We start from the raw sequence: 56,345 nt of genomic DNA, 5'->3' as shown, positions 1-56,345 counted from the left end.
TCCGGTCTCGTGCCTGTGCGAGCCCGAAGGCTGCGGTGGCATGAGGTGTGTACCAGGCGGGTTCGGTTTCCGTCCGGCGTGCCGCCTCGCCCGTGGTGGGTGAGGTAGTCGGCAGCGATCGCCCGTTTGACGATGCTCAGCCACCAGCGTTCCCACTCGTGCGGGGATTGCGGGGGCTGATCCGGGGTAAGGACGTGGGTCCCGCACAATGGACAACGCCCGTCCTGTTCGACAAGCAGGCGCAAGTTGTAACTGTCCAACGGGGCCAACATCTTTCGCTGCCGTGCGGCCCAGTACTGGGTCAGGTCGGGGTCGTCTTTAGACGCCCCACCCGCGACCAGCCGATGCCGGACGATTTTGGTCCAGGAAAACTTGGTGAGGTAGGCGATATCGCCACAATCGTTGATTACCCGATCGCGGGCACCAAACACCCACCGGTCATTCCTGAACCGGTTGAACCTGCCGAAGTAGCGGCGCACGATCCACTTCTTCGACTTATTGGGGTGGGTGCGGCGCGCCCACCGATAGGTGAGACACCACACGTAGCTATCCAGCGCCGCGAACGCTTTGCTGGACACCGCCCCCCGGTAGTAGGCGGCCCAACCCCGAATGATCGGGTTGAGCCTGGCGATAAGTGCCACCGCGTTGGAGCCACGCATGCTGCGTATCACCTCGGCGAGCCTGCGCCGGATTCGCCTGACCGCATCCTGGCTCGGTTTAATTAACAGCTTGCCCGGCCGACCACCGCGCCGGTATCGGCGCACATTGAAGCCGAGAAAGTCGAAGCCCTCTTCGAGGTGCGCGATGCGCGTTTTGTCCTCGTTGAAAACCAGACCCCTCGGCGCCAGCCAGTGGGCAAGCCGCTCCTTGACATCTTCGGCCTGTCGCTGCGAAACACAACAGACCACCATGTCGTCGGCATACCTGACCAGAATCGGGGTTCCCGGCATCGCTGCCCCAGTGTTGACACCGGTTTGGCGGTAACCGACCCCAGCGGCCTCCTCCAGCCCGTGCAGCGCCACGTTCAACAGCAACGGGCTGATCACCCCGCCTTGCGGAGTTCCCTCCTCGGTCGGGGCGAAGCCCTTACCCGGTTCGAACACGCCCGCCGCAAGCCAGCGCTTGATCAGCTCCCGCGCGGGGAATCCGTCGAGCGCATCGAGCAGCCGGTCATGATCGATCCGATCGAACGCGGCCGACAGGTCGGCATCGAGAATCCAGACCCGTTGGGCACGAGGGCCTTTCAGGGTCCAATACAACGAGCTGACCGCGTCAGCGCAGCCACGGCCAGGACGAAACCCGTATGAGCGGGCTTCGAACTTGGCCTCCCACTCCGGTTCCAGCGCGTTGCGGACCCGCGCCTGATGACACCGATCCATCAACACCGGAATACCGAGTGGACGCTGCTTGCCGCTGGCCTTCGGAATGTACACACGCCGAACCGGCATCGGGTCCCAGCTCGCGCGACCGCGGTGCACACGCACCGCCATATCCGCCCGCTCTGGTGACGACAAGGCAACCTCGCCATCAATCCCCGCCGTCCGACGCCCGGCATTACGCTGGGTAGCCTGCCGCACACTCACCAACGTGTTCGACCACGACCCCAGCATCAATTTCTGCAGCGACCGGACCATGGCCCAGTCCTGCTCCCGCGTCGCCTTGAAGATCCTGCGCCGCAACCGGATTACGTTCTGCTCATGGACACGCCAGTCAATGGAGTCCCAGTCGAGCGCGACGTCCTCGGGTCCGTTCACCACAATGGTGTCCAACTTGCCCCTTCGGTTCATCAGGCCAACAGCCTCGGTGTTCACAGGCTCACCTGCCCACGTCAGCACCCTTTCGGGTCCGGGCGCACAGGCCCGGCATCCGGCCGGTTCCCCACGACGACCACCGGAAGCAGCGGTCACACCGTCGCGAGTCCCGTCGCCTTTCGGCCACCGGCATCCGCTTCTTGAGCATCCTGTCCCGCCGCGGAATTGCGCCCCTCTTACGATCGGCCTACCGGACCGACTCGGCCCGGACCCCGACGGGGTTTCCACGTTCCACGCACACAAGACACGACCGGAATGGGTGCCCCCTATACCCCGAGGCCAGCGGTGTTCCCACGACCGGCTCTCACTACCCGGTCGCCGCTTGCCGCCCCTTCCAGCGGCCAGGCCCTATCACCCAGGTATTCATCCCGTCTTCCCGGGCTAGAAATAACGAGGCATCATCAGGGGTTCACTTACGTTCACCCGCCCGGCCTTCCCCTCACCCGGTTGCTCCCCCAGACGGAACAGGGGCCCTTGAGCTTTTACCCTGGGCTTCGCACCCCAACAGGCAAGACCCGTCAACGCACGCCAGGGCGGGGATCGATCTGGAACACTGATCGAGAACTACGCACCCGGCATAACCGGCCTCCAATCTGCGAGTCCACTTGCTATGCGCGACTTCGCGTCGCACGCGCAAGACCCGTCAACGCACGCCAGGGCGGGGATCGATCTGGAACACTGATCGAGAACTACGCACCCGGCATAACCGGCCTCCAATCTGCGAGTCCACTTGCTATGCGCGACTTCGCGTCGCACGTGGGAATTTTCCTTACTGGGATCGAGCGGTTGCCACTTCGCATGGGCGAGCAGATCAGGCGCCAAAGACGGTGGCGGGCTACCAGGCGAGCCACCGAATCTCACTGGATGTTAGGGATTTCTTGGCAGTTGGGAGTGGTGGGCTGGCCGTTGAACCGATCCGCGATCCACGCCATTGATCTTTCGCCGTCAACCCACCAGGGCAGCACGTGGTTGAAGATGGCCATCTTTTCGAAGAATGGCGTTTGATAATTGGTCCACAGCTGGACATCGGCGCCTTTGTCGCACCAGTCTTGGGCTAGCTGGCGGACTCCGCCCCACGGCATGAACGGGTCCCAGCGATTAGACTCCAACATCACGGGCACAGCCGGTTTCCTGGTGCCGAGCCGTTGTGCCGCCAGAATGCTATGAACGGGATCGGAGCTGAACAGCTGGTAGGGGTCGGTGTTGAAATACCCGTGGCCGAGGAATTGGTCCCACGGTACGAGGTGGCGGAAGCCGAAATCCCACAGTCCTTCAACGAGGCACATACTCGCCGAGCGGCTAACCAGGTCTTGGCCTCGAGGTGCGAGCGTGGGCGCCAGCACGGGAGCGGCCTCTGGATAGGCGGCCAACACACCGTTGAGCACCCACCCCAGCGCCACCAGGAAAACGTTGCCGTCGACAAACGGGGGAAGCAGGGTCGGGTCCGCAGCTGGGGCGCCGCTCCATGCGCCGACGACGTTCAGGTCGGGCGCGTAGTCCGCGGCGATTTCGGCCGCGTCCGCGGAGGCTTGCCCGCCATTGGCGGACCAGCCCCACAGTGCCACCGGCCCGTGGGGGTGCAGCGACGTGCCGGGCAATTGCATCGCCGCTCGTGCCGCGTCGAGCAGCGGTGGTCCGGACGCATCGCGGATCAGGAACGGCACCGGTCCTGGAGTGCCCACACCGGTGCCATCGGATACCACGACGGCAAAGCCGCGGGCCACCATGGTCGCCAGGAAGCCCTCGTCCAGGTTGAGCATCAGATCCTGGCCCGATGAGAAATGCACGCCCTGGTCCAACAACCGCGACTCTGCGCAGTGGTCTCCCAAGCCCAACGGTGAAGCTGCATAGGCAATCAGCGGCCGCGGACCCGGCCCCGGCCAGGGGTCATTCGGCTCAAGATAGGTTCCAGTCTCTGCGACCGGATTGTGCCGCGCGTCGGTGCTGACATACATGATGCGGGTGGCATGAGCGACCCAGGACCCTAGCTGGCCCGATGGCTCCAGCCTGATGCCGTCCTGCGCCTCCGACCGGATCAGTGCGCCTGGCTGGCCCGGGAGTGGGTTTGGCGGGGTGTAAAACGCATGGTAGCGAGACTGGTCAGACCAGCAATTAGGGTCCGGCTCCGGGCAGTGCTCTTCAAAAGCCGGGTCTGCGGGGTCGGCATGCACGTTCGGGGTGACACTGAGCATCGGCAGCACCAACAGCGCCGCCGCTATCCGCAGCCCCCGCCTTAGTGGGACCACCCCGGCCGCAAATGCCGGGCGACGCACCGGGTGGACTGCTTCGCTCCACTTCAGCGAGCGCACGTCCCTCCGTGCAACCCATTTGCACCAAGCCATCATCGGAACCGTTTTCCTATCTGCTCGCGCGAATCGCTTCGAACACACTGGGGTCGACCAAGGTCGATGTGTCGCCCAGGTCACGGCCCTCGGCGACGTCGCGCAGCAACCGCCGCATGATCTTGCCGCTGCGCGTTTTGGGTAGTTCAGGAACGACATGAATTTCTCTCGGCTTAGCGATCGGCGAGATCTCACGGGCCACCTCGGCACGCAGTTCCGCCACCAGCTCCGCGCCGCAGTCCACGGCGTGGGACTCGAGGATCACGAACGCGATGACGGCCTGACCGGTGGTGGCATCGGAGGCGCCGACCACCGCCGCCTCGGCGACGTGCGAATGCCCGACGAGCGCGGACTCCACTTCGGCGGTGGAAATTCGGTGTCCCGACACGTTCATCACATCGTCGATGCGCCCCAGCACCCAGATGTTGCCGTCGTCGTCGTAACGCGCGCCGTCGCCGGCGAAATACCAGCCCCGCGCGGCGAAGCGCGACCAGTAGGTCTCCTGGTATCGCGCCCGGTCACCCCAGATCCCTCGCAGCATCGCTGGCCATGGCTGGTCCAGGACCAGGTACCCCTGCGCATGTTCACCGACGTCGTGGCTGCGTTCGACGGTGTTGCCCTGCTCGTCGACAACACGTGCGGAGATACCCGGTAGCGGTCGGGTGGCCGACCCGGGAACCGCGTCGGAAACGCCGGGCAGCGGGGAGATCATCGCCGCGCCCGTCTCGGTCTGCCACCAGGTGTCGACGATCGGGGTCCGGTTGCCGCCCAAGACCTCCCGGTACCATCGCCATGCCTCGGGGTTGATCGGCTCACCCACCGTGCCCAACAGGCGCAGGCTGGACAAGTCGTGGGCGTCGGGAATCTGCCGACCCCACTTCATAAAGGTGCGGATCAGCGTGGGAGCGGTGTAATAGATGCTCACCCCGTACTTTTCGATCACCTCGAAGTGCCGATGCTCGTCCGGCGACGCCGGGGTGCCCTCGTAAAGCACCTGCGTGGCACCGTTCGATAGCGGCCCGTACACGATGTAGGTGTGGCCGGTGACCCAGCCGATATCGGCTGTGCACCAGTACACGTCGGTCTCCGGCTTGAGGTCGAACACGTAGTAGTGGGTGTACGACGCCTGCGTCAAGTACCCGCCCGAAGTGTGGATTATGCCCTTGGGCTTGCCGGTCGTTCCCGACGTGTAGAGCAGAAACAGCGGATGCTCGGCGTCGAACGCCGGCGGGTCATGCTCGGGCGCTGCCGTCGCGACGGTGTCGTGCCACCACAGGTCGCGGCCCGCGCCCCACGGTATGTCGATCGCGCATCGCCGCACCACCAGCACGTGTTGGACATGATCGATTCCCGAAATGGCCTCGTCGACGGTCGTTTTGAGCGACACCGCTTGGCCGCGTCGGTACTGACCGTCGGTCGTGATGACCAGCTTGGCTTCGGCGTCTTTGACCCGGGCCCTTAGGGCAGACGCGGAGAACCCGGCGAACACCACGCTGTGCATGATGCCGAGCCGTGCGCACGCGAGCATCGCCACGATGGCCTCAGGCACCATCGGCATATAGATCGCGACGCGGTCACCGGCAACCAAGCCCAGCCCAGACAGCGCGTTGGCTGCCTTGCACACCTCGGTCAGCAGCTCGGAGTACGTCAGGGTCCGCGTGTCACCCACGGGCTCGCCTTCCCAGTGGATGGCCACCCGCTCTCCGTGACCAGCTTCGACATGCCGGTCGACGCAGTTGTAGGCCACGTTGAGCTTGCCGCCGACGAACCACTTCGCAACCGGCGCGTCAGACCAGTCCAGCACGTCGAGGAACGGTGAGTCCCACGACAGCCGGTTGGCCTGCTTCGCCCAAAACGCCAGCCGGTCGACTTCGGCATCGCGGTAGAGCTCGTCGGTTGCGTTCGCGCGCGCCGCGAATTCAGCCGGTGGCGGAAAGGACAACCCGTCTACGCACGTTTCGGACACGCCGCGTTCATACGCAGCAAACGTTGGCTAGTCGTTGGTTCGCGAGCATCGGGTATGCCCACGATTAAAGCGGCGCGCGCGAGAGCTTCGAGATCGGGTCGCGCGGCAATGATCTGTGGTGGCCGATCCCCCCACGGGCTCCGACGACGCCGCGCCAGTAAGCCGAAGATGCCGGCGACGGCCCTGGTGGTCGGTGGCCCGTTGCCCACGGCGTCGCCGTCGCCGGATTACCCCAAGGATGCCCTCTGCGCCGTCCGGGCGCGCTCCCACCGGATGTCGCCTCACCCCTCTGGCGGTCGCGTCCACTGGGGGCCGACGGTTGGGCCGGTCCCCTACCGCATACCCGACGGGACCGCTGGGGATGAGTGGTCGAGCACCATTTAGGGAGTACCGATCCTGGCCTGTCGGCGCAGAGAAAGGACTACAGTAGTTGTACCGATCACATCTCGACGCTAAGGTGCGCAATCTGACACGAAGGGATCTAGGCGGGGCGAAAGGACGATAACGGATGGAGCGTCAGCGGCGATTGCTCCGCCAGGAAATCGAGCGCGCTTGGGCGCGATCTCGACGAGGAGAGGAAGCCGGGTCCGTTGCGGTCACGGACACAGTTGTCCGGCCAGAGATCGCAGAATCTTGGGCGCTCGCACAAGTCGATCCCGACCGAGACAGTGCCCCCTCGCTGGGTGACCTCGACGTCGCGACAAGGTGGCGGGAATCACGCCTTCGCCAACCCGTCTCAGAATTGTCGGACGAGTTGGGGCGCATCGCCGACGACGCCGGCTTTGTTGTAGCCGTGACCGACGAAACCGGGACGATTCTGTGGATCAGCGGTTGCCGGGCGATGCGACGCCGAATTGAGGCGGTGAATTTTATGCCGGGCGGCTGCTGGAGCGAAGAGGCGATCGGCACCAATGCGCTCGGCTTGGCGTTGCGGACTGACCGGCCTTCGACGGTGTTTTCGGCCGAGCACATGGTGGAGCGACTCCACGACTGGGTGTGCTACAGCGCACCGATCCACGACCCGCGTGGGCGCCAGCTCGGAGTCATCGATCTGTCATCCACATGGGAGCGCGCCAACGCTCTTGGGCTCACCACGGTGCGCATGCTGACGTCGACCATCGAGGCGCGGCTTCGCGACACGTGGGCTGGTAGCGAGGAAGATGCCGCCCGGGTGGAGCTGAGGTGCCTGGGCCGATCGCAGGTGCTGGTTGACGGCCTGCCGGTCCATGTCACGCTGCGGCAGGCCGAAATTCTCGCGCTGCTGGCGTTGCGCCCGGCCGGCTATTCCCCGGGTGAGCTTGCCGCCGAAATCTACGGTGACCGTTGCGTGGCGCCTGGCACGCTTAAATGCGAGGTCAGCCATGTGCGCCGCCTGCTCGGTGGCCAACTGGCCGCGCGGACCTACGCGCTGCTCAAGCCGGTCAGCTGCGACGCAGTGGCCGTCTTGCACGCGTTGTCTCGCGGCGATGTGGACACCGCGGTTGAACACTACAGCGGGCCGTTGTTACCGGAGTCTGATGCACCCGGAATTGTCGCGTGGCGCGACCAACTGGAGGTGGCGATCCGGGACGCGGTCCTGGGCAGTTCTTCGGCCGAGTGCGCCCTGCGTCTGGGCGCAGTCAACCCTTACGACTCCGAGATTCACGCCCATGCGCTGCGGGTGCTGCCGCCGACGGATCGTCGCCGGCACCTCGCGATGGGGCGGCTTCACGCTTCTGAGGGCGGTTAACGCATCGGCCTGCGCACGGCGCGTGGTTAAACAACGTTTAACCAACCTTGGCGTGTAATCCTCGTCACGAAAGCACCGGAACGTGTCCCCACGCATATGCGCCGGGCCGAGCGAGGACGAGATGAAATACACCAAACCAGGTACTGCGGGAAGCGTCGTGGACTTCGCCTCCCGCTATGAAAACTTCATCGGCGGCAAGTGGCTGCCGCCCACTGACGGTCGTTACTTTGAGAACCCGTCACCCGTAGACGGACAAACCTTCTGCGAGGTGGCGCGCTCGTCCAGCGCCGACGTCGACCTGGCGCTGGACGCCGCGCACGTCGCGGCCGCCGGATGGGCACGGACGTCGGTCGCCGAGCGCGCCAACATCTTGAACAAGATTGCCGACCGCATCGAGGAGCACCTTGAGGAGCTCGCGGTCGCCGAAACCTGGGACAACGGGAAGCCGGTCCGCGAAACCCTCGCCGCCGATCTTCCCCTCGCCGTCGACCATTTTCGCTACTTCGCGGGCGCGATCCGCGCGCAAGAGGGCGGTGTCGGTGAGATCGACGAGAACACTGTCGCCTACCACTTCCACGAACCGCTCGGCGTGGTCGCCCAGATCATTCCCTGGAACTTCCCCATCCTGATGGCGGCCTGGAAGCTCGCCCCGGCACTGGCCGCGGGCAACTGCGTGGTGCTCAAGCCGGCCGAGCAGACCCCGGTCTCGATCCTCAAGGCGATGGAGGTGATCGCCGACCTGCTGCCGCCGGGTGTCCTCAACGTAGTCAACGGCTTCGGCGTCGAGGCTGGCAAGCCCCTGGCCAGCAGCCCGCGGGTCGCGAAGGTGGCGTTCACCGGCGAGACCACCACCGGCCGGCTAATCATGCAGTACGCCAGCGAGAACATCATCCCGGTAACGCTGGAGTTGGGCGGCAAGAGCCCCAACATCTTCCTACCCGACGTGATGGCCGCCGACGACGAATTCCTGGACAAGGCCATCGAAGGGTTCGTCATGTTCGCGTTCAACCAGGGCGAGGTCTGCACCTGCCCGTCGCGCGCCCTCGTCCACTCGTCGATCTACGACGAGTTCATCGCCCGCTGCCTGGACCGCGTCAACGCGATCACCAGCGGCAGCCCGCTGGACAAAAACACCATGATCGGCGCTCAGGCCAGCAACGACCAGTTCGAAAAGATCTTGTCCTACATCGACATCGGCAAGAAGGAGGGCGCCGAACTCCTCGCCGGCGGCAACCCGCGGAAGGTCGCCGAGCACCCAGACGGCTACTACATCGAGCCGACGATCTTCAAAGGCACCAACGACATGCGGATCTTTCAGGAGGAGATCTTCGGTCCGGTGCTGTCGGTTACCACGTTCGACTCCACCGACGAGGCACTCAAGATCGCCAACGACACCCTCTACGGCCTGGGTGCGGGTGTGTGGACGCGCGACGGCAACACCGCCTACCGCCTGGGCCGCGAAATCAAAGCCGGTCGGGTGTGGACCAACTGCTACCACGCCTATCCCGCGCACGCGGCGTTCGGCGGCTACAAGAAATCCGGTATCGGCCGCGAAAACCACAAGATGATGCTCGACCACTACCAGCAGACCAAGAACCTGCTGGTCAGCTACTCGCCGAACAAGCTGGGGTTCTTCTGATGACCACAGCCGGTTCACGGGTCGACATGACGCCGGCGGCGGCGGCGGTGTTGGAACGGCTCATCGCCAGACACGGTCCGGTGATGTTCCACCAATCCGGCGGCTGTTGCGACGGCAGTGCCCCGATGTGCTACCCACGCGGGGAGTTCCGTACGGGCGCGTCGGATGTGCAGCTCGGCACGGTCGGCGACGACACGCCGTTCTGGATGAGCGCCGATCAGTACGAGTACTGGAAGCACACCCACCTCACCGTCGACGTCGTCAACGGGCGCGGCGGCGGATTCTCTCTGGAAGCCCCGGAGGGGGTGCGCTTCCTGATCCGGTCCCGCCTCCTGACCGACGCGGAGTGCGCCGACCTTCCCCGAGCGTGTGCTAGCTGAGACAGGGGAAAGCGAAGCGGCGCCCCACTACACAACCGAATACCAAACCAGATCAAGTAACGACAAAAGGAGTAACGCGATGACTTCTGTATTACCGGGAAAGGTGACCGGCCGGCCCGACGCGCCGCACGCCACCGTCAGCGGACAGGAGGTGCACTCCTGGCTGATGGACCTGGGGTGGGACTCCGACACGATCCGCGGGAAATACCCGACCAAGTACAAATTCGACCCCAACGCTCGTGAGCAGTTCAAGCTTGTCGCTCGCGACTACGGCCGGATGGAGGGCGAGAAGGACGACCGCCAGTACGGCAGTCTGCTCGACTCGCTCGCGCGGCTGAAGGCGCCGACGCGGGTCGAGCCCCGCTGGGCCGAGGTCATGAAGCTGCTCGCCGGCGCATTGGAGCTGGGCGAGTACAACGCGATCGCCGGCTCGGCGGTCATGGCGGACACGACCCGCTCACCCGAGCTGCGCAACGGCTATCTCATGCAGGTCGAGGACGAGGTGCGCCACACCACACAAACGCACTACTTGGCGAAGTACTACGCCGGTCAGTACTACGACCCGGCGGGCTTTGTCGACATGCGCAAGTGGCGCTACATCAACCCGCTGTTCCCGCCCACGATGCAGGCCTTCGGCGAGAACTTCTGCGCGGGCGACCCGGTGTTCGCGTCGCTGAACTTGCAACTGGTGGCCGAGGCGTGCTTCACCAACCCGCTGATCGTGGCGATGACCGAGTGGAGTGCGGCCAACGGCGACGAAATCACGCCGACGATCTTCCTCTCGATTCAGTCCGACGAGATGCGGCACATGGCCAACGGCTACCAGACCATCGTGTCGGTGGCCCACGACGCGGACAACATGAAATACCTCCAGACCGACCTGGAAAACGCGTTCTGGCTGCAGCACCGCTTCGCGACTCCGATCGTGGGCGCCGGTTTCGAATACGGCGCGGTGAACAAGCTCGAGCCGTGGGCCAAGGTGTGGGACCGCTGGGTGTACGAGGACTGGGGCGGCATCTGGCTGGGCCGGCTGGAGAAGTTCGGGGTGAAGTCGCCGGCGAACCTTGCCGACGCCAAGCGGCAGGCGTATTGGGGTCACCACTACACCTACGCGGTGGCCTACGCGGTGTGGCCGTTGCTGGGGTTCCGGATGGACCCGCCCAATGCCCGCGACATGGAGTGGTTCGAGAACAACTATCCGGGCTGGCACTCCGAGGTCGGCCACATGTGGGACTCCTGGCGGGAGATGGGTCTGGCCGACCCCGCCCACCACAAGCTTCCCGGCCAGTTGGTCAACGACGCGGGAGTGCCGATCTATTTCTGCCGTGTGTGCAACTTCCCGGTCATCATCCCCACCCTCACCGGGGCGCTGGGGGATGTCCGCATCCTGGAGCACAACGGCCGCAAGCACTCGCTGTGCTCGCCGTGGTGCGAGCGGATGTTCCTCAAGGAGCCCGAACGCTATCAGGGCGAGAACTTGTGGGAGAAATTCGACGGATGGAACATCGCCGACGTGGTGCACGCCGCGGGGGCGGTACGCAGCGACGGCAAGACACTCAACGCCCAGCCGCATCTCAACAGCGAGCGGATGTGGACCCTCGATGACCTGCGGGCCTGCAACGCGATTATCCGCGACCCGTTGACACACGGCGGCGTCTGGCTGGAAACGGTATAACACCAGTCGCCGGCGGCCTGCCCGAGCATCGTGCAGGCCGCCGGGGCTCCAAACCACAAAACCTCCCGCGCGTCTCCTGCTCTATGCATCCGCGCCGGAAACCCAGAGAACGAGTGAGGACCGATGACTATAACCGAACAGCCGGGCGCCAGCCAGGTTGCACCGGGTGAGATGAGCCCGCGTCGCGCCTTTCTGAATCCCGCCTACGACATCGAGCGGGAACCGCTGGAAACGCGACGAACCTCGCAGTGGTATGCCAAGCCGTATCGGCGGCGCATCTCCGAGTACGAGTCGCTGTTGCTCTACGCACAGTCGGCCCCCGACTGGATTCCGGGCGCGCTCGGTGTCGGCGGCTTCTGCAACAAATTTTCCGGTGGCCGCGCACCGTGGGAGAACTACACGACCGAGGCCAAATCGTCGGACTGGTTCGTGTTCCGGGATCCGTCCGGTCGTGGCCAGCCCACCTACGTGGCGCAGAAAGCCGAGGAGAACGCCGAGGCAGAACGCATGTTCTCGGCCTTCGCTGACCAACAAATGTACCGGGACCTGGACCGGGAGTGGACCTTCGACGTCATCGCTACCGCGCTCGGGGCGTTCGCGCATCACGAATACGGCCTCTTCGGAACACTGGTGGGCGCGCCTGCCCGCGACGTGTTCACCGACGTGCTGCGCCAGGCAGTGATCACCGGAGCGATCGACCACCTCGACAACGCCGAGATGATCCAGGCCGAGAAGGTGTTCTTGTCCAAGAATGTCGACGGTTTCTCCGCCGACGTCGCGCCCGCCCGGGAGTTCTGGCTCTCTGACCCGGCGTATCGGACCGCCCGCGAGATCGTCGAGCGGCTCTGGGGCGACGTATACGACCACATCGAGATCATCTTCGCGGTCTTCATGGTGCACGAGCCGCTGTTCGGGCGCTTCGCCCGGCAACAGTTCTTCCACCGCCTGGCGCCCTTGCACGGAGATCAGCTCACCCCCGCGATCATGTGGCCGACCATCACGGCCGGGGATATCGACGCGAAATGGGCCTTCGAGCTCTTCGGCCACGCGTTGGGGCAGGACCCGAAGTTCGGCGACCACAACCGGGCATTGATGCGGTTGTGGGCACGAGACTGGCTGCCCAAGTCGGTGGCGGCGATGGCCGAGTTCGCGCCGATGTTTGCCCGGACCAGCACCCTGCGGTCCCACGTTTCCGCGGAGGCGGTCAATGAGGCTGCGACGCTCGTTATCGGCGACTGGGCACGTCGTTACGCGCCGATCTTCGGGTTCGAGGTGGACGTCGACGAGCTGGTCAAGAGCGTGACCGACGCGATTGCGGCTGTGCGGTGACGTGTTGCTGCACGACCCTCGCCTGAGCACCGAATTGGAAAAAAATGCAACCCCTTTCGATGGAGCAAAGTATGACCGTAAACAATCCGCCGGTGGCAGCCCCGACCGGTGAGGAAAAGCGTGGGCTGAAAACCATTACCACGGCCCAGCGCATTGCGAAAGAGTTCAACCCTCAGGCGCTACAAGACCGGATGTATGGCGAAGGTGCTGCGGCTCCCGTCGTGGAATCCCGGCGCGTCGTGCTGTGTCTCATGAAGAGCACGGAAGTCGAGCTCGTCGTGGACGAGCTGATGGAGGAGTACGCCGACGACGATTCCTTCGTCGTCGAAGACGCGGGCACCTTTTATCGGTTGGAAAACGACGAAGGTTTCGAGATCGATCTCGACATTATGGAGCCGTTGATAGGACATCGTTACGACGTCTTCGACTTCATGGTCAACGTCACAACCACAATCGGTCGCGCTTACAACGACGGGAACAAATTCGTGATGACCACGAAATTGATGGGGTTGGAGGAAGCGCTTCCCACGTTCCAGCGCGACGAGGACGACGACGCCCCGGACCTGAATCACATGCGGGGCGCAGGTGGCGAGCGGTAATCCGGAGGCGCCGGAGTTCCCGGGGTGCTGCCCACCGAAGCGGTCGGAGCAAGTATGGACGACATTGAGCGAATCATTTATGAAGACGAAGAGTTCACGGTGATCGTGGACGAGTCGTTCCCCTGTTGGGAATGGTTCATCTATCGGGGCCAAGACGCTATCCAGAATGGTGTTTCGCTGACCGAAAGGTCGGCATGCGAGGCGGGCCTGAAGATATTGGCCTACCTCCAGGGGCGCGGATGAACCACCAGGGTGAGCTGGCTGACGCAACCAGGGAGGTGCGATGACTCATCAGCTAAAGCTGTTTTTCGAAGACGACCACGAGGCCGTCATCTCGTGCGGGCCTGATGAGGACGTGATTTCGGCAGCATTGCGCCAGGGTCTCATCCTGATGAGCGAATGCCGGGAGGGCGTGTGCTCCACATGCAAGTGCTTCCTGGCCGACGGTGAGTACAGCGAGCTGCTGCCACATTCTGTCTACGCGTTGTCGCCCAGCGAGCAAGAAGAGGGATATGTTCTGGCGTGCCGGCTGCGGCCGACGTCCGATATGGAGATCGAGTTCGACTACCCGTTCTCGATGGTGCAGCAGTACCAGGAAACCGAACGACGCGGGAGCCTGGACCAGATCGAGATGGTATCGGACACGGTGGCCCGGGTGGTCGTGCGGACCATGGCCGCTCAAGACCCACTCCGCTTCCTGCCCGGCCAATTTGTGCGGATCGCGTTGACCAATGGCGTGAGCCGAGACTTCTCGATGGCCAACCTTCCCGACGATTCCAGACGGCTCGAATTCTTCATTCGGGTCTACCCCGACGGCGAATTCTCTAGCTACATCGCCGGCGAAGCGAGCCATGGAGAGCAGGTGACCCTCTACGGCCCGCGGGGCAAATTCATCTTGCGTGACAACGACCGCACACCGGTCTTCATCGCCGGCGGCACCGGCCTGGCACCCGTGTTGGCGATGCTGCGCCAACTCGCCGCGGAGCGGCCCGCCCAACCGGCGGTGTTGATTTTCGGAAACACCAACGTGGGAGACGTGTTCGGCGCGGACGAACTGAAAGTGGTCACCGAGCAATTGCCCAACCTTCACGTGGTTAGCGGGGTCGTCAACCCGGACGACTCATGGACCGGTGAGGTCGGTACCGCGACCGAGATCGCTCACAAGTACATCTCGGAAAACGACCGCTCTCAATTCGAGTACTACTACTGCGGTCCACCCAAAATGATCAGTGCAACAACACAGATGCTCGAAGCGGCAAGCGTGGCGCGCGATTTGTGCCACCACGAAGATTTCGTGCCCAGCAGAATGGAGGAAACTAATGGCTGACCAACCACGTTCGGGACGGCGGCGCTCACGAGAACCCGAATCGGTCGGTGCCGATTTTCGGCTGGAGCCCTCGCCGTACGGCGATAGCGCTCTGCGGTCCGAGTGGGCCGCTCGTGCCGACGCGCTGACCACGCTCGACGAAGCGGTGGCGACCCTGATGAAATGGCGGACCGATTTCTGGGGCCGCGAAGATCAGGACAGCCTCTGGATCGAGGCTCGCCTGGAAGAACGCGTGGCCGTGCTGCGGCTGCAGTCGATGTCCGACGAGGAATTCCGCACCCGGACGTTGACCGGCGAGTGCGCCCGCGAAGTGTGCGCCAACGTCGCCGAGCGTGCCGCGGTGGCCGGTACGGATTACCAGGAGCTCGAGCGGATCAACGACGAGTTCCGCTCCAGGTACAAGCCGCCAGTCATGCCGACCAACTTGTTCCTGCCGGCCGAGCGGGACCTGGCCGAAAAGCTCATGACCTCACGGACCGTGGACTGGTACGGCAAGTCGCTGGAAGAGCTGCGCGCCGAACGCGGGGTCGTCGTCCACGCGGCGCCTTCACAAGATTGAAACCACCATCGCACCAGCTCTCGTCGTCGCGGTAATGGTCGGTGTGCACTTGAGCGACTAAACCGCAACCCCTTTCACGATTGGAATGAACAAATGACCGAAACCCTTGAAACCGCCAGAACTGGCGACGCGGCCCACACCACGATGCGTGCCGCCGTCGTCACCGAATTCGGCGTCCCGCTGCAGATTTCCGAAATCGACCTACCCACACCCGGATACCGGGAGGCGCTGGTCAAGCTGGAAACCTCCGGGGTGTGCCACACCGACTTGCATGCCGCGCACGGTGATTGGCCCGTCAAACCGCAGCCGCCGTTCGTGCCGGGCCACGAAGGATGCGGGACGGTAGTCTCGGTCGGTGAGGGGGTCGACGACCTGAAGGTCGGCGACAAGGTCGGCAACGCGTGGCTGTGGTCTGCCTGCGGGCGCTGCGAATATTGCCGCACGGGGTGGGAAACCTTGTGCGAGAAGCAACGAAACGCCGGATATACCGTCAACGGCAGTTTCGGCAGCTACATGCTGGTCAATGCCGACTACGCGGCTCGCATCCCCGACGGCGCCGACCCGTTGGAGGTCGCCCCGATTCTGTGCGCGGGCGTCACCGTCTACAAAGGCTTGAAAGAAACCGAGGCCCGACCCGGGCAATGGGTGGCGATTTCCGGAGTCGGGGGGCTCGGCCACATCGCCGTGCAGTACGCCCGCGCGATGGGGCTGCGAGTGCTGGCCGTCGACATCGACGACTCCAAACTGGAGCTGGCGACCCGGATGGGCGCCGAGGTCGCCTTGAACGCACGTACCACAGACGTCGCCGCCGAGGCCCACAAGATCGCTGGGGGGATGCACGGAGTGCTGGTCACCGCTGTGCACCCACAAGCGTTCGGGCAAGCCATCGGGCTGGCGCGCCGAGGCGGCACCATCGTCTTCAACGGCCTACCGCCGGGCGAATTCCCGGCGCCGATATTCGACATCGTGCTCCAAAGATTCACCATCCGCGGCTCGATCGTCGGCACGCGCCAAGATATGGCCGAAGCCCTCGACTACTATGCCCGCGGCCTTGTCAAGCCCGTGGTGACAGCCGCCAAGCTGGAGGACATCAACGACGTGTTCGGGCGCATGGAGCGCGGAGAAATCGAGGGCCGCGTGGTCATCGACTACCGCAACTAGCGACAGTCGGTCAGTCGTAGGTGCAAAGAGCACCTTGCCATAGCAAAGAGCAGTGCGTGCCGCGCTGGGTGATCCGGGTGGGTGTCGCGGTTGGTAAACCCATCCTGGCACCCTGCGTGGTCACTTGCTGGGCAGGTATTGGGATTACAAACCTGTGAGGAGCATCCCTAGGATGAGTACACCAGTGAACGGAATAGACGTTGAAGCTCTCGGGCAATTCGCCGAGACCGTCAGTCAGGATGTCTCGAACGGCAGCGTCCAGTTCGCCGTGAAGACTCAATGGGAGGGACAGACCCGGTCGACCACCACTGTCAAATCGTATTCGTTGGGGGGCAAGCGGTATGCACGGGATTTCACCATTCGAGCCGATGAGCCGGTCGAACTGCTCGGCACCAGCACCGCGCCGAACCCGCAGGAGCTGGTCATGGCGGGCCTCAACGCCTGCATGACGGTGGGGTATGCCGCCGTAGCCGCGACCAAGGGGATCGCGATTCGGTCGCTGGAAATCGAGACTACGGGCGAACTGGACCTACGGGGATTCCTGGGCCTAGATGAAGCCGTCAATCCTGGATACGACGAGATTCACTACACCGTTCGCATCGACGCCGACGCAACGCCCGAACAAATCCAAGAAATCCACGACGCCGTCAGGCGCACATCGCCAAACTTTGCCAACTGCGCCAAGGCGATTCGCATGATCCCCAAGCTTGAGATGGTCAGATCCTAGGGCACGTCAGCGGTCTGGTCTCGCGGAAATTTGCTAGTGAAAAGACGTCGGCTAGCGCCCCAGCAGCGGCGTGACCAATTGCTTGACACAGCGGCCGCGATGTTCGCGGAAAGGCCTTATGAAGACATCTTCGTCGAGGACATCGCCGCCCGAGCTGGCGTGTCGAGAGCCTTGTTGTATCACTACTTTCCCAGTAAACGGGGCCTGTACGCGGCGATATTCAAACGAGCTAGTCACCGGTTGTCGAGGTGCACCAATCCCGATCCGGAGATGCCGCTGGCAGAACAGCTTGCCAGCGGACTCGAGGCACACATCCGATATTTCGCCGATCATCCTTTTGAAGCAATCGCGGTCAACCGCGGCGCGTTGTCCGACGACCCGGCGATCCAAACGATCATCGCGGAAGAGCTGAATGTCATTGGCCAACGCCTGACCGACAAACTCGTCGCCGAAGGACATCCCCGTGACAGCACCGAGATAGCCGTCAGGGCTTGGCTGGCGTTCGTTCGCGCAGCTTGCGTGGAATGGGTTCAGTCGCAGAGGATTACGCAAGCCGGCCTCTCCGAAATATGTCTACGCGCATTCGGCTGCGTTCTCGGGCACCCCACCGTGGCGGACCCAGCCGAAGGAATCACCAATACACGCCTGCGCCTGGGGCCTTCGGCAGCTTCGCCAAGTTCATGGCGTCGATCGCCACTGACAGCGAGAAGCGAAACGGCAACGCATAGTCCTTCATGCGGAAGGCCGCCGGCGATATCGTCGCCAAAGCCCACCGCAGCGCGACGCGCGCGGCCAGATCATATCGCAGACGGACCATTAGCTACTTGACCTGAAAATCCCCTCGCTGACGGGCTGTGCGGTGTCCTACCCGGTTCGGCTGGCGAATATCTCGAACGAATCATTGAACGGCTCATCGAGAGGAACAGTGACATGGATGTGACCCGTGGATTACTCGCCCTGCTAGAGGCCAAGCCTGGTAAGGGCGATGCGCTTAGCACGTTCCTCGCGGCCGGCCGCGCCACCGCGGTGGCCGAGGAGGAAACCGTCACCTGGTATGCCTTCAGACTGAGCGACACCACTTTCGGGATCTTCGATACGTTCGCCGCCGAGGATGGTCGGCAAGCTCACCTCAATGGTCAAATTCCCGTAGAGCTCGGCAAGGTATCGGACGACTTGCTGGCAAAAAAACCCGATATTCGCCCGGGTAGACATCATCGCGGTCAAGTAGCGGATGGCGGTGAGTCTGTCGACAGCGGCGCCCGTGGCGATGCGGGCGGCGGCATCGCCCTCGACAATGGGGCCACCCAGCTGCGGTAGGGTTCGTCCGCGATGTTGGCGTGTCCATTCCGAAAACGGGTCAGAGCTCTTGCAACGGAATACGTCTTCGGTCGCCGATTAGGACATCGCAACCTCGAAGCGAATGGGGCCGGATTACCCGTCGGCGGTCAGCAAGCTCCGAAGGTGGTCACGGTCCCGCTCGTCAAGCGGCAGCAACGGCCGGCGCGGCTCCCCCGCCCAAATGCCCAGCAGATCCAGACCTGCTTTCACCGTTGTGGCCAGCCCGCCGGCGACGATGAACTCCAGCAGCGGTTTGAGGAACGACTTCTCAGTAAGGTGGGACGTCACTGGAGCCTGCCCAGGGACGTTCACACGTGCTCCGAACATGGGGGTCGGTAAGCACCCACTTGAGGAACCTCAAACGGCACACCGACACAAGAGACCGCGGGCCGACCTGACCTGAGTGCCGACGTCCCGTAAGGGTGGTTCGGTGATCCGTCCCAGTGAAGGGGGGCTAAGCGGCATACTGGCTTTGTGACGGAGCTGAAGATCGGCTACGCGCGCGTATCGACAGTCGATCAAGATCTCACAGCGCAGCGAGACGCGCTCGCTGCGCTTGGTGTGGACCCAAAGCGGATCTATGTCGACCACGGTCTGACGGGCACGAACCGAGACCGACCCGGATTGCGCCAAGCGCTCGCCGCCTGCCGCAGCGGCGACACGCTCGTCGTAACCAAACTCGACCGCCTCGCCCGGTCCGTTCCCGACGCACGCGACATCGTCGACGAACTCACCGCCAACGGCGTGCGTCTCAACATCGGCGGCTCGGTACACGACCCGACAGACCCAATCGGCCGGCTGCTGTTCACCACTTTGAGCATGATCGCCGAGTTCGAAGCCGACCTTGCCCGCGCCCGGACCCGGGAGGGCATGGCCGTCGCCCGGGCCAAAGGCCGACTGCGCGGCAAGCAGCCCAAACTCAGTCCACGGCAGGAGGCGCACCTCGTCGAGCTCTACCGCGCCGGAGGACACACCATCGGCGAGCTCGAGGAGCTCTTCCCGGTCACCCGCTCGACGATCTACCGGGCGGTCGCGCGCGCCGGCGGGCGAACGACCGCGACGTCAATACAGAGCGCAACGCGATGACCGATCTCGTCGGGCGCACCACACGTGGGATCTTCCGCGACTTGATGACCAACAGCACGGTCGGCGCGATCAACACCGCGTTTCAAGACGAAGGCTTCGCGCCCGATCCCGACTGCCGCTACGAAGACAACAGCGTGCGCCGACAGACCACCCAGTCGTACCTGGATGCGGTCGACTGGACCGACCCGCGACACGTCGGCCGATTTCTCCGGGTCACCGAACGGTTGCTCAATGGCTGGGAACCTCAGGGCCTCAGCCAGTTTCACCAATCGCTGCACCGCGACGGCTACCAGGTCGATGAGCAGACCGGCCAGATCACTCCAGCCGGGCCACAGCTGTCCATCGAATCGATTGCGAGGCTCGCCGACCCGTCAGCCATCCGCGAGGGCTTCGAGCGCATCAGGCGCGCCATCAGCGACGATCCCGCGCTCGCGGTCGGCAGCGCCAAGGAACTGATCGAAAGCACCGCCAAGGTCATCCTCACCGAACGCGGCCAGCCCTTCGACGACAAGTACGACCTACCCAAACTCGCTCGCGCAGCACAGCTTTCACTCGGGCTCGACCCCACCACCGGGTCCGGACCAGATGGCAGCGACGGCGTCAGGCGCATCCTCGGCGCGGTGACCACCATCGCCAACGGACTCGCCGAACTGCGCAACCGCGGACTGGGCACCGGGCACGGTCCGGCAACCGCGCGCGTCGGTCTCGGCACCCGGCACGCTCACCTCGCAGTCAACGCGGCGCTCACCTGGTGCCAGCTGATGCTCGACACCCTCGCCGACCCTGAAGCGCCCTGGCGCAAGGGTCACTCATAAGCGCGGCCGAACGAAGATCACGAAAACACCCAGATTCGTTCCGTTGCTAAGCCGACCCCGATCCGAAACTCGACGCAATTCGCCGCCGCCATGGCCTCGTGGTGACGGGAACCTACATCGACGGCGACGACGACAACACCGTCATCGTGCTCATGGAAATGGAGAATATCGGTGCCGCAAGACAGTTCGCGGCATCGCCGGACCTCGCCTCGGCGCGCGAGCGGGCCGGCGCCATCGGGCCTCCAGACGGTGTGTGGTTAGGCCCGCGGCGGACCGGCGACTGATCTACAGTCCCGCGAACCGCTCCTTGACGGTTTCCACGGTGAGCCCGTAATCGGCCAGCGAGTAGCGGTGTTTCGGCGCCCGCTCGCCGGACTGGCTGTCGGCGTGCGCCTTCTCCATCGCCGCCCGCGCCTCCTCGGTCAGCGACAATCCGAAGTGCCGGTAGATGTCGGCCACCGTGCCGATCGGATCGGCGATCAGTGCCTTGTATTCGACGTCATAGAACTGGGCCGGCGAGTACTTGGCGCGAGCGGTGTTGAAGCGCTCAAGCCCACGCGACCAGGTATCCATTGCGTCGGCGCCGATTTGAGCTCCGTCGAACGATGTCGACCATCCCTCCGCGGTGTGCTGGGCAAGCGAGCACATCGAAGCCATGATCGTCTCGACCGGCCGATGCGTCTGAATCACCAGCGCGTCGGGATACGTCGCCATCAAGGCGTCCAACGCAAACAGATGGCTGGGATTTTTCAGCACCCAACGCTTTTCGGTGTCGTTCAGTCCGATCAGCTGGAGGTTCTTGCGGTGCCGCTGGTAGGACGGCGTCCAGTCCTGTTGCGACAGCCACTGCGCGTACGTGGGCACGTGCGCCAACGTCTCGTAGGACACCGAATGCAGCGATTGCCGAAGCAACTGCCAGCACTCCTCCAGTTCGTATGCGGCCATGAAGTGCAGGCCGGTGTAGCCGGGGTTGTCCTGGTGGTGCTTGTTGAATTGATCGTCGAGTTGGCGATAGAGGGGATGCGACTCCCAGGTTTCGCGCGGTGGACGCGGCTGCGGGAATTCGGCCAGCCACATGTGCAGGCCCTGATGCGCGGGGTCGGCGCCGAGCAGGCGGTGCAGCGCGGTGGTGCCGGTGCGCACCAGGCCGGTGACGAAGATCGGGCGTTCGATCACCACGTCGGCGTGCTGCGGGTACTGCTTCCAGGACGCCTCGGACAGCAGCCGGGCCACCAGCGCGCCGCGCAGGAAGAACCGATTCATCTTGCTGCCCAACACGGTTAGATCAGCTTCACGCCGGTACGAGTCCAGCAGCACCTCCAGCGCTTCGAGGTAGTTGTCGTCGTCGGTGCCGAAGTCGTCGAGGCCGGTCAGCTTGGTGGCCGATGCGTGCAGTTCGTCGACGGTGCCGATATCGGTGCGATCGGACATCAGTTGTGGTACTCCCCGCAGTTGACGTCCAGGGTCTGCCCGGTGATGCCGCTGGACAGATCGCTGGCCAGGAAAAGGATCGCCGAGGCCACCTCGTCCTCGGTGGGCAGGCGCTTCAGGTCGGAGTTCGCGGCGGTGGCCGAGTAGATCTCCTCAGCCGTGGTGCCGTACTTGCCTGCCTGGTGCTCGAAATAAGCCTGCAATGTCTCACCCCAGATATAGCCGGGGGCAACTGAATTGACGCGGATCCCCTTCTCACCCAGCTCGGTGGCCAGGGATTGCGACATGGACAGCAGCGCCGACTTGGCCATCTTGTAGGCGCCGTATTTGGCTTGGGAGTGCCGTAGCACCATGGAGTTGACGTTGACGATCGATCCGTGTGACTTCTCCAACGCGGGCGTGAAAGCCTGGATGAGCCGCAACGCGCCGAGTGCGCTGAGCTCGATCGCGTCACGGATGTGCTGAAAGCTGGTGCCGGCCAGCGGCTTCATGGACGGCACCCGGAACGCGTTGTTGATCAGCACGTCGACCTTGCCGTAGGTTGCCATGGTCGTCTCGACGAGGTAGTTGACCTCGTCGTCGTCGGTGATGTCGGCACGCACCGCCAACGCCTTGTGCCCGGTGTCGTTGATTTGCTTGGCGACGCTTTCCAGCCGCTCCACGGTTCGCGCCGCCAGCACCAGGTCGGCGCCGTCCTGGGAGCACCGGTGCGCCAGGGTGGTACCGAGGCCCGGTCCGACGCCACTGATGACGACGATCTTGTCGTTGAGCAATCCCGACATCATCACCCCAGCATCCTGGCCGCAATTTGTTGTTGGCGCAGCGCTATTCGCGCGCGCCATTCGTCGTCGGAGATCTTGTTGTGCTCGAAATGCGGCAACGCGGAAGGTACGGCGTCGAAGTCGACCAATTCCACGGTGGGGCCGTCGGCCTCGGTGAGCTGACGGGACACCCGCTGCCAGCGGAACTGCAGGAAGCCCCGCCGATGGTTGAGCGTCTCCACCCAGTTGGTCACGCCCGGGTTCTGGTCGGACACTACGATGCGCACCTTTCCATCCGGATCCGCCTGCGCCTGAGTGTTGTTCAGCGACGTTTGATGGTTGATGTAGTCCAGCGAGATGTACCACAGGCTGCCCAGTTGGAAGCCGAGGTAGGGCGCGTCGGAAACCGGGATGGTGATCACCAGCGCCTGATCGGGCCGCAGGTCGTAGTGGCCCACCGATGAATACTGCGTCGCCAGGCCGCCCGGCGTCAGCCGGGGCGCGACCATCGTGTTGACCGGAAGGTCGAGATAAAACCACTGCGGAAATTGCAGCCAGGTCTTCACCCGGTTGACGAGCTGCTTTCCGGCTGTGGCGTACCGCTTTTCGATGGTTTCGCGGGTCAGCGGCGGCGGGGCGGTGCCCGCGGTGTCCAGCCGGGAAATGGCCAGCGTCCCGCGCTGTGCCGACCAGTCGCCGTAGACCTCGCGGATGACCAGCTGCCCATTGCTGGTGGGCCGCACCCGCCACTCGAAGCTGCCGTCGCCCGCGATCTCGAGTTCGCGGTCGTCGAACGCGGCCTGGCTGGCCGGCACGTTGTCGTCGGTGTATTCACCGCCGAGCAGCTGGAAGCTCAGGTCGGTCGTGGTGCCGCGCCGGCCGGTCACGACGTAGTCGTGATTGGCGTGCACCCTGGTCCCGAAGTAGAGGGTGTCGGGGTTGTCCAGCCCCATCTTCGTGAACGGTCCGGTGCCCGACTGCAGGAACGGGTGGTCCCGGTCGTAGTCGAAGGCCAGGTGGATACAGGCCGAAACGCAGCCCGCCAGATACTGCAGCCCTTCGAGCAGGTCTGCCTCGGTCTCGATGAAGGGCGCGTCGGCGACTAGTTTCTCGGCTTCGGCGATCGCTTGGGTGAGCGGGCCTGAAAAAGAATCTGCGAACACGCCTAGACGCTAGAACGTGTTCTACTTTTTAGTCAATGGCGAACGTTCGCGCGCGTCCGCCACGGCGTTCACTTACGAGGCCGACTCACTAGGGTGCGCACTGCTGCGACAGGTCGATCAGATGCTGCCGCACGTTCGGATGCCGATTCAGGTAGTCCATGACGTTGCCGTTGCCGCCCTCGGCTTGCGACTTGGCCTGCAGCTGCTGGTGGAGGTCAGGATGCCGCTGCAGGTACTGGTCGATGGAGTTACCGACGGTCTGATTGCACTGGGGGGCGGCGGTGGCTGTGCCCGCCAGTGGCACCGCGATCACCGCAGCGGCGGTAGCGGCCATTAGCCCCCCGGCGAGCAGGCCGTACAGCCCGCGGCGGCGAGCGCCGACTGTGTTGGATGTGCTCATGCGCGCCAGAATACTCGCGGCAGCTTTGCATGACCTGTGCGTTCCGCCCTCAGGAAGAGGTAGTCAGCGCGAGGCCGCGGTGCCGCTTTCCTGCTCGCGCTTGATTTCGAGCGCGATATCAATGAGTTGGTCTTCCTGGCCGCCGATGAGCTTGCGCTGGCCCGCACGGTGCAGCAGCTGGTGCGCGGGTACGCCGTAGCGCTCGGACTGGCGGATGGCGTGCTTGAGGAAGCTCGAGTACACCCCGGAGTAGCCCATGATCAGCGCGTTGCGGTCCAGCAGGCACTCGGCGGGCATCGCCGGGGCGACCACCTCTTCGGCGGCGTCGGCGATGTCGAAGAAGTCGATGCCGGTCTTGACGCCGATCTTGTCGAACACCCCGATAAGCGCCTCGACGGGCGCGTTGCCCGCGCCGGCGCCGAACCGGCGACACGAGCCGTCGATCTGCTTGGCGCCCGCGCGAACCGCTTCCACCGAGTTGGCCACGCCCAGGCCGAGGTTCTCGTGCCCGTGGAATCCGACCTGGGCGTCATCGCCGAGCTCGGCGACCAGTGCGGCCACCCGGTCGCGCACCCCCTCGAGGACCAGTGCGCCGGCCGAGTCGACCACGTAGACGCACTGGCAGCCGGCGTCGGCCATGATTCGGGCCTGCTGCGCGAGCTTCTCCGGCGAGATGGTGTGCGACATCATCAGGAACCCGACGGTTTCCAGCCCCAGCTCGCGCGCCAGGCCGAAGTGCTGAATGGAGACATCGGCCTCGGTGCAATGGGTGGCAATCCGGCAGATCGAGCCGCCGTTGTTCTGGGCTTCCTTGATGTCCTCCTTGGTGCCCACTCCGGGCAGCATCAGGAAGGCGATCTTGGCTTCCTTGGCCGTCTCGGCGGCCAGCTTGATCAGCTCCTGCTCGGGCGTCTTGGAGAACCCGTAGTTGAAGCTCGACCCACCCAGCCCGTCGCCGTGGGTGACCTCGATGACCGGCACACCCGCGGTGTCCAGCGCCGCCACGATGGCGCCCACCTCTTCTTTGGTGAATTGGTGGCGTTTGTGGTGGGAGCCGTCGCGCAGCGAGGTGTCGGTCAGCCGGACGTCCCAGATCGGCTTGAAGAAGATCTCCTGAGTGCTCATGCCTGCGCTCCTCCCGCCGTCCGACCAGCGGCCGCCGCTAAGGATTCCTTCGCGATCTCCTCGCCGACCTTGGTGGCCGCGGCGGTCATGATGTCCAGGTTGCCCGCATACGGGGGCAGGTAATCGCCGGCGCCCTCGACCTCGACGAACGTGGTGACGACCGCCTGACCACCGGAGTTCATCGAAGGCTCGTCGAACTGCGGTTCGTTGAGCAGCCGATACCCGGGCACGTAGGTCTGCACCTCGGCCACGACGTCGTGGATGGATTTGGCGATCGCGTCCCGGTCGGCGTCCTCGGGGATAGCGCAGAAGATGGTGTCGCGCATGATCATCGGTGGGTCGGCGGGGTTGAGGATGATGATCGCCTTGCCGCGCTTGGCGCCGCCGATGGTTTCCACACCCCTGCTGGTGGTCTTGGTGAACTCATCGATGTTGGCCCGGGTGCCCGGCCCGGCGGAGACCGACGCCACCGACGCCACAATCTCGGCGTAGGGCACGCCGCCCTGGTCGACCAACGCGCGACTGACCGCGTACACGATCGGGATGGTCGCCTGTCCCCCGCAGGTGATCATGTTGACGTTCGGAGCATCCAGGTGCTGCCGGAGGTTGGCCGGCGGGATGACCGCGGGGCCCACCGCGGCCGGCGTCAGGTCGATCGCCCGGATTCCCGCGGCTTCATACTTCGGCGCCGCGTCCCGGTGCACGTAGGCGCTGGTCGCCTCGAACACCAGGTCGGGTTTCTCGGATTGGGCCAGCAGCCAGTCCACCCCTTCGTGCGTGGTCTCCAGACCCAGCTTGCGGGCCCGTGCCAGACCTTCGCTTTCCGGGTCGATGCCCACCATCCAGCGCGGCTCCAGCCAGTCCGACCGCAGCAGTTTGTAGAGCAGGTCAGTGCTGATGTTTCCCGACCCGACAATGGCCACACTCGCCTTAGCCGGCATGACGCTCCTTTGCGAAGCTCGATATTTAAATCCGACGATTTAATTCGAGACTATTCGAACGACAACTGAACAGAACCCAGGCCCGTGAAGTCGGCCACAAACTGGTCGCCGGCGTGCGCGTCGATCGCTCGCGTGCACGATCCGGGAAGCACCAGGTCGCCTTTGCACAGCCGTACACCGAAGCCCTCCACCTTGCGGGCCAGCCACGCCACCGCGGTGACCGGGTTACCCAACACCGCGTCGGTGCGGCCCTCCGCGACCACCTCGCCGTTGCAGCGCAACACGGCGTCGATGCCCTTCACGTCGACGTCGCGCGGCGAGACGCGCGCCTTGCCGAGAACGAAGCCCGCGGAAGAGGCGTTGTCGGCGATGGTGTCGCACAACCCGATCTTCCAGTCGGTGATCCTGGTATCGATCAACTCGATCGACGGGACCAGCGCCTCGGTGGCCGCCAGCACGTCTTCCTCGGTGCAGCTGGCTCCCGGCAGGTCGGCGTTCAGGATGAAACCGACCTCGACCTCGACCCTCGGCCACAGGTAGCGGTTCGCCTTGACCGGCGTGTCCTCGAACAATTGCATCTCGTCCAGCAAATGCCCGTAGTCGGGCTCGTCGACCCCCATCATCTGCTGGATCGCCTTCGACGACAGGCCCACCTTGTGGCCAAGCACGCGGGCCCCCTCGGCGACCCGCTGACGGATGTTGATCAGCTGGATTTCGTAGGCGTCGACGACGTCGATGTCGGGGTGGGCGGCAGTCAGCGGCGCGATCGGCTCGCGGCTCCGCTCAGCCTGCGCCAAGTCGGCAGCAAGCTCGTCTCGCGTCACAACACTGAGCATCTGCAGAAGTCCCCTCGTCCGTGTGACCGGCCCAGTAGCGCCCGGCCTGGGCAATTCTATAACGTGTTCTACATGACAGCACAGGAGCTCGACGTCGTCGTGGTCGGGAGCGGCGGAGCCGGCATGGTGGCTGCCCTTACCGCCGCTCACCGGGGCCTTTCCACAGTAGTCATCGAGAAGGCTGCGCACTTTGGTGGCTCCACCGCCCGCTCGGGCGGTGGCGTGTGGATTCCCAACAACGAGGTGCTCAAGCGCGACGGCGTCCGCGACAACCCCGAGGCGGCCCGAACCTACCTGCACGGGATCGTCGGCAACGTCGTCGAGCCGGAGCGCATCGACACCTACCTCGACCGCGGACCCGAGATGCTGTCGTTCGTGCTGGAGCACACGCCGCTGAAGATGTGCTGGGTTCCGCGCTACTCCGACTACTACCCGGAGGCTCCGGGCGGTCGCGCGGAAGGCCGCTCGATCGAGCCGAAGCCGTTCGACGCCCGCAAGCTCGGACCCGACGAGGCCGGTCTGGAGCCGGCATACGGCAAGGTGCCGCTCAACGTGGTTGTGATGCAACAGGACTACGTGCGGCTGAACCAGCTCAAGCGACACCCGCGGGGCGTGCTGCGCAGCCTGAAGGTCGGCGCCCGCACCATGTGGGCGAAGGCAACCGGTAAGAACCTCGTCGGCATGGGCCGGGCGTTGATCGGCCCGCTGCGGATCGGGCTGCAGGGGGCCGGCGTCCCGGTGTTGCTCAACACCGCGCTGACCGACCTGTACGTCGAGGACGGCGTGGTGCGCGGGGTCTATGTCCGCGATAGCGGCGCATCCGAGTCATCGGAGCCGCGCCTCATCCGGGCCCGCCGCGGCGTGATCCTCGCCTCGGGCGGCTTCGAGCACAACGAGCAGATGCGAGTGAAGTATCAGCGCGCGCCGATCACCACGGAGTGGACCGTGGGCGCCAAGGCCAACACCGGTGATGGCATCGTCGCCGCCGAAAAGCTCGGTGCCGCACTGGAACTGATGGAAGACGCCTGGTGGGGCCCGACGGTCCCGCTGGTGGGCGCACCGTGGTTCGCGTTGTCGGAACGCAATTCGCCGGGATCGATCATCGTGAACATGTCGGGCAAGCGGTTCATGAACGAGTCGATGCCCTACGTCGAGGCCTGCCACCACATGTACGGCGGCGAATTCGGCCAAGGGGCGGGGCCGGGCGAGAACATTCCGGCGTGGCTGGTGTTCGACCAGCAATACCGGGACCGCTATATTTTCGCGGGATTGCAGCCGGGGCAACGCATTCCCCGCAAGTGGCTGGAGTCCGGGGTCATCATCCAGGCGGACACGCTCGAGGAGCTCGCCCAAAAGGCCGGCCTTCCCGCGGCCGAATTTCTGGCTACCGTGCAGCGATTCAACGGCTTCGCCCGGTCAGGTGTCGACGAGGATTACCACCGCGGCGAGAGCGCGTACGACCGCTACTACGGCGACCCGACCAACAAGCCCAACCCCAACCTCGGCGAGCTCACCCACGCGCCGTACTACGCCGCCAAAATGGTGCCCGGAGACCTGGGCACGAAGGGCGGCGTCCGCACCGACGTCCACGGCCGTGCACTGCGCGACGACGGTTCGATCATCGAAGGCCTTTACGCCGCAGGCAATGTCAGTGCCCCGGTGATGGGTCACACCTACCCGGGTCCGGGCGGCACGATTGGCCCGGCGATGACCTTCGGTTACTTGGCCGCACTGCACATCGCGGGGGGAAACTGATATGCCTATCGATGTAGACGTCGCGCTGGCCGCCGAGCTCGACCCCATCGAATTCGCCTGGACGAGCAGCGATGTGCAGCTCTACCACCTGGCGTTGGGGGCCGGCAAGGATCCGATGGACCCGCGTGAACTGCGCTACCTAGTTGACGACACACCGCAGGTCCTGCCGACGTTCGGCAACGTGGCGGCGTCCTTTCACATGACCAAGCCGCCGACCGTGCAATTCCCCGGGATCGACATCGAGCTGGGCAAGGTGCTGCACGCCAGCGAGCGGGTGGAGGTGCCCGGGCCGCTGCCGCCCTCGGGATCCGCTCGCGCCGTCACCCGGTTCACCGACATCTGGGACAAGGGCAAGGCCGCGGTGATCTGGAGTGAGACGACGGTCAGCGCGCCCGACGGCACGCTGCTGTGGACCCAGCGGCGGTCCATCTTCGCCCGCGGCGAAGGCGGATTCGGCGGCGAGCGCGGGCCGTCCACGTCGGACGCGGCGCCGGACCGCGCGCCCGATGTCGAGGTGGCGGTGCCGATCCTGCCGCAGCAAGCGCTGCTGTACCGGCTCTGCGGGGACCGTAACCCGCTGCACTCCGACCCGGAATTTGCTGCGGCGGCTGGCTTTTCGCAGCCCATCCTGCACGGCCTGTGCACGTACGGCATGACGTGCAAGGCCATCGTCGACACGCTGCTGGACGGCGACGCCGGCGCGGTGGCCGCCTACGGCGCACGCTTCGCCGGTGTGGCGTTCCCCGGCGAGACGCTCAATGTCGGCATCTGGAAGGAAGACGGGCGCCTGCTGGCCAGCGTCGTCGCCCCTGCCCGCGACAACGCGGTCGTTTTGAGCGGCGTAGAGCTGGTGCCGTCCTAGAGTCTGCGCCTCGCCTCGCTTCCCCGCGTCGAGCGTGAAGGTAGCTTCACGTTCGGCCGCGAGCGTGAAGCTACCTTCACACTCGGCGGGCACGAGCGGCGCGCACTCGCCGGATAATATCGGCCGGCCGGTCACCCGCGACCACGCGGACTACGATCCAACCGCGTCGCTCGAGCATTTCGGCGCGACGAATATCCCATCCATACTGGCGCCGATCCGTCCTATGGTGATCACCGTCGTACTCGACCGCTACCATTAATTCCTCCCAGCCCATATCGAGATACGCCACCGCCTGACCGAACTCATCAATGACCTCGATCTGAGTTTGGGGCGCCGGGAGGCCGGCCTGGACCAGCAGAATACGCAGCCAAGATTCCCTGGGAGATTGTGCTCCGCTGTCGAAGAGTGCTATTGCTTCCCTTGCTTGCACGATGCCCCGGCGGCCCGAATACCTTTCTGCGAGCAGCTCGACATCCGCCGCCTTGATTCGCGTTGCGCGCGCCAACGCATCGATGCCGGCGACCGCCGCGCTGGTCGGATACCAGCAGTCGAGGTCCAGAGCCGTCCTGGCTACCGAGGTCACCGAAATCCCTGCTATGACAACAATCTCGTCTTCCTCGATACGGTCGCCATGAGCTCTAATCCCAGCCTGACGGTGGCGATTGCCGTGAATGAGGTCCACGACCGTCGTGGCGTCGACCCACTTGCTCCCGTGCAACGCCGCCGCGGAGAAACCGGCGACCACCCCCTGACGCCCCGTCCACAACCATCCGGCTCTGGCGCGCAGCGCGGCGGTGATGTCCGAGTCCCGACTGACGTACACGTCTCGGAAAAGTCGGGTATAGCCGTTGGATAGCTGACCCCTAGTCAGTGAGCCTCGAGCAATAGCCTCACTGCCAAGGAACGGCTCACACACGACCGCAGCGTCGCACGACTCGCTCGCGGCGTCACTTCACTCGTCTAGTGTGAAGCTAATTTCACGCTCGACCACGAACGTGAAATTAACTTCACGCTCGCGGGTGGCTCACAGAGAACGACGCCCTAGCCGAGGATCAGGCCCGACGTGGGCACACCCGTGCCCGCGGTGACGAGCACGTGTTCGATGTCGGGGACCGGGTTCACCGAGGTGCCGCGCAATTGCCGCACGCCCTCGGCGATGCCGTTCATGCCGTGGATGTAGGCCTCGCCGAGCTGACCGCCATGCGTGTTGATGGGAAGCCGGCCACCGACCTCGATCGCGCCGTCGGCGATGAAGTCCTTGGCCTCGCCCTTGCCGCAGAATCCCAACTCTTCCAACTGAATCAGCGTGAAGGGCGTGAAGTGGTCGTACAAGATGGCGGTCTGAATGTCGGACGGCTTAAGGCCGGATTGCTGCCAGAGCTGCTGGCCCACCACGCCCATCTCGGGCAGGCCCAGTTCCGGTCGGTAATAGCTGACCATCGTGTACTGGTCGGGGCTCGAGCCCTGCGATGCCGCCTCGATGACGGCCGGCTGCTGCTTGAGGTCCCGCGCGCGCTCGGGCGAAGTCACCACGATCGCGACCGCGCCGTCGGTCTCCTGGCAGCAGTCCAGCAGCCGCAGCGGCTCGGCGATCCACCGCGAATTCTGGTGGTCCTCAATGGTGATCGGCTTTTCGTAGAAGTAAGCCTTCGGGTTTTTGGCGGCGTGCTTACGGTCGGCCACCGAGATGGCGCCGAAGTCGCGGCTGGTCGCGCCGGACAGGTGCATGTAGCGCTGGGCGATCATGGCGACCTGCGCGGCTGGCGTCGAGAGGCCATGCGGGTAGGAGAACGAGTTGTCCGCCGCGGTCGAATCCGCCTGTGCGCGGGCGTCTCCCGCCAACCGGGTCTGCACCTGTCCGAACCGCATGCCCGAGCGCTCGTTGAATGCCCGGTACGCCACCACGACATCCGCCACTCCGGTTGCGACGGCCATCGCCGCCTGCTGGACGGTCGCGCACGCCGCGCCGCCGCCGTATCCGATCTGCGAGAAGAACTTCAGATCACCGATGCCCACCGCCCGCGCGACCGCGGTCTCGTTGTTGGTGTCCATCGTGAAGGTGGTCAGCCCGTCGACATCGGACGGCGAAAGACCCGCGTCGTCCAACGCGTCCAGCACCGCCTCGGCCGCCAACCGCAGCTCGCTGCGACCGGAGTCCTTCGAGAAGTCGGTGGCGCCGATGCCGACGATCGCGGCTTTACCCGACAACATCAGGAGTCCCCCATCCTCAGGGTCACGGTCGCGATGACGTGATCACCAAGGCTGTTGCGGCCGAACACCTTCACCGTGATCAGGCCGTCATCCACGGCGGTCACCTCACCGGAGAAGGTCACGGTGTCGTAGGCGTACCACGGCACCCCGAGCCGCAGCCCGATGGACTTGATCAGCGCCGACGGACCCGCCCAGTCGGTGACGTAACGCTGCACCAGCCCGGTGTCGGTCAGGATGTTGACGAAGATGTCCTTCGACCCCTTGGCCTGCGCCAGATCGCGGTCGTGGTGTACGTCCTGAAAGTCCCGCGTTGCCAGGGCCGTCGAGATGATGAACGTGGGATCACCGTGCAGCTTCAGCTCCGGCAATACGGTGCCCACTTCGATGGCCGGGGCGCTCATGCGTCCGGCTCCCATGCGTACAGAGTCCACTCGGGGCCCGTGTCGCCGGCCGGGAAGTCGATATAGGTTGCGCGCACCGGCATTCCGATCGCCACCGAGCCCGGGTCCGCCCCAAGCAGCTCGCCGAGCATCCGTACGCCCTCCTCGAGTTCGACCAGCGCGATCACGAAGGGCAGCGTGCGGCCGGGCACCTTCGGTGCGTGGTGCACAACAAAACTGAAGACCGTGCCCTTACCGCTGGCCACCACGTAGTCGATCGGAGCGCCCTTGTCCTGCCACACGGCGGGCACCGGCGGGTGCTGCAGGCTGCCGTCGGGCCGCCGCTGGATCCGCAGCTCGTGCGCCTTGACGCCCTCCCAGAAGAACGCCGTGTCGCGCGACGCCGAGGGGCGCATCATGGCATCGGGGTCGAGATCCGCGGGCACCGACGACGGCTGCTCAGCGGCCTCCCGCGGCTTGAATTTCAGGATGCGCCAGTTCATCTCGGCGACATCCTCGTCCCCGACCCGCCAGATGATGTGCTGGTTGATGAAATAGCCCTCACCCAAACCCGTCTGCTTGGGCCCGATTACGTCGCCCATCTCCGAAGTGATGCTGACGTGCTCGCCGGGCTGCAGGTAACGGTGATAGGTCTGCTCGCAGTTCGTGGCGACGACGCCGATGTAGCCGGCGTCGTCGAACAACTGCATGATGGGGCCCATCGGGTCGTCCTTCGGCCGTTCCCCGCTCAGGCCGAACATGGTCCACACCTGAATCATGGCCGGCGGGGCCACAATTCCCGGGTGTCCGACGGCGCGGGCGGCGGCCTCGTCGACGTAGATCGGGTTGCCGTCGCCGATCGCCTCCACCCAGTTGTTGATCATCGGCTGGTTCACCGGATCGCGGCCGGCGCGCGGCTTCGGACCCCCGGCAGCCTTGATCTCCGCGATCGCTTCCTGGATGTCGGTCACCTGGGTACCCTCGGCACCTTGAGGCCGGCGGCCGCGATCATTTCTCGCATCACTTCGTTCACGCCTCCGCCGAAGGTGATCACCAGGTTCCGCTTGGTCTGCGAGTCCAGCCAGTTGAGCAGCTCGGCGGTCTCCGGCTCGGCCGGGTTGCCGTACTTGCCGACGATCTCCTCGGCGAGCCGGCCGATGTACTGAATGCGCTCCGTACCAAAGACTTTCGTCGATGCGGCATCGGCAACGTTGATGTCCTCGCCCGCGGCGGCGACCTGCCAGTTCAGCAGCTCGTTGATTCGCCACATCGCGTGGATCTCACCGAGCGCCCGCTTGACGTCGGCGTGGTCGATCGGCGTGACCCCGTCGGCGCCGGGCTTGGACGCCCAGGCGTGCACCCGGTCGTAGATGCCGGCCGTACGGCCCGCGGGGCCCAGCATGACCCGCTCGTTGTTGAGCTGCGTGGTGATCAGCCGCCAGCCGCCGTTCTCCTCGCCGACCAGCATGTCCGCGGGCACGCGCACGTCGTTGTAGTACGTGGCGTTGGTGTGGTGGGCGCCGTCGGACAGGATGATCGGCGTCCAGGAATAACCGGGATCCTTGGTGTCGACGATCAGGATCGAAATGCCCTTGTGCTTCACGGCTTCCGGATCCGTGCGGCAGGCCAGCCAGATGTAGTCCGCGTCGTGGGCGCCGGTGGTGAAGATCTTCTGCCCGTTGACGATGTACTCGTCACCCTGACGCACGGCGGTGGTCCGCAGCGAGGCCAGGTCGGTTCCCGCCTCGGGCTCGGTGTAGCCGATCGCGAAGTGCACCTCACCGGCCAGGATCGCCGGCAGGAACTTCTTCTTCTGCGCATCGCTACCGAACTGCTGCAGGACGGGACCCACCGTCTGCAACGTCACCGCGGGCAGCGGCACGTCGGCCCGATGTGCCTCGTTGACGAAGATCGACTGCTCGATCGGGCCGAAACCCAAGCCGCCGAACTCCTTTGGCCATCCGACCCCGAGCTTGCCGTCCCGGCCCATCCGCCGGATCACCGCACGGTAGGCCTCATTGTGACGGTCCTGCTCCATCGCCTTCATCTCATCGGAGGAGATGAGGTTCGAAAAGTATTCCCGTAATTCCGCTTGCAGCTGGCGCTGCTCCGGAGTCAGGTCTATGAACATTGCGCTCCCACCAGGTCGAGACGATGAGAAGGCCCGCCCAGCAGCCGGGTCAGGTCTTTGATTGTGGAGTAGTACCGGTGCATCGGATAGGTGATGTCCATTCCCATGCCGCCGTGCAGGTGGTGGCAGAGCTGCATCACCGGCGGCGCCTGAGAGGTGACCCAGTACCCCAGGACATCCAGGTCGTCGTCAGCATCCCGTCCTTCTGACAGTCGCCACACGACCGACTTCGCCGCCAAATCGATGGTGCGCGAGGCGATGTAGACCTCGGCGAGCTGGGCGGCCACCGTCTGGAACGTCGACAGCGGCTTGCCGAACTGCTTGCGGTTGGCCACGTAGTCGGCGGTGAGCCGCAACGCCCCGGCCACCAATCCGTCGGCGTAGGCGCCGATTGCCGCCAGCGCCAACTGGTTGACCCGGGGGGCCGTCGCGCCCGCCAGCACGACGGAGTCACCGACTGCGACGTCAGCGAACGTCACCGTGTACTCATCGGCGTCGCTGGACGTCGGGGTCTGGACAAGCTGCACACCGTCGGCCCTCGGCGACACGACGACGACCGCGCTGTCCGCGGTGACGATCATCCAATCCGCTTGTCCGGCATAGCCAACACCGACCTTGGTGCCCGTCAGCCGCCCGTTGGCGAAGGTCGTCGACGGCCGGTCGGGCAGTGCGGACCCCGGCTCGTTGAGCGCGGCAGTCAACACGCCGCCCTTCGGGACATCGGCCAGGAACCGGTCCTGCTGTTCATCGGACGCCAGGTCGAGCAGCGGCACCACGCCGAAACCGAGCGTGACCAACGCCGGCGTGATGGCGCCGTGGCGACCCACCTCAGTCAGCACCGTGGCGACCTCGGGCAAGCCCACGCCGTCGCCGCCCAGACGTTCGGGGACCGGCAGTGCGGGCACGCCCCCGCTGACCAGCGCGTCCCAGCCGAGATCCCGGTCCAGAACGGACGTCACCACATCGGCGACGGCCTGTTGCGTCGCAGTGAGATTGAAGTCCATCAGGACGTCACCGTGTGGCGCCGGTGTAGTCGACCTGCCAGTGCTTGATCCCGTTGAGCCAACCCGACCGCAGCCGCTCGGGCTCCCCAATGGGCTTGAGGTCCGGCATGTTATCGGCGACCGCGTTGAAGATCAGGTTGATGGTCATGCGGGCCAGGTTCGCGCCGATACAGTAGTGGGCGCCGGTGCCACCGAAGCCGACATGGGGATTGGGGTCGCGCAGGATGTTGAAGGTGTGCGGGTCTTCAAAGACCTCTTCATCGAAATTGGCCGACCGGTAGGACATCACCACCCGCTGACCCTTCTTGATCTGCACGCCGGCCAACTCGGTGTCCTCGTTGGCGGTGCGCTGGAAGGCCGATACCGGAGTGGCCCACCGGATGATCTCGTCGGCGGTGGTCGATGGGCGCTCCTTTTTGAACAGCTCCCATTGATCGGGGTTGTTCGCCATGGCGATCATGCCGTGGGTGATCGAGTTCCGAGTGGTCTCGTTGCCGGCCACCGCGAGCATGACCACGAAGAATCCGAACTCGTCATCCGAGAGCTTCTCGCCGTCGATGTCGGCCTCGATGAGTGTGGTGACGATGTCGTCGGTGGGGTTCTTGCCCCGCTCCTCGGCCATGGCCATCGCGTAGGTGATCAGCTCCATGGACGACTGCGCGGGATCGACGTGGGCGTACTCGGGGTCGGTGCCCCCGGTCATCTCGTTGGACCAGCGGAACAGCTTGTCGCGATCCTCCTGGGGAACACCGAGTAGGCCCGCGATGGCTTGCAGCGGCAGCTCGCACGAAACCTGCTCGACGAAGTCGCCGCTACCCTCGGCCGCCGCGTTCTTGGCGATGTTCTGGGCGCGCTGGGCCAGCTCGGCTTCCAGCCGTCCGATGGCCCGCGGCGTGAAACCACGGGAGATGATCTTGCGCAACCGGGTGTGGTGGGGTGCGTCCATGTTGAGCATGACGCTGCGCTGCAGCTCGACCTGCTCACGCTTCATCTCCGGCGGCCAGGTCGGGATGGCGCCGTTCAGCCAGCTCGAGAAGATGTCGCTGCGCTTCGAGACTTCCTTGACGTCGGCGTGCTTGGTGACGAGCCAATACCCGTGGTCCTCGAACCCACCCGCGCCGTTGGGGATGTCGACCCAGTGGATCGGCTCCGCCTTGCGCAGCCAGGCGAGTTCCTCAACGGGCAACCCTGCGAGGTTGACGTCAGGGTCGAGAAAATCGAAGTCGGCGGGAATGTTGGGGGGTGCCATGATGTGTGCGCTCCTCAATTGCAACGTGTTCTAGTGCCAGTAAAACACGGCTCCTGCGCAGATAAAAGGCAGGTCACCATCCTCGCTTGTCAGACTAATGAAACGTGTTCTAGCCTGACGGAATGGGTAACCCGGTAATCGTCGAAGCCACCCGCAGCCCCATCGGCAAACGCAACGGATGGCTGTCAGGCCTGCACGCCACCGAGCTGCTTGGTGCGGTGCAGAAGGCACTGGTTGAAAAGGCCGGCATCTCGTCTGGTTTCCAAGCCGGCGACGTCGAACAGGTCATCGGCGGCTGCGTGACGCAGTTCGGCGAGCAGTCCAACAACATCAGTCGGGTCAGCTGGCTCGTCGCCGGGCTGCCGGAGCACGTCGGCGCCATGACCGTGGACTGCCAGTGTGGCAGCGGGCAGCAGGCCAACGGCTTGGTCGCCGGTCTGATCGCGGCGGGTGCCATCGACATCGGCATCGCCTGCGGCATCGAGGCGATGAGCCGCGTCGGGCTGGGCGCCAACGCCGGTCCCGACCGCAGCATCCTGCGGCCCGCATCGTGGGACATCGACCTGCCCGACCAGTTCACCGCGGCCGAGCGGATCGCCAAGCGGCGCGGCATCACCCGCGAAGACATCGACGAGTTCGGTTACCAGTCACAGGCCAAGGCCAAGCAGGCGTGGGAGGAGGGCCGCTTCGATCGTGAGATCTCCCCGATCGAGGCGCCCGCGCTCGACGAGAACAAGCAACCGACGTCCGAGCGCGTCACCATCTCCCGCGACCAGGGCCTGCGCGACACCACGCTCTCGGGCCTGAGTTCGCTCAAGCCGGTCATCGAGGGTGGGATCCACACGGCGGGAACCTCGTCGCAGATTTCCGACGGGGCCGCGGCCGTGCTGTGGATGGACGAGGACAAGGCCAAGGCGCTGGGGCTGAAGCCGCGGGCGCGCATCATCAGCCAGGCACTGGTCGGCGCCGAGCCGTACTACCACCTCGACGGCCCCGTGCAGTCGACCGCCAAGGTGCTGGAGAAGGCCGGGATGAAGATGGGCGACATCGACATCACCGAGATCAACGAGGCCTTCGCGTCGGTCGTGCTGTCCTGGGCGCGCGTGCACAACCCCGACATGGACAAGGTGAACGTCAACGGCGGCGCTATCGCGTTGGGCCACCCCGTGGGGAGCACCGGTAGCCGGTTGATCACCACCGCGCTGCACGAGCTCGAGCGCACCGATCAGACCACCGCGCTGATCACCATGTGCGCGGGCGGCGCGCTGTCCACCGGCACCATCATCGAGCGCATCTAGCCCGTCTTGATCGTCTCGGAATCCAGCCGCATCGCCGCGGCGCAGTCCTACATCGACGCGCTCGTCAGCCATGACGGCGACTCCGTTCCGTTCGCCGCCGGCTGCACCCGCATCGAGCAGGGCGTCAAGAACGGATTCTCCGGAAACCACTTGCGCCGCAGCCTCAATCGCGGGGCTCAGTACCGATTGCTCAAGGAAACGACGCCGCCGGACTACCGGATCGACGGCGACCGGGTGCACGCCGCCTATGCCGTGCTGACCAAGGCGGCGTTCCGGGGGCGGCGGCTGGCCGCACGGCTCGACGAGACGTTCGTGATTCCGGCCGAAAGCTCAAGCGGCAGAGCCGAAATCCAGCACATTAAGGTTCGCTTCCAACCATTTGTCCAGCGCTAAGGGAACATCATGCCTAAACCGAAGCCACGCTCTCTGAATGCGCCCTGGGTCGGCTTCATCATCAAGTGGATGGCCAAGGGCAACACGTGGATCTACCGGCGCAGCAACGGGAGATTCGGCAGCACCTTCCAGAACGCTCCGGTCGCACTGCTCACCACGACGGGCCGCAAAACGGGTGAACCCCGGGTGAGCCCGCTGCTCTACCTGCGCGAAGGGAACCGGGTGGTGTTGGTCGCCTCGAAGGGCGGCAGCGACAAGCACCCCCTGTGGTACCTCAACCTCAAGGCCAATCCAAAAGTCTCCGTGCAGATCAAGGACGAGGTGCTGCAACTGCAGGCCCGCGATGCCACCGAGGCCGAACGCGCGGAGTACTGGCCGAAACTGGATGCCATGTACCCGTCGTTCGACGACTACCGGTCCTGGACCGATCGGGTCATCCCCATCGTCATCTGCGACCCCTAAGCGCTAGGCCGGCGCGGCCGCCGCGCCGAGCGTGTAGTCAGGGCGAAAAATAGCCGAAAATCTGGCCCTGAGTGCACGTTCGGCGCAACACGCTAGGCCCCGTAGACGGGGACCGGCGGGCGCGCCTTGGCGAGCAGGTCGGCGACGACGGGCCCCAGTTCCGCTGGGTCCCACTTCGCGCCCTTGTCGATCTGCGGTCCGTGCGCCCAGCCCTCGGCGACCCGGATCTTGCCGCCCTCGACCTCGAACACCTTCCCCGTGACGTCGCGGGATTCGGCGCTGCCCAGCCACACCACCAGCGGTGAGATGTTCTCCGGCGCCATCGCGTCGAAATCCTGGTCCTGCGTTGCCATCATCTCGGCGAAGACGGTCTCGGTCATGCGGGTGCGGGCCGACGGTGCGATGGCGTTGACGGTGACGCCGTAGCGGCCCATTTCGGCCGCGCCGACCAGTGTCAGTGCCGCGATGCCGGCCTTGGCGGCGCTGTAGTTACCCTGTCCGACGCTGCCCTGCAGGCCGGCACCCGAGCTGGTGTTGACGATCCGCGCGTCGACGGTTTTGCCCTCTTTGGACAGCCCGCGCCAGTACGACGCCGCGTGCCGCATGGTGGCGAAGTGACCCTTGAGATGCACGGCGATGACGGCGTCGAACTCCTCCTCGCTGGTGTTGGCCATCATCCTGTCGCGCACGATGCCGGCGTTGTTCACCAGAACATCCAGGCCACCGAAGGTGTCGACGGCGGTCTGGATCAGGCCCGCGGCTTCGTTCCAGTCGGCGATGTTGGATCCGTTGGCGACGGCTTCCCCACCGGCCGCGGTGATTTCGTCGACCACGCCCTGTGCGGCGCTGCCGCCGCCGGCCGGTGAACCGTCGAGGCCCACGCCGATGTCGTTAACCACCACGCGGGCGCCTTCGGCCGCGAAGGCCAGCGCATGCGCGCGACCGATACCGCCGCCCGCTCCGGTGACGATGACGACGCGGCCGTCAACCACTCCCATTGTTCGTGTCTCCTCTACTTGATCGCGCTGGCGTTAGTTGTGGCCAGATAGTGCGGCGGCTCACCGCCGCCGTGCACCTCCAGCGAGGCGCCGCTGATATAGGACGCCGTGTCCGACGCGAGAAACACTGTGGCCCAACCGATGTCTTCAGGCTTGGCTAACCGGCCCAGTGGCACGTTCTTTGAGATCGCGGCGATGGACTCGGCGTCACCATAGAAAAGCTCGGACTGCTCGGTCTCCACCATGCCGACCACGCAGGCGTTCACCCGGACCTTCGGCCCCCACTCCACCGCCAGTGTCTGCGTGAGGCTTTCCAAGCCCGCCTTGGCCGCCCCGTACGCGCCGGTGCCGGGCGACGGCCGTCGACCACTCAGGCTGCAGATGTTGATGATCGACCCGCCGCGGTCCTGGTTTTGCATTTGTGCGTTCGCGTGTTGCGAAACCGACAGCGCGCCAATCAGGTTGAGCTCGATGATCTTGCGGTTGAACTTCGCGCTGGACTCCGCGGTGAGCACGTACGGCGAACCGCCCGCATTGTTGACCACGACGTCGAGCCGTCCGTGTTGGTCGACGATGAAGTCGATCAGCGCCTTGACTGCGTCCTCGTCGCGGACGTCGCACGAGTGAAACTCATAGGGCAGGCCCTCGACGGGCCGCCGCGCGCAGGTGATGACGGTCGCGCCCTGCGCGGCGAAGACCGCACTGATGCCGGCGCCCACTCCGCGGACCCCGCCGGTGACCAGAACCACCCGCCCGGCCAGCCCCAAGTTGATGGCGTCGGGTGCTTCGGCGCGAGTCACTGTGCTAGCGTACCAAGCAAGTGCTTGCTTAGGTAGTTACCCCACAAGGAAGTGGCACCGTGCCCATCACATCCAAAACCACCGAACCGGGCATCGTCGCGGTCACCGTCGACTTTCCCCCGGTCAACGCCATCCCGTCGCGCGGCTGGTTCGAACTGGCCGACGTCATCACGGCCGCCGGTCAGGACCCCGAGACGCATGTCGTCATCCTGCGGGCCGAGGGCCGTGGCTTCAACGCCGGGGTCGACATCAAGGAGATGCAGCGCACGGAGGGATTCACCGCGCTGATCGACGCCAACCGCGGTTGCTTCGCCGCCTTCCGCGCCGTCTATGAGTGCGCGGTGCCGGTCGTTGCCGCCGTGAACGGGTTCTGCGTCGGCGGCGGCATCGGCCTGGTCGGCAACTCCGACGTCATCGTGGCCTCCGACGACGCCACGTTCGGGCTGCCAGAGGTGGAGCGCGGCGCCCTGGGCGCGGCCACCCACCTCTCCCGGCTGGTGCCGCAGCACCTGATGCGGCGGCTGTTCTTCACCGCCGCCACCGTGGACGCCGCCACGTTGCACCACTTCGGTTCGGTGCACGAGGTCGTGCCGCGCGACCAGCTGGACGAGGCCGCGCTACGGGTGGCCCGCGACATCGCCGCCAAGGACACCCGCGTCATCCGCGCGGCCAAGGAGGCGCTCAACCTCATCGACGTGCAGCGGGTCAACTCGAGTTACCGCATGGAGCAAGGGTTTACGTTCGAGCTCAATCTGGCCGGGGTGGCCGACGAGCACCGCGACGCGTTCGCCGGTACGGCGAAGGGCAATAAGGAATGACAGACAAAAGGACCAGCCTGGATGAAGCCGTCGCGCAGTTGCGCAGCGGCATGACCATCGGCATCGGCGGCTGGGGCTCGCGGCGCAAACCGATGGCCTTCGTGCGGGCCATACTGCGCACCGACGTCACCGACCTCACGGTGGTGACCTACGGCGGACCCGACCTCGGCTTGCTGTGCTCGGCCGGCAAGGTGAAGCGCGTCTACTACGGCTTCGTCTCGCTGGACTCCCCGCCCTTCTACGACCCGTGGTTCGCCAAGGTCCGCACCAGCGGCGCCATCGAGGCCCGGGAAATGGACGAGGGCATGCTGAGGTGCGGCCTGCAAGCCGCGGCGCAACGCCTGCCGTTCCTGCCGATTCGGGCGGGGTTGGGCAGCTCGGTCCCCGACTTCTGGGAGGGCGAACTGCGTACCGTGACCAGCCCCTACCCCGCACCCGAAGGCGGCCACGAGACGCTGATCGCCATGCCGGCACTACGCCTGGACGCGGCCTTTGTGCACCTCAATCTCGGTGACTGCCAAGGTAATGCGGCCTACACCGGCATCGATCCCTACTTCGACGACCTGTTCCTGATGTCCGCCGACAAGCGCTTCCTGTCGGTGGAGCGCGTCGTGTCCACGGAGGAGTTGGTCAAGGCTGTTCCCCCGCAGGCCCTGCTGGTGAACCGGATGATGGTCGACGCCGTGGTGGAGGCACCCGGCGGCGCCCACTTCACCACCGCGGCACCGGATTACGGCCGGGACGAGAAGTTCCAGCGGCACTACGCCGAGGCGGCCTCCACCGAAGAGGGCTGGCGAAAGTTCGTCCAGACCTACCTGTCGGGTAGCGAGGACGACTACCAGGCGGCGGTTCGCGCATTCGCAGAGGAGGCCTGAAAAGTGAGCAGCACCCGCGCCGAAGTCTGCGCAGTCGCGTGCGCCGAATTGTTCGCCGGAGCCGGCGAAATCATGGTCAGCCCGATGACGAACATGGCCTCGGTCGGTGCGCGGCTGGCGCGGCTGACCTTCTCGCCCGACATCTTGCTGACCGACGGCGAGGCGCAGCTGCTGGCCGACACCCCGGCCCTGGGCAAGACCGGCCCTGTCGAGGGCTGGATGCCGTTCGGCAGGGTGTTCGAGACGCTGGCCTGGGGGCGGCGGCACGTGGTGATGGGCGCGAATCAGGTTGACCGCTTTGGCAATCAGAACATCTCGGCATTCGGCCCGTTGCAGCACCCGACCAGGCAGATGTTTGGCCTACGGGGCGCGCCCGGCAACGCGATCAACCACGCGACCAGCTATTGGGTGGGCAACCACTCGAAGCGGGTGTTCTGCGAGACCGTCGACGTGGTCTGCGGCATCGGCTGGGACAAGGTGGACGCGGACAACCCGGCCTTCCGCTTCGCCAACACGTACCGGGTCGTGTCCAATCTGGGCGTGTTCGACTTCGGCGGCCCGGACCACACGATGCGTGCGCTGAGCTTGCATCCCGGGGTGTCACCCGACGACGTTCGCGAGGCCACGTCTTTCGACGTACATGGCGTCGACGAGGCCGGCGCGACCAGGCTGCCGACGGACGAAGAGCTCCACCTCATCCGCGAGGTGATCGACCCGAAGTCCCTGCGCGACCGAGAGATACGTTGATGATTATTCCGCCTCCTCCTCATCGCTTCGTCCCCCGCAAGCGGGCGGTACCCCCCCTGCATCGTCGGCGGCGGCGATGAAGTTGCGCACGCCGCTGACCGAGCTGGTCGGTGTCGAGCACCCGGTCGTCCAAACCGGGATGGGCTGGGTGGCCGGCGCCCGGCTGGTGGCCGCCACGGCGAACGCGGGCGGCCTGGGCATCCTGGCTTCGGCCACCATGACCCTGGACGAGCTGGCGACGGCCATCGGAAAGGTCAAGGCCGCCACCGACAAACCCTTCGGGGTGAATATCCGCGCCGACGCCGCGGACGCCGGCGACCGCGTCGATCTCATGATCCGCGAGGGCGTGAAGGTGGCGTCGTTCGCCCTGGCGCCCAAGCAGGATCTGATCGCGCGGCTGAAAGAGGCCGGGGCCGTGGTGATTCCGTCGATCGGCGCCGCTAAGCATGCGCGCAAGGTCGCGGCCTGGGGCGCCGACGCGATGATCGTGCAGGGCGGCGAGGGCGGTGGACACACCGGACCCGTCGCCACGACGCTGCTGCTGCCGTCGGTGCTGGACGCCGTGCAGGGCACCGGCATCCCGGTCATCGCGGCGGGCGGGTTCTTCGACGGGCGCGGGCTGGCGGCCGCGCTGAGTTACGGCGCGGCCGGCGTCGCGATGGGCACGCGCTTTCTGCTGACCTCTGATTCGACCGTGCCCGAAGCGGTCAAGCGGCGCTACCTCGAAGCGGCGCTGGACGGCACGGTGGTGACCACGCGCGTGGACGGCATGCCGCACCGCGTACTGCGCACCGGGCTGGTCGAGAGGCTGGAAAGCGGTTCGCCGGTACGGGGTCTCACGGCGGCCGTGCGCAATGCGGCGAAGTTCAAGCACATGTCGCAGATGACCTGGCGGTCGATGATCCGCGATGGGATGGCGATGCGCCACGGCAAGGAGATGACCTGGTCGCAGGTGGTGATGGCGGCTAACACCCCGATGCTGCTGAAGGCGGGGCTGGTGGAGGGCAATACCGAAGCCGGGGTGCTGGCCTCCGGGCAGGTCGCCGGCATTCTCGAGGACCTGCCGTCGTGCGCCGAGCTGATCGGCTCGATCGTGCACGACGCGATCGAACATCTGCGGTCGGCGTCCGCCCTGATCGAATCCGGCGACTAAAGACCCTGGCTCCGGCGCGGGCTCGCGATCATCGTGGAGTCATGAGTGCGCTACTACCTGAAGCCTGGCCGAAGCCGTTGCTGGGCGCGATCCGTGTTTCCAACAGATACCTGCTCAACCCACTGATGCTGCGCCTGGCCGGGCACAGACATTGGTACGCATCGGCCATCCGGCACACCGGGCGACGGTCGGGCAAGCAGTACGCCACGCCGGTCGTGGCGGACCGGACGGCCGACGGGTTCGTCATACCGCTGCCCTATGGCACTGGAGTGGACTGGTTGCAGAACGTCCTTGCCGCGGGGCGAGCGACCATTTCCTCCCAGGGCGAGAGTTACGACGTCGCGCAGCCCGAGGTGATCGACGCCGAAGTGGCTTTGCCCATGCTGTCGGCCGACCGCAAGCGCACATTCGCTCGACTCGGCATCGCGCATTACCTCAGAGTCCGGGACGCTTCGCCGCCGAACTGAGCTCCGCGCCAGGCGCTACAGCCGCTCGATGATGGTGACGTTCGCGGTGCCGCCGCCCTCACACATCGTCTGCAGGCCATAGCGGCCGCCGACGCGCTCGAGTTCGTTGAGCATGGTGGCGAACAGCTTGGCGCCGGTCGCGCCCAGCGGATGCCCAAGGGCGATCGCGCCGCCATTCGGGTTGACCTTCTCCGGGTCGGCCTTTATCTCCTTGAGCCAGGCCATCACCACCGGCGCAAACGCCTCGTTGATCTCGACGGTGTCGATGTCGTCGATCGACAGCCCGGCCTTCTCCAGCGCGTGCCGGGTGGCCGGAATGGGCCCGGTCAGCATGAACACCGGGTCGGCGGCGCGGGCGCTGATGTGGTGGATGCGCGCGCGGGGGGTCAGCTTGTGATCCTTGACGGCCTGCTCGGAAGCCAGCAGCACCGCGCTCGCGCCGTCGGAGATCTGGCTGGCCATCGCCGCCGTCAGCCGGCCGCCCTCGACGAGCGTCTTCAGGCCCGCCATCTTCTCAAGCGACGACTCGCGCGGACCCTCGTCGACCCGGAACGGCCCGGATTCCGTTTCGACGGTGATGATTTCGTTGTCGAAGTGACCGCCGCGGATCGCGGCGAACGCGCGCTCGTGGCTGGTCAGTGCGTAGCGCTCCATGTCCTCGCGCGACAGGTTCCACTTCTCGGCGATCATCTCCGAGCCGCGGAACTGAGAGATCTCCTGGTCGCCGTAGCGGTGCAGCCACTGCTTGGACTCGTTGGTCGGGGAGGTGAACCCGAACTGTTCTCCCACGGTCATGGCCGATGAGATCGGGATCTGGCTCATGTTCTGCACACCGCCGGCCACGATGAGGTCGGCCGTGCCGGCCATGATGGCTTGTGCGCCAAAGGAAATCGCCTGCTGGCTGGAGCCGCACTGCCGGTCCACGGTGACGCCGGGAACCTCTTCGGGGTAGCCCGCGGCCAGCCACGAGAGCCGGGCGATGTTGCCCGCCTGCCCGCCGATGGCGTCGACGCAGCCCGCGATCACGTCGTCGACGGCAGCGGGGTCGACGTCGACCCGGTCGAGCAGCCCACGCCAACCGAGGGCGCCGAGGTCCACGGGATGCACCCCGGCCAGCGATCCGTTGCGCTTGCCGACCGCGGTACGTACAGCGTCGATGACGTACGCCTCACCCATTTGTCAGACTCCTTCTTTGGTAATCCCACCGAGAACGATGGCGAGGTATTGCTGACCCACCTGCTGTGCGGTGAGGGGTCCGCCGGGTTGATACCAGCGCACCGACACCCATGTGGTGTCACGAATGAAACGGTAGACCAGGTCGACGTTGAGGTCGGGCTGGAAGTAACCCTCGTCGATGCCCTGATTGATCACCTCGACCCACATCTTGCGCTGCTGGCGGTTCATGTCCTCGATGTAGGAGAACCGCGGCTGCGACAACAGCCGTTGGGCTTCGTCCTGATAGATGACGACCTGCGCGTGCCGATGCTCGATCGCCTCGAACGACGCCATGAACAGACCCTTGAGCCGCTCCAGCGGGTTGGCCTCGCTGTCCACGATCTCGCGATAGCGGGCGAACAACCAGTCCAGGAAACTGCGCAGTAGCTCGTCGACCATCTCCTCCTTGGAGGAGAAGTGGTGATAGAGGCTGCCGGAGAGAATGCCGGCGCTGTCCGCGATGTCGCGCACGGTGGTAGCGCGCAATCCGCGCTCGGCGAACATCGTCGCGGCGAGCTCTAACAACTCGTCGCGGCGGCTGTTTGCCTGACCGGCCACTCGGTCCACTTGATGAGAGTATCAACCAAGCGCTTGCTTGGCCAGCTGGCCGCTCACGCGCTCACGGATGCTGGCTGGACACCGAGATGACCTCGCCGGTCAGGTAGCTGGAATAGTCGCTGGCCAGGAACGCGATGGTGGCCGCCACCTCCCACGGCTCGGCCGCCCGCCCGAAAGCTTCACCGGCCGACAGCCGATCGAGCAGGTCGGACGAGGTCGTCTTGTCCAGGAACTTGTGCCGCGCGATGCTCGGCGACACCGCGTTGATCCGCACCCCGTATTCGACGGCTTCTATTGCGCTGCAACGGGTTAATGCCATAACGCCCGCTTTGGCGGCCGCGTAATGCGACTGCGAGTGCTGTGCCCGCCAGCCCAGAACGCTTGCGTTGTTGACGATCACCCCGCCGTGGTCCGCGTCGCGGAAGTAGCCCAGCGCCGCGCGGGTGGCCCGGAACACCGACGACAGCGTCACGTTCAGGACGCGGTCCCACTCGTCGTCGGTCATGTCGACCACCGGTGTCTGACCGCCCAGACCGGCGTTATTGACCAAAACGTCCAGCCGGCCCATCCGGGCGGTGGTCGACGCGACCAGCGCGTCCACCTGCGCGCTGGAGGTCACGTCGCACAGCACGCTCTCGACCCGGCCCAGCCCCAGCCCGGACAGTTCGGCGGCGGTCTCCCCCAGCCGTCGTTCGTGGTGGTCGGACACCACCACGTCGGCGCCCTCGACCAGCGCCCGTCGCGCCGTCGCCGAGCCGATCCCGGTGCCGGCGGCCGCGGTTACGACGACCACCTTGCCTTGCAGAAGCCCGTGCCCGGCAACCTCTTTCGGAGCTTCGGACAGGGTCATCCCTTTACCTCCCGGGGCAGGCCGAGCACCCGCTCGGCGATGATGTTGCGCTGGATCTCGTTGGAGCCGCCGTAGATGGTGTCGGCGCGGGTGAACAGGAAAAGCCGCTGCCACTCGTCGAATTCGCCGTCCGACAAGGTCAGCCCCAGCTTGCCGATCACGTCCATCGCCAGCTCGCCCAGATCGCGATGCCAGTTGGCCCACAACAACTTTGACACGTTGTCCTGGCCGGGCTGCTCAACGTCCATGGTGGCCAGCGCATACGAACGCATGGCCCGCAGCCCGGCCCACGCCCGCGTCAGCCGCTCCCGGATGAACGGGTCGTCGGCGGCGCCGTTGCGTTGCGCAAGTTCGGCCAGGTTGGAAAGCTCACGGGCGTAGCGGATCTGCTGCCCGAGTGTCGACACGCCGCGTTCGAAGGTCAGCGTTCCCATGGCGACCCGCCAGCCGTCGCCGGGCGGGCCGACCACCAGATTGGCGTCGGTGCGGGCGTCGTCGAAGAAGACTTCGTTGAATTCCGAGTCGCCGGTCAGCTGGATGATCGGGCGGACCTGCACACCCGGCTGGTCCAGCGGCACCAACAGATACGACAGCCCGGCGTGCCGTTTGGAACCCTTCTCCGTGCGAGCGACCACGAAGCACCACTGCGCCCAGTGCGCCAACGAGGTCCACACCTTCTGGCCGTTGATCACCCACTGGTCACCGTCCAGCTCGGCGGTGGTGGAGACGTTGGCCAGGTCGCTGCCGGCGCCGGGCTCGGAATAGCCCTGACACCACAGCTCGGTGACGTCGAGGATCTTCGGCAGGAAGCGCTGCTGCTGCTCGGGCGTTCCGAAGGCGATCAGCGTCGGCCCGAGCAGTTCCTCGCCGAAATGGTTCACCTTGTCCGGGGCGTCGGCGCGGGCGTACTCCTCGTAGAACGCCACGCGGTGCGCGGTCGACAGGCCGCGGCCGCCGTGTTCCACCGGCCAGCCCAGGCAGGTCAGGCCGGCCTTGGCCAGATGCTGATTCCACGCCCGGCGTTCTTCGAACGCCTCGTGCTCGCGGCCCGGTCCGCCAAGGCCCTTGAGAGCTGCGAATTCGCCGACCAGATTGTCGGCGAGCCATTGGCGGACCTCCGCCCGGAACTCCTCGACGTCCTGCATGCCCTGTAGGCTAACCTACCAAGCACTTGCTTTGTTAGAGGAGCATTCATGGGGAGCGATCCGCGCACCGTACCGGCGGCGCTCGATCGTTTGGCGCAGCAACTCCCCGGTCACGCCGCGTTGATCACCGACGAGCGGGCGTTCACGGCGGCCGCCCTGCGCGACGAGGTGCACCGGGCGGCGGCCGCGCTGATCAACCTCGGCGTGCAAGCGGGGGACCGCGTGGCGATCTGGTCGCCGAACACCTGGCACTGGGTGGTGGCCTGCCTGGCGATCCACCACGCCGGTGCGGCCATGGTGCCCCTGAACACCCGCTATACCGCCGAGGAGGCCTCCGATATCCTGGCCCGCACCGGTGCGCCCGTGCTGTTCGGGATGGGGCGATTCCTCGGCCATGATCGGGTCGCCGACCTGGGCCGCTTGAGCCCTGAAGCCCTGCCCGCGCTGCGGCACATCGTGCGGATCCCGATCGAGGCTGACGACGGGACGTGGGACGACTTCATCTCCCGCGGCTCCGACGTCAGCGCGGTCGCGGCCCGCGCCGCCGCCGTCACGCCCGACGACGTCAGCGACATCCTGTTCACCTCGGGCACCACCGGCCGCAGCAAAGGGGTGCTCTGCGCGTACCGGCAGTCACTGTCGGCCTCGGCGTCGTGGGCCGCCAACGGCAAGATCACCAGCGACGACCGCTACCTGTGCATCAACCCGTTCTTCCACAACTTCGGGTATAAGGCCGGCATCCTGGCCTGCCTGCAGACCGGGGCGACGCTGATCCCGCACCTGACCTTCGACCCGCTGCGCGCGCTGCAGGCGATCGAACAACACCGCATCACCGTGCTGCCCGGACCGCCCACCATCTATCAGAGCCTGCTGGACCATCCGCAGCGCAAGGACTACGACCTGAGTTCGCTGCGGTTCGCGGTGACCGGAGCGGCCACCGTTCCCGTCGTGTTGGTCGAGCGCATGCAGTCCGAGCTCGACATCGACATCGTGCTGACCGCTTACGGGCTGACCGAGGCGAACGGCATGGGCACGATGTGCCGCGCCGATGACGACGCGGTCACCGTCGCCACGACGTGCGGGCGTCCGTTCGCCGACTTCGAATTGCGCATCGACGCAACAACTCCCGGCGAAGCTGGTGAGGTGCTGCTGCGCGGTCCGAACGTCATGCTGGGTTACCTCGACGACCAGGCCGCCACCGCGGCCGCCATCGACCGCGACGGCTGGCTGCACACCGGTGACATCGGTGCCGTCGACGCGGCCGGCAACCTGCGCATCACCGACCGGCTCAAGGACATGTACATCTGCGGCGGATTCAATGTCTACCCCGCCGAGGTCGAGCAGGTGCTGGCCCGGATGGAGGGGGTCGCCGATGCCGCGGTGATTGGGGTCCCCGACGAGCGTCTCGGCGAGGTCGGACGGGCGTTCGTGGTGACCAGGCCCGGCGTCGACCTCGACGAGCAGTCCGTGATCGCTTACACCCGTGAACATTTGGCGAACTTCAAGGCGCCGCGGTCGGTGCGGTTCGTCGACGCGTTGCCGCGCAATCCTGGCGGCAAGGTGGTCAAACCACAACTGCGAGAGTGGACGTGAAGTGGATCTGGAACTAGACGAAGAGACGCTGGCGTTTGCGGCCGAGGTGCGGGACTTCTTGTCGGCCAACGCCGATTCGATCCCGACGAAGTCCTACGACAACGCCGAGGGCTTCGCCCAGCACCGGCAGTGGGACCGCGTGCTGTTCGACGCCGGGCTGTCGGTGATCACCTGGCCCAAGAAATACGGGGGCCGCGACGCGCCACTACTGCATTGGGTGGTGTTCGAGGAGGAGTACTTTCGCGCCGGCGCCCCGGGACGCGCCAGCGCCAACGGCACCTCGATGCTGGCGCCGACGTTGTTCGCACACGGCACCGAAGAGCAGCTGGACCGCATCCTGCCGAAAATGGCCAGCGGCGAACAGATCTGGGCTCAGGCGTGGTCGGAGCCGGAATCCGGCAGCGACCTGGCCTCGCTGCGATCCACCGCGACCAAAACCGACGGCGGCTGGCTGCTGAACGGGCAGAAGATCTGGAGTTCCCGCGCGCCGTTCGCGGAAATGGGCTTCGGGCTGTTTCGGTCGGACCCGACGGCCGAGCGGCACAACGGCCTGACGTACTTCATGTTCGATCTGAAGGCCAAGGGCGTCACCGTGCGACCCATCGTCCAGCTGGGCGGCGACACCGGTTTCGGCGAGATCTTCCTCGACGACGTGTTCGTCCCCGACCACGACGTCATAGGCACCCCGAACGAGGGCTGGCGGGCGGCCATGAGCACCTCGAGCAACGAACGCGGCATGTCCCTGCGCAGCCCGGCCCGCTTCCTGGCGACCGCCGAGCGGCTGGTGCAGCTCTGGAAGGACAGCGGCTCTCCCCCGGCCTTCGCCGACCGCGTCGCCGATGGCTGGATCAAGGCACAGGCCTACCGGCTGCAGACGTTCGGCACCGTGACCAGGCTGGCCGACGGCGGTGAGCTGGGCGCCGAATCGTCGGTGACCAAGGTGTTCTGGTCGGACCTCGACGTGGAGCTGCACCAGACCGCACTCGACGTGCTCGCCGCCGACGGCGAGCTCGCCGGCAATTGGACCGATGGCCTGCTGTTCGCGCTGGGCGGCCCGATCTACGCCGGCACCAACGAGATTCAGCGCAACATCATCTCGGAGCGGCTGCTGGGCCTGCCCCGCGAGAAGTCCGGGAGCAAGAAGTGAAATTTGCGCTAGACGAACAGCAGCGCGACTTCGCGGCCAGCATCGACGCCGCCCTGGGCGCTGCCGACCTGCCCGGCGTGATCCGCGCGTGGTCGGCGGGCGATACCGCGCCCGGTCGCAAGGTGTGGGGCCAGCTGGCCGACCTGGGTGTCACCGCGCTGGCGGTCCCCGAGAAGTTCGACGGCATCGAGGCCCATCCGGTCGACCTGGTGGTCGCACTCGAACGCCTGGGACGGTGGTGTGTGCCCGGGCCGGTGGCCGAATCCATCGCCGTGGCACCAGTTTTGCTCGCCTCTGACGATCAGGCCGAGCGCTGCGCCGCCGCGGCCTCCGGTGAGCTGATGGTCACCGTCGCGCTGCCGCCGCAGACGCCGCGCGCGGTGGACGCCGACACGGCCGGGCTGGTGCTGGTGGCAACCGACGAGGGCGTCGCCGAAGCGAGGCCGGGTGACCGGCACGAGTCGGTCGATCCGAGCCGGCCCCTCTACGACGTGACCCCGACCGGCCGGGCCTGGCAGGCTGATCTTCGGCGCGCCTACGAGTTCGGGGCGCTGGCCACCGCCGCGCAGCTGGTCGGCGCGGCCGAGGCGCTGCTGCGCGACACCGTCGACTACGCCAAGCAGCGGTCGCAATTCGGCCGGGTGATCGGTTCCTATCAGGCGATCAAGCACAAGCTCGCCGACGTCCACATCGCGATCGAGCTGGCCCGCCCGCTGCTGTATGGCGCGGCCTTATCACTCGAGCCCCGCGACGTCAGCGCCGCCAAGGCGGCGGCGTCCGAGGCCGGCCTGCTGGCCGCGCGGTCGGCGCTGCAGACCCACGGCGCGATCGGGTTCACCCAGGAACACGACCTGTCGCTTTGGTTGCTGCGGGTGCAAGCATTGCGTTCGGCCTGGGGTACGCCCGAGGCGCATCGGCGACGAGTGCTGGAGGCGCTGTAACCATGACTCGGGGCGCGACCATGCAGAGTGTGGCGATGGGGGGGTACCACCCGCTTGCGGGGGAGAGGAGCGGCGCTCGTGAGTGAAGAACGGGAGATGCTGCGGGAGACCGTCGCGACCCTGGTGGCCAAGCACGCGAACCCGGCGGCGGTGCGCGCGGCGATGGAGTCCGACCGCGGCTACGACGAGTCGCTGTGGCAGCTGCTGTGTGAGCAGGTGGGCGCCGCCGCGCTGGTCATCCCCGAGGAGCTGGGTGGCGCGGGCGGCGAACTCGCCGATGCCGCAACGGTTTTGCAGGAGCTGGGCCGGGCGCTGGTGCCTTCCCCACTGCTGGGCACGACGCTGGCGGAGCTCGCCCTGCTGGCCGCGCCCGAGCCCGACGCCGAGACGCTGGGCGGCCTCGCCGAGGGCACCTCGATCGGCGCGCTGGTGCTCGACGCCGACTATGTGGTCAACGGCGATATCGCCGACGTCGTCGTTGCCGTGGACGACGACGGCCAGTTGAGCCGGTGGACCCGGTTCGGCGCGCAGCCCGTCACCACCATGGACCCGACCCGACGGCTCGCGCAGCTCAAGGCCGAGGCGACCGAACCGATCGGCACCGACCCCGGCATCGCCGACAGCGCGGCCATCCTGCTGGCCGCCGAGCAGATCGGGGCAGCCGAACGCTGCCTGGAGCTCACCGTCGAATACGCCAAGAACAGAGTGCAATTCGGCCGGCCGATCGGCAGTTTCCAGGCCCTCAAACACCGGATGGCCGATCTGTACGTCGCGATCGCCGCGGCGAAGGCCGTCGTTGCGGACTCTTGCAACGAGCCCACCCCGTCCAACGCGGCCACCGCGCGCCTCGCCGCGACCGAGGCGCTGTGCACCGCCGCCGCCGAAGGCATCCAGTTGCACGGCGGGATCGCGATCACCTGGGAACACGACATGCAGCTGTATTTCAAACGCGCTCACGGCAGTGCACATCTGCTCAGCACACCGCAAGAACTGCTCGCACGGCTGGAAGCCGAGGTGCTCGGGACGTCGTGAACGACCACGTCGCGCTGCGCGCCGCCATCCCGCCCTTCTATGTGATGGACGTGTGGCTGGCCGCGGCCGAGCGCCAGCGCAGCCACGGCGACCTGGTGAACCTGTCGGCCGGCCAGCCCAGTGTGGGAGCGCCGGAGCCGGTGCGCGCGGCCGCGGCCGCCGCCTTGCACCTCAACGAGCTCGGTTACAGCGTGACACTGGGCATCCCCGAGCTGCGCGTGGCGATCGCGGCGGATTACCAACGCCTGCACGGGCTTCGGGTCGAACCCGACGACGTGGTGGTCACCACCGGTTCGTCCGGCGGATTCCTGCTCGCGTTTCTGGCGTGCTTCGACGCGGGTGACCGGGTGGCGCTGGCCAGTCCCGGCTACCCGTGCTACCGAAACATCCTGTCCGCGTTGGGATGTGAGGTGGTCGAAATCCCCTGCGGACCGCAGACCCGCTTCCAGCCCACCGTGCAGATGCTCGCCGAACTCGACCCGCCGCCCCACGGAGTGATCGTCGCCAGCCCGGCCAATCCCACCGGAACCGTGATAGCGCCGTCCGAGTTGGCCGCCATCGCGTCGTGGTGCGAGACGTCCGGGGTGCGGCTGATCAGTGACGAGGTCTACCACGGCCTGGTCTACGAAGGGGCGCCGCAGACCAGTTGCGCCTGGCAGACATCACGAGACGCCGTGGTGGTCAACAGCTTTTCGAAATACTGGGCGATGACCGGTTGGCGGCTGGGCTGGATGCTGGTGCCACCGGCGCTGCTGCGCGCGGTGGACCGCCTGACCGGCAACTTCACCATCTGCCCGCCGGTGCTGTCGCAACTCGCCGGGGTGGCGGCCTTCACCCCCGAGGCGATCGCCGAAGCCGACGGCAACCTGCACCACTACGCGACCAACCGGGCGCTGCTGCTCGATGGGCTGCGCCGGATCGGCATCGACCGCCTCGCGCCCACCGACGGCGCGTTCTACGTGTACGCCGACGTGTCGGACCGCACCGACGACTCGATCGCGTTCTGCTCGAAACTGTTGGACGACACCGGGGTTGCCATTGCGCCAGGCATCGATTTCGACACCACGCACGGCAACTCATTCGTCCGGTTGTCGTTCGCCGGGCCGACCGGCGACATCGAAGAGGCGCTGCGGCGGATCGGCCCCTGGCTTTAGGCGTCCAGGATCTTGTCCAGGCGAGCCTCGAGGGCACCGCGGTCGCCGACGTCGGACACGTTGATGCCGAACCGGTCGCTGAGGGTGTCCACCACCGCCGCAGCGTCGTCGAGGCGGATCTTCTCGCTGGCGTCGGCGCGATGGATGGCCAGGTTCCGACCGGCCAGGTTCACCCGGGCATCGTCGGTGACACGCGCGGCCGTCAGACCGGTGACGAAGTGCGACGAGGGATGCGTCGAGACGAACCAGCTACCCACTTGCAGGTCGACGTCCGGCGCGGTCCGGGTGCTGAACTCGTAGAGCGGTTGCCACTCGCCGCGGACCTGGGCCTGCAAGACCAGGCCGTCGCCGCGGTCCTCCAGCCGGTAGGGCTCGTGCGTCGTCTGCTGCACGCTGCCGGTCTCGATGCGCAGTGGCGAGGTGGGTGTCTGGCCACCGAAGCCCACGTCGACGAGGTACGAGGCGTGGGAGCCGGGGAACGTCACCGCCAACACGGTGTGTGTCTGCGGCGGTGCCGGCGCGTCGAGCGGCCGCATCCACACCACCCGGCCGGCCAGGCGCCGCACGCGGAAGCCCAGCTCGGACAGCACGTAGCCCATCAAGCCGTTCTGCTCGTAGCAGTAGCCACCCCGGCCCCGCCCAACCAGCTTGCCGGCGAGGGCGCCCGGGCTCAGGTCGTCGACGGGCACATTCAGCAGCGGATCGAGGTTTTCGAATGGAATCGCTTTGGTGTGCGCGCTCACCAAGGCCCGCAATACGTCGAGGTTCGGCGCCGCGGCGCCGCCATAACCGATGCGATCGAAGTACTCGCCCAGCTCCAGCGTCATACGGCCATTCTGCTGCCAACGCCATCGGCAGGCGTGCGACGGCCGGTAGCGGGTATGCCGTCCCTAGCCCCAAGCCTTGGTCCGAAGGAGGAACCCGTGGCCGACGTCGACCTCTATCTCGATCCCGTCTGTCCTTTCTCTTGGGTGACCGCACGCTGGCTGCGCGACGCCGCACAATCGACGCACACACCGGTCGCCTTGCGGCAGATGAGCCTGGCGGTGCTCAACGAGGGCGAGGACACGGACGCCAAACAGCAACGCATGATGGAACGGTCGACACGGCTGGGACGCCTGTTCGCCGCGGCCGTCGCCGAGCGAGGACCGGACGCGTTTGCGGGCCTCTACGACTCGATCGGTCGCCGGATCCATGTGCGGCAGGAAGACCTCACCGCAGCAGGAATCCGGGAAGCCCTCGCCGAGAACGGCCTCGAGGAGAGGCTCGCCGAAGCCCTCGACGACAGCGGCTTCGACGAAGCGGTCAAGCGGGCGCACCAAGCCAGCCAAGACGCCTTGGGCGACGAGGCCGGCAGCCCGATCATCGCGATCGACGGCCACGCGTTCTCCGGCCCCGTCCTGACCCGAACACCGAACACGCAGGACGGCATTCGCTTGCTGGAGGCCGTGCTCACCATCGCCGGCGTTCCGGAATTCGCCGAGCTGCAACGGCCCCATCAGGGACCGCCGACCATCGACGCCTGAGCGCGACCGACGCGTTCGTCGGCTAACTGTGCCGTCCCCCGGCCGGCGGCCGGGCGAACGAAGGTTGCCGAAAGAGACACCGGCGGGGTTCTGAGCGCTTAACCTTGAGCTCGCCTATACATATTTCGCGGAGGGTTGAGCGCCAGCAAATGCCTGAAGAGCCCCATTCCGACAATGTCGCACCGGTACCGAGCGGCATCGCCGCGGAGCTGGCGGCCGCGGGGTTCGAGGATGCGCGCCAGGTAGCCCGCGGCGGAGCGGGGGTCATCTACTGCTGCTACGAGACCGCGCTCGGGCGAAGCGTCGCGGTGAAGGTGCTGCCATCCCACATCGACGACGACAGCAGAGAACGGTTCCTGCGCGAGGGCTACGCGATGGGCGGGCTATCCGGCCATCCGAACATCGTCAACATCCTGCGGGTCGGCGTGACCCCGAGCGGCA

Annotated in this window: 57 protein-coding genes and 1 pseudogene (2 of these 58 running past the window's edge); 33 read left to right on the top strand and 25 right to left on the bottom strand. The window is 65.8% G+C overall.

The annotated features are described in order from the left end of the window. From ltrA to acs, 3 genes are all read right to left on the bottom strand, one after another. Positions 1-1,811, bottom strand: partial view of a group II intron reverse transcriptase/maturase gene (gene ltrA, locus H7J89_RS12075; RefSeq protein WP_264043723.1) — the 5' portion only. 28 nt of this gene lie to the left of the window's left edge; the window shows 1,811 of its 1,839 coding nt (coding positions 1-1,811); its start codon is at positions 1,809-1,811; its stop codon lies beyond the left edge, outside the window. A gap of 857 nt (positions 1,812-2,668) precedes the next feature. Continuing rightward, complete coding sequence (locus tag H7J89_RS12070) at positions 2,669-4,003, bottom strand: lipase family protein (RefSeq protein WP_425563462.1); 1,335 nt, start codon at positions 4,001-4,003, stop codon at positions 2,669-2,671. A gap of 166 nt (positions 4,004-4,169) precedes the next feature. Next, entirely contained in the window at positions 4,170-6,119 is a 1,950-nt protein-coding gene (gene acs, locus H7J89_RS12065) for an acetate--CoA ligase (RefSeq protein ID WP_264043719.1), read from the bottom strand. Between the two features lie 508 nt (positions 6,120-6,627). Here acs and H7J89_RS12060 point away from each other — a divergent pair. The 13 genes from H7J89_RS12060 (at position 6,628) to H7J89_RS12000 (ending at position 18,561) form a co-directional block, all read left to right on the top strand. Further along, the gene (locus tag H7J89_RS12060) at positions 6,628-7,848 is read left to right on the top strand and encodes an AfsR/SARP family transcriptional regulator (protein WP_504928405.1); all 1,221 of its coding nucleotides are present in this window, start codon (positions 6,628-6,630) and stop codon (positions 7,846-7,848) included. A gap of 121 nt (positions 7,849-7,969) precedes the next feature. Beyond that, positions 7,970-9,487 (top strand): acetaldehyde dehydrogenase ExaC, encoded by a 1,518-nt coding sequence (gene exaC / locus H7J89_RS12055; protein ID WP_264043855.1) that lies wholly within the window; start codon positions 7,970-7,972, stop codon positions 9,485-9,487. Continuing rightward, positions 9,487-9,867: a DUF779 domain-containing protein gene (locus H7J89_RS12050; protein WP_264043715.1), complete on the top strand. Its 381-nt coding sequence runs from the start codon at positions 9,487-9,489 to the stop codon at positions 9,865-9,867. Before exaC ends, H7J89_RS12050 begins: the two co-directional genes overlap by 1 nt. 79 nt (positions 9,868-9,946) lie before the next feature. Continuing rightward, positions 9,947-11,542 (top strand): ferritin family protein, encoded by a 1,596-nt coding sequence (locus tag H7J89_RS12045; RefSeq protein WP_264043713.1) that lies wholly within the window; start codon positions 9,947-9,949, stop codon positions 11,540-11,542. 123 nt (positions 11,543-11,665) lie between these two features. Further along, positions 11,666-12,871, top strand: a complete 1,206-nt coding sequence (locus H7J89_RS12040) for a ferritin family protein (RefSeq protein WP_264043711.1) — start codon at positions 11,666-11,668, stop codon at positions 12,869-12,871. A 71-nt stretch (positions 12,872-12,942) separates the two neighbouring features. Then, positions 12,943-13,470: an MmoB/DmpM family protein gene (locus H7J89_RS12035; RefSeq protein WP_264043709.1), complete on the top strand. Its 528-nt coding sequence runs from the start codon at positions 12,943-12,945 to the stop codon at positions 13,468-13,470. A 54-nt stretch (positions 13,471-13,524) separates the two neighbouring features. Further along, positions 13,525-13,713 carry a hypothetical protein gene (locus tag H7J89_RS12030; RefSeq protein WP_264043708.1) on the top strand — a complete coding sequence of 63 codons (189 nt, stop codon included), beginning with the start codon at positions 13,525-13,527 and terminating at the stop codon, positions 13,711-13,713. A 40-nt stretch (positions 13,714-13,753) separates the two neighbouring features. Next, positions 13,754-14,797 (top strand): FAD-binding oxidoreductase, encoded by a 1,044-nt coding sequence (locus H7J89_RS12025; protein WP_264043706.1) that lies wholly within the window; start codon positions 13,754-13,756, stop codon positions 14,795-14,797. Then, complete coding sequence (locus tag H7J89_RS12020; protein ID WP_264043704.1) at positions 14,790-15,356, top strand: methane monooxygenase; 567 nt, start codon at positions 14,790-14,792, stop codon at positions 15,354-15,356. Before H7J89_RS12025 ends, H7J89_RS12020 begins: the two co-directional genes overlap by 8 nt. Positions 15,357-15,449: 93 nt before the next feature. Beyond that, on the top strand, positions 15,450-16,517 hold the full coding sequence (gene adhP, locus H7J89_RS12015) for an alcohol dehydrogenase AdhP (RefSeq protein ID WP_264043702.1): 1,068 nt from the start codon (positions 15,450-15,452) through the stop codon (positions 16,515-16,517). A gap of 172 nt (positions 16,518-16,689) precedes the next feature. Beyond that, positions 16,690-17,244 carry an OsmC family protein gene (locus H7J89_RS12010; RefSeq protein ID WP_264043700.1) on the top strand — a complete coding sequence of 185 codons (555 nt, stop codon included), beginning with the start codon at positions 16,690-16,692 and terminating at the stop codon, positions 17,242-17,244. A gap of 99 nt (positions 17,245-17,343) precedes the next feature. Further along, positions 17,344-18,072, top strand: a complete 729-nt coding sequence (locus H7J89_RS25910; protein WP_372513769.1) for a TetR/AcrR family transcriptional regulator — start codon at positions 17,344-17,346, stop codon at positions 18,070-18,072. Between the two features lie 102 nt (positions 18,073-18,174). After that, a complete protein-coding gene (locus H7J89_RS12000) occupies positions 18,175-18,561 on the top strand; it encodes a putative quinol monooxygenase (protein WP_264043697.1) in 387 nt (128 codons plus the stop codon). A 114-nt stretch (positions 18,562-18,675) separates the two neighbouring features. On the opposite strand, the pseudogene H7J89_RS11995 reads toward H7J89_RS12000, so the two are convergent. Beyond that, positions 18,676-18,840: pseudogene (locus H7J89_RS11995) on the bottom strand (dihydrodipicolinate synthase family protein); the annotation flags it as partial. Between the two features lie 225 nt (positions 18,841-19,065). On the opposite strand from H7J89_RS11995, the gene H7J89_RS11990 reads away from it, so the two are divergent. From H7J89_RS11990 to H7J89_RS11980, 3 genes are all read left to right on the top strand, one after another. Further along, the gene (locus H7J89_RS11990; protein WP_264043852.1) at positions 19,066-19,668 is read left to right on the top strand and encodes a recombinase family protein; all 603 of its coding nucleotides are present in this window, start codon (positions 19,066-19,068) and stop codon (positions 19,666-19,668) included. Beyond that, positions 19,665-20,483: an abortive infection family protein gene (locus tag H7J89_RS11985; protein WP_264043695.1), complete on the top strand. Its 819-nt coding sequence runs from the start codon at positions 19,665-19,667 to the stop codon at positions 20,481-20,483. The genes H7J89_RS11990 and H7J89_RS11985 overlap by 4 nt, the downstream gene beginning before the upstream one ends. A 98-nt stretch (positions 20,484-20,581) precedes the next feature. Further along, positions 20,582-20,767 (top strand): hypothetical protein, encoded by a 186-nt coding sequence (locus H7J89_RS11980; RefSeq protein ID WP_264043693.1) that lies wholly within the window; start codon positions 20,582-20,584, stop codon positions 20,765-20,767. Position 20,768: 1 nt separating this feature from the next. Here the strand turns inward: H7J89_RS11980 and H7J89_RS11975 are convergent, their stop codons facing one another. The 7 genes from H7J89_RS11975 to H7J89_RS11945 all read right to left on the bottom strand — a co-directional run bounded on the left by H7J89_RS11975 (position 20,769) and on the right by H7J89_RS11945 (position 27,140). Further along, positions 20,769-21,914, bottom strand: a complete 1,146-nt coding sequence (locus H7J89_RS11975; protein ID WP_264043691.1) for a sulfotransferase family protein — start codon at positions 21,912-21,914, stop codon at positions 20,769-20,771. After that, the gene (locus H7J89_RS11970; protein WP_264043850.1) at positions 21,914-22,696 is read right to left on the bottom strand and encodes an SDR family oxidoreductase; all 783 of its coding nucleotides are present in this window, start codon (positions 22,694-22,696) and stop codon (positions 21,914-21,916) included. The genes H7J89_RS11975 and H7J89_RS11970 overlap by 1 nt, the downstream gene beginning before the upstream one ends. 2 nt (positions 22,697-22,698) lie before the next feature. Then, a complete protein-coding gene (locus H7J89_RS11965; RefSeq protein ID WP_264043689.1) occupies positions 22,699-23,838 on the bottom strand; it encodes a hypothetical protein in 1,140 nt (379 codons plus the stop codon). 88 nt (positions 23,839-23,926) lie between these two features. Then, positions 23,927-24,238 carry a hypothetical protein gene (locus tag H7J89_RS11960; protein WP_264043687.1) on the bottom strand — a complete coding sequence of 104 codons (312 nt, stop codon included), beginning with the start codon at positions 24,236-24,238 and terminating at the stop codon, positions 23,927-23,929. 63 nt (positions 24,239-24,301) lie between these two features. Further along, complete coding sequence (dmpG, locus tag H7J89_RS11955; protein WP_264043685.1) at positions 24,302-25,363, bottom strand: 4-hydroxy-2-oxovalerate aldolase; 1,062 nt, start codon at positions 25,361-25,363, stop codon at positions 24,302-24,304. Then, a complete protein-coding gene (locus H7J89_RS11950) occupies positions 25,360-26,304 on the bottom strand; it encodes an acetaldehyde dehydrogenase (acetylating) (protein ID WP_264043683.1) in 945 nt (314 codons plus the stop codon). Before H7J89_RS11950 ends, dmpG begins: the two co-directional genes overlap by 4 nt. Before the next feature lie 50 nt (positions 26,305-26,354). Further along, positions 26,355-27,140, bottom strand: a complete 786-nt coding sequence (locus tag H7J89_RS11945; RefSeq protein ID WP_264043681.1) for a 2-keto-4-pentenoate hydratase — start codon at positions 27,138-27,140, stop codon at positions 26,355-26,357. A gap of 72 nt (positions 27,141-27,212) precedes the next feature. Here H7J89_RS11945 and kstD point away from each other — a divergent pair, with 72 nt between their 5' ends. Beyond that, positions 27,213-28,895 carry a 3-oxosteroid 1-dehydrogenase gene (gene kstD / locus H7J89_RS11940; RefSeq protein ID WP_264043679.1) on the top strand — a complete coding sequence of 561 codons (1,683 nt, stop codon included), beginning with the start codon at positions 27,213-27,215 and terminating at the stop codon, positions 28,893-28,895. A gap of 1 nt (position 28,896) precedes the next feature. Further along, positions 28,897-29,757 carry an enoyl-CoA hydratase ChsH3 gene (chsH3, locus tag H7J89_RS11935; protein ID WP_264043677.1) on the top strand — a complete coding sequence of 287 codons (861 nt, stop codon included), beginning with the start codon at positions 28,897-28,899 and terminating at the stop codon, positions 29,755-29,757. A gap of 76 nt (positions 29,758-29,833) precedes the next feature. Here chsH3 and H7J89_RS11930 read toward each other — a convergent pair whose 3' ends face one another. From H7J89_RS11930 to H7J89_RS11900, 7 genes are all read right to left on the bottom strand, one after another. Next, complete coding sequence (locus H7J89_RS11930; protein ID WP_264043675.1) at positions 29,834-30,673, bottom strand: putative endonuclease domain-containing protein; 840 nt, start codon at positions 30,671-30,673, stop codon at positions 29,834-29,836. Between the two features lie 125 nt (positions 30,674-30,798). Further along, positions 30,799-31,968 (bottom strand): 17-hydroxy-3-oxo-4-pregnene-20-carboxyl-CoA lyase, encoded by a 1,170-nt coding sequence (ltp2, locus tag H7J89_RS11925; protein WP_264043672.1) that lies wholly within the window; start codon positions 31,966-31,968, stop codon positions 30,799-30,801. Then, a complete protein-coding gene (locus tag H7J89_RS11920; protein WP_264043670.1) occupies positions 31,968-32,369 on the bottom strand; it encodes a MaoC family dehydratase in 402 nt (133 codons plus the stop codon). Before H7J89_RS11920 ends, ltp2 begins: the two co-directional genes overlap by 1 nt. After that, positions 32,366-33,319, bottom strand: a complete 954-nt coding sequence (locus H7J89_RS11915; protein ID WP_264043668.1) for a bifunctional MaoC family dehydratase N-terminal/OB-fold nucleic acid binding domain-containing protein — start codon at positions 33,317-33,319, stop codon at positions 32,366-32,368. Before H7J89_RS11915 ends, H7J89_RS11920 begins: the two co-directional genes overlap by 4 nt. Then, the gene (gene fadE29, locus H7J89_RS11910; RefSeq protein ID WP_066955282.1) at positions 33,316-34,479 is read right to left on the bottom strand and encodes an acyl-CoA dehydrogenase FadE29; all 1,164 of its coding nucleotides are present in this window, start codon (positions 34,477-34,479) and stop codon (positions 33,316-33,318) included. Before fadE29 ends, H7J89_RS11915 begins: the two co-directional genes overlap by 4 nt. Continuing rightward, positions 34,470-35,483 (bottom strand): acyl-CoA dehydrogenase family protein, encoded by a 1,014-nt coding sequence (locus H7J89_RS11905; protein WP_264043664.1) that lies wholly within the window; start codon positions 35,481-35,483, stop codon positions 34,470-34,472. Before H7J89_RS11905 ends, fadE29 begins: the two co-directional genes overlap by 10 nt. A 7-nt stretch (positions 35,484-35,490) precedes the next feature. Further along, the gene (locus tag H7J89_RS11900) at positions 35,491-36,732 is read right to left on the bottom strand and encodes a cytochrome P450 (RefSeq protein ID WP_264043662.1); all 1,242 of its coding nucleotides are present in this window, start codon (positions 36,730-36,732) and stop codon (positions 35,491-35,493) included. Between the two features lie 122 nt (positions 36,733-36,854). Here H7J89_RS11900 and H7J89_RS11895 point away from each other — a divergent pair, with 122 nt between their 5' ends. From H7J89_RS11895 to H7J89_RS11885, 3 genes are read left to right on the top strand one after another with little or no spacing between them, the layout of a single operon-like run. Continuing rightward, positions 36,855-38,030 carry a steroid 3-ketoacyl-CoA thiolase gene (locus H7J89_RS11895; protein WP_264043660.1) on the top strand — a complete coding sequence of 392 codons (1,176 nt, stop codon included), beginning with the start codon at positions 36,855-36,857 and terminating at the stop codon, positions 38,028-38,030. A gap of 6 nt (positions 38,031-38,036) precedes the next feature. Continuing rightward, a complete protein-coding gene (locus H7J89_RS11890) occupies positions 38,037-38,423 on the top strand; it encodes a DUF8021 domain-containing protein (protein ID WP_264043658.1) in 387 nt (128 codons plus the stop codon). A gap of 9 nt (positions 38,424-38,432) precedes the next feature. Then, positions 38,433-38,885 (top strand): nitroreductase family deazaflavin-dependent oxidoreductase, encoded by a 453-nt coding sequence (locus H7J89_RS11885; protein ID WP_264043656.1) that lies wholly within the window; start codon positions 38,433-38,435, stop codon positions 38,883-38,885. A 92-nt stretch (positions 38,886-38,977) separates the two neighbouring features. On the opposite strand, the gene H7J89_RS11880 is transcribed toward H7J89_RS11885, so the two are convergent. Together H7J89_RS11880 and H7J89_RS11875 are read right to left on the bottom strand one after the other, a co-directional pair. Continuing rightward, positions 38,978-39,883, bottom strand: coding sequence for an SDR family oxidoreductase (locus H7J89_RS11880; protein WP_264043654.1), 906 nt, complete (start codon positions 39,881-39,883; stop codon positions 38,978-38,980). A 14-nt stretch (positions 39,884-39,897) separates the two neighbouring features. Beyond that, positions 39,898-40,683: an SDR family oxidoreductase gene (locus H7J89_RS11875; RefSeq protein WP_372513762.1), complete on the bottom strand. Its 786-nt coding sequence runs from the start codon at positions 40,681-40,683 to the stop codon at positions 39,898-39,900. Positions 40,684-40,742: 59 nt separating this feature from the next. Here H7J89_RS11875 and echA20 point away from each other — a divergent pair, with 59 nt between their 5' ends. The 5 genes from echA20 (at position 40,743) to H7J89_RS11850 (ending at position 44,743) form a co-directional block, all read left to right on the top strand. Then, positions 40,743-41,501 (top strand): (7aS)-7a-methyl-1,5-dioxo-2,3,5,6,7,7a-hexahydro-1H-indene-carboxyl-CoA hydrolase, encoded by a 759-nt coding sequence (echA20, locus tag H7J89_RS11870; RefSeq protein ID WP_264043652.1) that lies wholly within the window; start codon positions 40,743-40,745, stop codon positions 41,499-41,501. Next, positions 41,498-42,376, top strand: coding sequence for a cholesterol ring-cleaving hydrolase subunit IpdA (gene ipdA, locus H7J89_RS11865; protein ID WP_264043650.1), 879 nt, complete (start codon positions 41,498-41,500; stop codon positions 42,374-42,376). Before echA20 ends, ipdA begins: the two co-directional genes overlap by 4 nt. 3 nt (positions 42,377-42,379) lie before the next feature. Beyond that, positions 42,380-43,123, top strand: a complete 744-nt coding sequence (gene ipdB / locus H7J89_RS11860) for a cholesterol ring-cleaving hydrolase subunit IpdB (protein ID WP_264043648.1) — start codon at positions 42,380-42,382, stop codon at positions 43,121-43,123. A gap of 76 nt (positions 43,124-43,199) precedes the next feature. Continuing rightward, a complete protein-coding gene (ipdC, locus tag H7J89_RS11855) occupies positions 43,200-44,276 on the top strand; it encodes a (3aS,4S,5R,7aS)-5-hydroxy-7a-methyl-1-oxo-octahydro-1H-indene-4-carboxyl-CoA dehydrogenase (RefSeq protein ID WP_264043646.1) in 1,077 nt (358 codons plus the stop codon). 41 nt (positions 44,277-44,317) lie between these two features. Continuing rightward, positions 44,318-44,743 carry a PNPOx family protein gene (locus H7J89_RS11850; protein WP_264043644.1) on the top strand — a complete coding sequence of 142 codons (426 nt, stop codon included), beginning with the start codon at positions 44,318-44,320 and terminating at the stop codon, positions 44,741-44,743. 15 nt (positions 44,744-44,758) lie between these two features. Here the strand turns inward: H7J89_RS11850 and fadA6 are convergent, their stop codons facing one another. The 4 genes from fadA6 to ipdE1 are packed head-to-tail and all read right to left on the bottom strand — an operon-like array spanning position 44,759 to position 48,511. Further along, positions 44,759-45,919: a steroid 3-ketoacyl-CoA thiolase FadA6 gene (gene fadA6 / locus H7J89_RS11845; protein ID WP_264043642.1), complete on the bottom strand. Its 1,161-nt coding sequence runs from the start codon at positions 45,917-45,919 to the stop codon at positions 44,759-44,761. Positions 45,920-45,922: 3 nt separating this feature from the next. Then, on the bottom strand, positions 45,923-46,525 hold the full coding sequence (gene kstR2 / locus H7J89_RS11840) for a TetR family transcriptional regulator KstR2 (protein ID WP_156664354.1): 603 nt from the start codon (positions 46,523-46,525) through the stop codon (positions 45,923-45,925). A 52-nt stretch (positions 46,526-46,577) separates the two neighbouring features. Next, the gene (gene ipdF / locus H7J89_RS11835) at positions 46,578-47,366 is read right to left on the bottom strand and encodes a (5R,7aS)-5-hydroxy-7a-methyl-1-oxo-2,3,5,6,7,7a-hexahydro-1H-indene-carboxyl-CoA reductase (protein WP_264043638.1); all 789 of its coding nucleotides are present in this window, start codon (positions 47,364-47,366) and stop codon (positions 46,578-46,580) included. Further along, a complete protein-coding gene (gene ipdE1 / locus H7J89_RS11830) occupies positions 47,363-48,511 on the bottom strand; it encodes an acyl-CoA dehydrogenase IpdE1 (protein WP_264043636.1) in 1,149 nt (382 codons plus the stop codon). The genes ipdF and ipdE1 overlap by 4 nt, the downstream gene beginning before the upstream one ends. Before the next feature lie 48 nt (positions 48,512-48,559). Here ipdE1 and fadD3 point away from each other — a divergent pair, with 48 nt between their 5' ends. From fadD3 to H7J89_RS11805, 5 genes are all read left to right on the top strand, one after another. Then, entirely contained in the window at positions 48,560-50,104 is a 1,545-nt protein-coding gene (gene fadD3 / locus H7J89_RS11825) for a 3-((3aS,4S,7aS)-7a-methyl-1,5-dioxo-octahydro-1H-inden-4-yl)propanoate--CoA ligase FadD3 (protein ID WP_264043634.1), read from the top strand. A 1-nt stretch (position 50,105) separates the two neighbouring features. Beyond that, on the top strand, positions 50,106-51,251 hold the full coding sequence (locus H7J89_RS11820) for an acyl-CoA dehydrogenase family protein (RefSeq protein ID WP_264043632.1): 1,146 nt from the start codon (positions 50,106-50,108) through the stop codon (positions 51,249-51,251). Further along, complete coding sequence (locus tag H7J89_RS11815; protein ID WP_264043630.1) at positions 51,248-52,192, top strand: acyl-CoA dehydrogenase family protein; 945 nt, start codon at positions 51,248-51,250, stop codon at positions 52,190-52,192. The genes H7J89_RS11820 and H7J89_RS11815 overlap by 4 nt, the downstream gene beginning before the upstream one ends. A 78-nt stretch (positions 52,193-52,270) precedes the next feature. After that, positions 52,271-53,224 carry an acyl-CoA dehydrogenase IpdE2 gene (gene ipdE2 / locus H7J89_RS11810; protein WP_264043628.1) on the top strand — a complete coding sequence of 318 codons (954 nt, stop codon included), beginning with the start codon at positions 52,271-52,273 and terminating at the stop codon, positions 53,222-53,224. Continuing rightward, a complete protein-coding gene (locus tag H7J89_RS11805; protein ID WP_264043626.1) occupies positions 53,221-54,378 on the top strand; it encodes a pyridoxal phosphate-dependent aminotransferase in 1,158 nt (385 codons plus the stop codon). The genes ipdE2 and H7J89_RS11805 overlap by 4 nt, the downstream gene beginning before the upstream one ends. Here the strand turns inward: H7J89_RS11805 and H7J89_RS11800 are convergent. Further along, positions 54,375-55,205, bottom strand: coding sequence for an arylamine N-acetyltransferase family protein (locus H7J89_RS11800; RefSeq protein WP_264043624.1), 831 nt, complete (start codon positions 55,203-55,205; stop codon positions 54,375-54,377). The genes H7J89_RS11805 and H7J89_RS11800 overlap by 4 nt on opposite strands. A gap of 96 nt (positions 55,206-55,301) precedes the next feature. Between H7J89_RS11800 and H7J89_RS11795 the strand changes: the two genes are divergently transcribed. Beyond that, complete coding sequence (locus tag H7J89_RS11795) at positions 55,302-55,904, top strand: mycothiol-dependent nitroreductase Rv2466c family protein (protein ID WP_264043622.1); 603 nt, start codon at positions 55,302-55,304, stop codon at positions 55,902-55,904. 149 nt (positions 55,905-56,053) lie between these two features. Continuing rightward, positions 56,054-56,345, top strand: the 5' end (the start) of a protein-coding gene (locus H7J89_RS11790) for a Kelch repeat-containing protein (protein ID WP_264043620.1). It continues 2,858 nt past the right edge of the window; only the first 292 of its 3,150 coding nucleotides appear in the window; the start codon lies at positions 56,054-56,056; its stop codon lies off the right edge, out of view.

Origin of the sequence: Mycobacterium paraffinicum (assembly GCF_025822865.1) — a bacterium.
Classification (GTDB): Bacteria; Actinomycetota; Actinomycetes; order Mycobacteriales; family Mycobacteriaceae; genus Mycobacterium; species Mycobacterium paraffinicum.
The sequence above is the reverse complement of the archived record's forward strand: the minus strand, read 5'-3'. Positions and strand labels throughout refer to the sequence as shown.

Coding starts and splice junctions, on each gene's coding strand:
- H7J89_RS12070 (WP_425563462.1), bottom strand. CDS start 4,003: ATGCTCAGTGTCACCCCGAACGTGCATGCCGACCCCGCAGACCCGGCT.
- H7J89_RS12060 (WP_504928405.1), top strand. CDS start 6,628: ATGGAGCGTCAGCGGCGATTGCTCCGCCAGGAAATCGAGCGCGCTTGG.
- exaC (WP_264043855.1), top strand. CDS start 7,970: ATGAAATACACCAAACCAGGTACTGCGGGAAGCGTCGTGGACTTCGCC.
- H7J89_RS12050 (WP_264043715.1), top strand. CDS start 9,487: ATGACCACAGCCGGTTCACGGGTCGACATGACGCCGGCGGCGGCGGCG.
- H7J89_RS12045 (WP_264043713.1), top strand. CDS start 9,947: ATGACTTCTGTATTACCGGGAAAGGTGACCGGCCGGCCCGACGCGCCG.
- H7J89_RS12040 (WP_264043711.1), top strand. CDS start 11,666: ATGACTATAACCGAACAGCCGGGCGCCAGCCAGGTTGCACCGGGTGAG.
- H7J89_RS12035 (WP_264043709.1), top strand. CDS start 12,943: ATGACCGTAAACAATCCGCCGGTGGCAGCCCCGACCGGTGAGGAAAAG.
- H7J89_RS12030 (WP_264043708.1), top strand. CDS start 13,525: ATGGACGACATTGAGCGAATCATTTATGAAGACGAAGAGTTCACGGTG.
- H7J89_RS12025 (WP_264043706.1), top strand. CDS start 13,754: ATGACTCATCAGCTAAAGCTGTTTTTCGAAGACGACCACGAGGCCGTC.
- H7J89_RS12020 (WP_264043704.1), top strand. CDS start 14,790: ATGGCTGACCAACCACGTTCGGGACGGCGGCGCTCACGAGAACCCGAA.
- adhP (WP_264043702.1), top strand. CDS start 15,450: ATGACCGAAACCCTTGAAACCGCCAGAACTGGCGACGCGGCCCACACC.
- H7J89_RS12010 (WP_264043700.1), top strand. CDS start 16,690: ATGAGTACACCAGTGAACGGAATAGACGTTGAAGCTCTCGGGCAATTC.
- H7J89_RS25910 (WP_372513769.1), top strand. CDS start 17,344: ATGTTCGCGGAAAGGCCTTATGAAGACATCTTCGTCGAGGACATCGCC.
- H7J89_RS12000 (WP_264043697.1), top strand. CDS start 18,175: ATGGATGTGACCCGTGGATTACTCGCCCTGCTAGAGGCCAAGCCTGGT.
- H7J89_RS11985 (WP_264043695.1), top strand. CDS start 19,665: ATGACCGATCTCGTCGGGCGCACCACACGTGGGATCTTCCGCGACTTG.
- H7J89_RS11975 (WP_264043691.1), bottom strand. CDS start 21,914: ATGTCCGATCGCACCGATATCGGCACCGTCGACGAACTGCACGCATCG.
- H7J89_RS11970 (WP_264043850.1), bottom strand. CDS start 22,696: ATGTCGGGATTGCTCAACGACAAGATCGTCGTCATCAGTGGCGTCGGA.
- H7J89_RS11960 (WP_264043687.1), bottom strand. CDS start 24,238: ATGAGCACATCCAACACAGTCGGCGCTCGCCGCCGCGGGCTGTACGGC.
- dmpG (WP_264043685.1), bottom strand. CDS start 25,363: ATGAGCACTCAGGAGATCTTCTTCAAGCCGATCTGGGACGTCCGGCTG.
- H7J89_RS11950 (WP_264043683.1), bottom strand. CDS start 26,304: ATGCCGGCTAAGGCGAGTGTGGCCATTGTCGGGTCGGGAAACATCAGC.
- H7J89_RS11945 (WP_264043681.1), bottom strand. CDS start 27,140: ATGCTCAGTGTTGTGACGCGAGACGAGCTTGCTGCCGACTTGGCGCAG.
- kstD (WP_264043679.1), top strand. CDS start 27,213: ATGACAGCACAGGAGCTCGACGTCGTCGTGGTCGGGAGCGGCGGAGCC.
- chsH3 (WP_264043677.1), top strand. CDS start 28,897: ATGCCTATCGATGTAGACGTCGCGCTGGCCGCCGAGCTCGACCCCATC.
- ltp2 (WP_264043672.1), bottom strand. CDS start 31,968: ATGTTGTCGGGTAAAGCCGCGATCGTCGGCATCGGCGCCACCGACTTC.
- H7J89_RS11920 (WP_264043670.1), bottom strand. CDS start 32,369: ATGAGCGCCCCGGCCATCGAAGTGGGCACCGTATTGCCGGAGCTGAAG.
- fadE29 (WP_066955282.1), bottom strand. CDS start 34,479: ATGTTCATAGACCTGACTCCGGAGCAGCGCCAGCTGCAAGCGGAATTA.
- H7J89_RS11905 (WP_264043664.1), bottom strand. CDS start 35,483: ATGGACTTCAATCTCACTGCGACGCAACAGGCCGTCGCCGATGTGGTG.
- H7J89_RS11900 (WP_264043662.1), bottom strand. CDS start 36,732: ATGGCACCCCCCAACATTCCCGCCGACTTCGATTTTCTCGACCCTGAC.
- H7J89_RS11895 (WP_264043660.1), top strand. CDS start 36,855: ATGGGTAACCCGGTAATCGTCGAAGCCACCCGCAGCCCCATCGGCAAA.
- H7J89_RS11885 (WP_264043656.1), top strand. CDS start 38,433: ATGCCTAAACCGAAGCCACGCTCTCTGAATGCGCCCTGGGTCGGCTTC.
- H7J89_RS11880 (WP_264043654.1), bottom strand. CDS start 39,883: ATGGGAGTGGTTGACGGCCGCGTCGTCATCGTCACCGGAGCGGGCGGC.
- ipdA (WP_264043650.1), top strand. CDS start 41,498: ATGACAGACAAAAGGACCAGCCTGGATGAAGCCGTCGCGCAGTTGCGC.
- ipdC (WP_264043646.1), top strand. CDS start 43,200: ATGAAGTTGCGCACGCCGCTGACCGAGCTGGTCGGTGTCGAGCACCCG.
- H7J89_RS11850 (WP_264043644.1), top strand. CDS start 44,318: ATGAGTGCGCTACTACCTGAAGCCTGGCCGAAGCCGTTGCTGGGCGCG.
- fadA6 (WP_264043642.1), bottom strand. CDS start 45,919: ATGGGTGAGGCGTACGTCATCGACGCTGTACGTACCGCGGTCGGCAAG.
- ipdF (WP_264043638.1), bottom strand. CDS start 47,366: ATGACCCTGTCCGAAGCTCCGAAAGAGGTTGCCGGGCACGGGCTTCTG.
- ipdE1 (WP_264043636.1), bottom strand. CDS start 48,511: ATGCAGGACGTCGAGGAGTTCCGGGCGGAGGTCCGCCAATGGCTCGCC.
- fadD3 (WP_264043634.1), top strand. CDS start 48,560: ATGGGGAGCGATCCGCGCACCGTACCGGCGGCGCTCGATCGTTTGGCG.
- H7J89_RS11800 (WP_264043624.1), bottom strand. CDS start 55,205: ATGACGCTGGAGCTGGGCGAGTACTTCGATCGCATCGGTTATGGCGGC.